This is a genomic window from Tateyamaria sp., assembly GCF_039945315.1.
Classification (GTDB): domain Bacteria; phylum Pseudomonadota; class Alphaproteobacteria; order Rhodobacterales; family Rhodobacteraceae; genus Tateyamaria.
The window spans coordinates 1-57671 of record NZ_JBDUXB010000001.1 but is presented as its reverse complement, the minus strand read 5'-3'; the positions used below and the strand labels follow the sequence as shown (position 1 = coordinate 57671).

Sequence of the window (57671 nt, the reverse complement as noted above, 5' to 3'; positions counted from 1 at the left end):
GCTCGCACACAGAAAGATCGGCCCAACCTCCGCATAAGGGTGGGTGCCTTCAAAGGGTTTGTGGGCCAGTACCAGCATCTCGGCCCCTTTCGGAATATCGCACAGGCAATGGCGACACGGATTGCCCTCTCCGTCGCTGACTGTGCGTTTGGGCGGGTTGCCAAAGGCGTCCAGACCTCTGGCGCGATAGGCCGTGACGATGTCGGTGGGCAAGGCGGTGAACATGGGCATGAGGTATCTCCTTTTGGCCTGTGCATAAACGGCTCCCCTGCGCCGTGACGACCCGAATGATGCGCAACCCCCTGCTTCTCTGATTAAGAAAAATCCCGGGTGGGGCCCGCAGGGGCGGGGGCAGAGCCCCCTTACTTTTTTGTGCCAGCGCTCCGCGCTGAGGGCAGAGCCCCCAAAACACAACGCCAGTTCAAATGAGAACAAAACAAGAATATACTGCACTCCTGCCATGCCCGAATCTGCGACACATATGTTCACTGAACTTTCTGCCACGTCCAATTTTACCTTCCTCACCGGGGCATCCCACCCCGAGGAATATATGGCGCGTGCGGCTCTGTTGGGGATGGAGGCACTGGCCATTGCAGATGACAATTCAGTGGCCGGGATCGTGCGGGCACATACCGAAAGCAAAGCGATTGCGCGTAGTGTTAAAGAGCGGCAGGAGTTTGACGCGATCACCGGGCTGATCGGCCCGCCAAGGCCGGATCACATCTCGGCAGCACCAAGCGCACCGATCAGCACGATACCCCGGCTGATCCCGGCGGCACGGCTGGTGTTCCGCGATGCCTCGCCCATCACGGTGCTGCCGCAAAGCCGGGCCGGATGGCGCTCTTTATGCCGGATCATTTCCGCCGGGCGGTTGCGCGCAGAAAAGGGACAATGTGACATCGCGCTTGCTGATCTTGAGGCGTTCCCGGAGGGCCTTCACCTGCTGCTCTGGCCACCGGCACAGAAGGTGCAGGGCGGCGCGGGTGATTGGGTGCAAACGGCGCGCCGGCTGACGCGCCGCTTTGCCGGAAACATCCATGTGCTGATGCATCCGCACTATGACGGGCGGGACACGGTGCGCTTTGACGCGCTTGCGGACCGCGCGCGGGACCTTGGCCTGCCCACACTCGCCTCTGCCGCGCCGCGCATGCACCACGGGGCGCGGCGCAAGCTGGCGGATGTGGTCACTGCGGTGCGTCTGAAAACCCGCGTCGATCATCTGGGTCGCAACGCCCTGGCCAATGGTGAGGGGCGGTTGCGCAGTGCCGCTGACATGGCCCGCCTGTTTCCCGGGCACGAGGACGCGGTGGCGCGCGCAGGTGCACTGGCCCAAAGCCTCACGTTCTCATTAGATGAGTTGCGCTATGAATACCCGTCCGAGGTCACCGACAATGAAACGCCGGGCCAACGGCTGGAGCGGCTCGCTTATGAGGGGCTCAAATGGCGCTACCCGGCAGGCCCCCCCGAAAAGGCGCAGACGTTGCTGCGCCATGAACTGACCCTGATCGCCAAGCTGAAATACGAACCCTATTTCCTGACCGTGCGCGACATTGTCCACTTTGCGCGTTCCCGTAACATCCTGTGTCAGGGGCGCGGGTCTGCGGCCAATTCGGTGGTCTGTTACTGCCTTGGGGTCACGTCGGTTTCCCCCGAGATGGGCACGATGGTGTTCGAGCGTTTTGTCAGCGAGGCGCGGGATGAACCCCCGGACATCGATGTCGATTTCGAACATGAGCGGCGCGAGGAGGTGATCCAGCATATCTATGAGACCTATGGCCGTCACCGCGCGGGCCTGTGCGCCACGGTTGTCCATTACAGGGGCAAGCGCGCCATCCGCGAGGTGGGCCGCGCCATGGGCCTGAGCGAGGACACGATTTCGGCGCTGAGTTCCCAGCTTTGGGGCTTTTTCTCAACCAAGGGGATCGAGGCGGAACGGATGGCCGAAATTGGCCTCGACTTCCGCGACAAGCGCCTGCGGCAGACGATTGAGCTGGTGCATGAGATCAACGGCTTTCCCCGCCATCTCAGCCAACACGTGGGCGGGTTCATCATCACCGAAGGGCGGCTGGATGAACTGGTGCCGATCGAGAACGCCACGATGGAGGACCGCACTGTCATCTGCTGGGACAAGGACGATATCGACAGTCTGGGTATCCTCAAGATCGACGTGCTGTCCCTTGGCATGCTGACGTGCATCCGCAAGGCGTTTGATCTGCTCAAGATGCACCACCAGCAGACTTATACCCTTGCCACGCTGCCTCCCGAGGATCCGCGCGTTTATGACATGCTTTGTGCGGCGGACAGCATTGGCGTGTTTCAGGTGGAAAGCCGCGCGCAGATGAATTTTCTGCCCCGCATGCGCCCGCGCAATTTCTATGATCTTGTGATCGAGGTTGCGATCATCCGCCCCGGCCCCATTCAGGGGGATATGGTGCATCCCTACATCCGGCGGCGGAATGGGGAAGAGGCGGTCTCGTTTCCGTCCGATGCGCTGGGCGCGGTGCTGAGCAAGACGCTGGGCGTGCCCCTGTTTCAGGAACAGGCGATGCAGATCGCGATTGTTGGCGCGAACTTTACACCCGATCAGGCGGACCGGTTGCGCCGGTCTTTGGCCACCTTCAAGAAACATGGCAGCGTCAGTACATTCCGCGCTCTGTTCCTGCGTGGCATGCGCAAGAACGGGTACGAGGACGATTTTGCCGAGCGCTGTTTTTCACAGATCGAGGGATTTGGTTCTTATGGGTTTCCCGAGAGTCATGCGGCGAGCTTTGCCCTCTTGGTTTATGCCTCAAGCTGGCTCAAGTGCCACCATCCGGGCATCTTTGCCTGCGCGCTGCTCAATTCCCAGCCGATGGGGTTTTACGCCCCTGCCCAGATTGTGCGTGACGCGCGCGAGCATGGCGTTGTTGTGCGCCCGATCTGTGTGAACACCAGCTACTGGGACAATGTAATGGAACCGGACGGGCAGGGCGGGCTGGCCCTGCGCCTTGGGTTCCGTCAGATCAAGGGCCTGAGCGAAGAGGATGCCAGTTGGCTGACGGCGGCGCGCGGGAATGGGTATCATGCGGTGCGCGATGTGTGGCGCAAGGCGGGTCTTAACCCGCCGGTTCTGGTGCGACTTGCAGAGGCGGATGCCTTTGCAAGTATCGGGCTGTCGCGTCGTGAGGCGTTGTGGGAGGCCAAGGCGCTGGCCCCGGGGCCGGTCTTGCCCTTGTTTGCACAGGACATTGACGGCGAGGTGGTGGATGAGCCCACCGCCTTATTGCCAGAGATGACGATGGGCGAACAGGTGGTCGAGGATTATGTTTCCACCCGGCTGACCCTGCGCGCGCATCCTGTGGCGCTACTGCGCCATATCCTGACACCGGGGGCAAAGCCCGTGGACGTGGTGGCGACACAGGCGCGCGCGCCGGATTTGTCCAAGATCAGTTTCACTCGTGGCAACCCGGATTGATTTCGAGGTTGTTGGCCCCGGCAAACACTGTTGCCCGGCATGATCGTTCCTGCTTGCAGACGCTTCTTAAAGCGTTGAACGAATTACCCGCCGTCAGGAAGCGGAGGCAGTTGACGTAAATACAAAACAACAGCGTCCAGATCATTTTTCGTCATTGCCGCATAGTGATGATACCCCATAGGCGGAAGCATTTTGGAGCCATCTGGCCGTATGCCGGTTGTAATCATGGCCTTCAATTCTGCATCGCTGTAACCAGCGAGGCCGTCTTCATGGGTGGTCAGATTGGTTGAGACAGACGTTCCCCATGGCCCATGAAACTCGAACCCGCCAGCACCGAGGTGGGTTTCAAACATCGGCCCTTTCTCGCCCATCGGCGTATGGCACTCGATGCAATGCGCAACTGGGCCGGCGAGGTATTCACCATATTCGACACTGACCGATTGCGCAGGAGCGGACACGCTGTCCACGGGCGGTCCATACGCGGGTGGCAACGGAATATTGTACGTAGAGAATGGTGTTTCATTTGCGCTCGCCGGAACCGTGCGGAGGAAGGCAACGATAGAGTAGAGATCATCGTCGGACAAACCGCGGTAAAGGCCCATCGGCATTGGCGGTCCGATCACAGATCCATCAGGGCGGATACCCTCCCGGATCGCTTTTGCGAGCTCATCATCTGTCCAATCGGCGACACGCCCACCGGGTGTAATATTCACCGCCCAAGCTTCGAAGGCAGGATTTTTTTCGACCATGAATCCGCCCAACTCGTTGGACATATCGGGGCCTTGAGGTGTCTGGGGCGTATGGCAGTTGCCGCAGCCCGCCGGCCCACGAACCAAATACTCACCTCGTTCAATGGATGGCTCGGCATTCGCCAGAAATGCGAATGAGGTTAGTGTGAATGTCGTCAAAATTAGTCGCATATTTTCATTTCCAAAATCGTAGTAAAAATCGAACCCGCAATAGGTTCGTGCTCAATAATAGGGGAAATTGGGCTAAATCTCCTACGAAAAATTCTGGGGATGTCTGTCACGGCCTCAAAGCTGTCGTTCAGCCAGACGCGAAATCGATCGCTTTGCCTGTCACCACAGAACGTCCGCAAATTTACTAATCTGGTGCCGCAATTGCCGTGCGTGGGGTAAAAATCGCATTCGATGGTCCGTCACGCCGCAATCGTGCCAGTTGATCCCATGCCTCTTCCAGACTTACCCGCGTGCCACGGGGCGCCCACCACAATGCCAGAGTCGGTCCCTCAGATCGGTCGACCCATCCTTTGAGTTTTCGAATACCATCCGCATGCAGTTGTTCGCGATAGGCAAACCGCTGCAACGCAGACAGATCCCGCCACCCGGCCATCGTCATGATGTGCAGGTTTTCCTCTGTGCCGCTCGTGTTTTGCGCTAGCAGGTCCGTCATTTCCAGATAGCGGCCGTCCGGTGCTCGGGCCCCATGGTTGTGCCAGAACATGTCGCCATCCGCTTTGGCCAGTGCGAACACTTTGGGCAGCTGTTCAAAGAAGTAGACGGCGTTGGGGTGTGCGGCGCTGAAGGCTCCGACCGGACGCACCACGTTGAGGTGCACCAGCATGTGTTCGCTCATCTTTGGCCTCCTTGCTTTGTTTAAACAGTAAACCGCTCGTCTGTGTGGGCAAGCGTTCTTCCCAAGCGTGACCCGGCGCGTTAGAAGGCTGGAAAACCTGCGAATAAAGGTCCTTGAGCATATGCCAGTCCCCAAACCCGTCGTTTTGTGCATCCTTGATGGCTGGGGTCTGCGTGAAGAGACCACAGGCAACGCGCCTGCGCTGGCTGACACGCCCACCTATGACCACATTATGGCGACCTGTCCGAACGCGACCCTTATTACCCATGGCCCCGATGTGGGTCTGCCGCGTGGCCAGATGGGCAATTCCGAAGTGGGCCATACCAACATTGGAGCGGGTCGCGTGGTGGCGATGGACTTGGGTCAGATTGATCTTGCGATTGAAGACGGCAGCTTTTTCGACAATGCCCGCCTGATCGCCTGGATCGAGGCGATCAAGGCCGCTGGCGGGTGCGCCCATCTGATGGGCGTGATGTCTGATGGCGGGGTGCATGGCCATATCAGTCACATGATTGCCGCAGCCAAGGCGTGCACGGATGCTGGCCTGGAGGTGTGTATTCACGCCATTACGGATGGGCGTGACGTGCCCCCGAAATCTGCGCTTGGGTATCTTGAGACGTTGCAGGCTGCTCTGCCCACAGGTGCGCGTATCGTAACTGTCACGGGCCGTTACTTTGCTTTGGATCGGGACAATCGGTGGCATCGGGTTGAAACCGCCTTTGCAACGATGGTGCGGGCAGAAGCGGCGGTCGAGCCAAGCGCGAAGGCGGCGATTGAGGCGGCCTATGGCGCGGGTAAGACGGATGAATTTATCCCGGCCACCGTTATTGATGGATACAAGGGGGCCAAGGACGGAGACGGGCTGTTTTGCCTGAACTTCCGTGCCGACCGTGCGCGCGAGATCATGGCGGCGATGGGCGATCCGGGGTTTGACGCCTTTGATGCGTCGGGCCGACCTGACTGGGCGGGTCTGATGGGCATGGCGGATTATTCAGACGCGCATGGCGCCTATATGACGACGGTGTACCCCAAGCCTGAGATTGTGAACACACTGGGTGCCTGGGTTGCGCGCGCCGGCTTGCGCCAGTTTCGACTAGCCGAAACGGAAAAGTACCCGCATGTCACCTTTTTCCTCAATGGAGGCGAAGAAAAGCCTGAGGATGGAGAAGAGCGGGCGATGCCGAAATCCCCGAACGTAGCCACCTATGATTTGCAGCCAGAGATGTCGTCTGTCGAAGTGACAGACCGGTTTATCGGAGCGATTGAGGCAGGTTATGACCTGATCGTCGTGAATTATGCCAACCCGGATATGGTTGGTCATACTGGTGATTTGGAGGCTGCAATGGCTGCTTGCGCCGCAGTGGATCAGGGCCTTGCGCGGGTGCTGCCCGTGTTGGAGGCGGCCGGGGGCGCGATGATCCTGACGGCGGACCATGGCAATTGCGAGGTCATGATTGACCCGGACACCGGCGCGCCGCACACGGCGCACACCACCAATCTGGTGCCGGTTGCGTTGATTGGGGCCGAAGGTACGTTGAACGATGGGCGCCTTGCAGATCTGGCGCCGACATTGTTGCACCTGATGGGGTTGGAAAAACCGCTGGAAATGACAGGACAGAGCCTGATTGCATGAGACGTCTCGCTGTCCTTGCCTTGTGCCTTATGGCACCTCCTGCGGCTGCGCAGGACAGTTCAGGTGATCTGGCGCGCGCCGCCGGTGATCTGTTGGAAGCAGCGTCGATCCAACTGGAGGCGGCGGACAGCGCACGGGATCGCGTGCGTGCTTTGACACAAACGGTCCAGGCCTATGAAGCGGGTTTGTCGGCCATGCGGTCTGGTTTGCGCCGTGCCGCGATCCGTGAAGCACAGCTGCGTGCCCAACTTGAGTCTCGTGATGAAGAGATTTCCCAATTGCTGGCAGTGTTGCAGACCATAAAGCCCGAGGAAACGCCCACCGCGTTTCTGCACCCAGATGGGCCTGCGGGCACAGCGCGGGCCGGTATGCTGCTGGCGGAACTGACCCCCACGCTGAACCAGCGGGCCGAGAGTTTGCGCACCGACCTAAGCGATGTTGAAGACCTGCGCCGTTTGCAAGAACAAGCCGCCGCGCAGTTACAACTGGGGCTGAGTGAGGTGCAATCCGCACGGGCCGCGCTGAACCAGGCCATGGCCAACCGTACTGATCTGCCGCAACGGTTTACTCAAGACCCGGTGCGCACCGCGATTCTTATCGAGTCCTCTGAAACGCTGGAGGCGTTTTCAAGTGGGCTGACTGAGACCGCCACTGACGATGCAGGCTGGGCGCCGCCGGACATTGAGGACCAGATTGGCGCATTACCGGTGCCTGTGCGCGGCCTGATCCTGCGCCATGCGGGCGAGGCAGATGCCGCAGGCGTCGTGCGCCCCGGAATTCTGCTCGCCACGCGCCCTGGTGCACTTGTCACTTCTCCTACGGCGGCCACGTTGCGCTATGTTGGCCCTTTGCTGGATTTTGGATCGGTAACGATTCTTGAACCCCGGCCCGGCACACTATTTGTACTTGCTGGCATGGGCGTCAGTTATGGAGAGGCGGGACAAATCATCGCAAGTGGCACTCCTTTGGGCCTCATGAGTGGGCTTCCTGCCGAAAGCGACGGGGATGCGTTGTCAACTCGTGGTGAAGGGGGTGGCGCTGAGCGCTCGGAAACGCTCTATATAGAGGTCAGACAAGATAATACGCCTTTGGACCCACAAACGTGGTTCAGCTTTGAACAGGATGGATAACAGGGAATGAAAAAATTCGTTATGGCCGCGCTGGGCGGTACCTTGGCGGGGGCAATTGCCACAACGCAGGTTGCAGGGCCGCTGCTGGCGCAAGAGAACAGCGCAAATGCTGGCGTCTATCAGCAGCTTGATCTGTTTGGCGACATCTTTGAGCGCATTCGCAGCCAGTATGTCGAAGAGGTCGAACCCAGCGAACTGATCGAAGCGGCGATTGACGGGATGCTGACATCGCTTGATCCGCATTCCAGCTATCTGTCCCCCGATGATGCGGCGGCCATGCAGGTGCAGACTCGCGGTGAATTTGGTGGCCTTGGCATTGAGGTTACGCAGGAAGAGGGCTTTATCAAGGTCGTCTCCCCCATCGATGGCACACCGGCAGCCGAAGCCGGGATAGAGGCGGGCGACTTCATCACCCATGTTGATGGCGATTCGATGCTTGGCTTTACTTTGGATGAGGCAGTTGACCGGATGCGCGGCCCTGTTGGCTCCGAAATCATCATCACAGTTGTGCGCGAAGGTGAGGCAGAGCCCTTCGACGTTCCAATTGTCCGCGATACAATCGAATTGCAGGCCGTGCGTGCGAGGACGCAGGGCGAAACCGTAGTGCTGCGGATCACCACGTTCAATGACAAGACGACTCCGAACCTGATCTCCAAGCTGAACGAAGAGGTCGAGACTCTTGGCGGCATGGACAATGTGAATGGTTTTGTTTTGGACCTTCGCAACAATCCAGGCGGTTTGCTGACCCAAGCGATCCGAGTGTCAGATGCGTTTCTCGAAAAGGGTGAGATTGTATCAACCCGTGGCCGTGAGCTTGTGGATGGGGATCGGTTCAACGCAACACCGGGTGATCTGGCCGAGGGTAAACCAATTGTCGTGCTGATAAACGGTGGCTCTGCTTCAGCATCCGAGATCGTGGCGGGTGCCTTGCAAGACCACCGTCGTGCCATTGTTGTCGGCACTAAGAGCTTTGGCAAAGGATCGGTGCAGACCGTCATGCCGCTCCGGGGAGAGGGTGCGATGCGTCTGACCACGGCGCGCTACTACACGCCGTCGGGTCGTTCGATCCAGTCGCTGGGTGTCAGCCCAAATATTGTGGTGGAACAACCCCGTCGCAGCCCGACCACTGAGGAAGAAGATGAACCGGCCAGTGCCGTCGGACAGCGGTCCGAAGCCGACCTGCGCGGGAGCCTCAACAACGACTCGCTGAGCGAAGATGAGATCCGCCAGATCGAAGAGGACCGTGAGAAAGCCGAAGCAGCTGCTGCGCTGCGCGAAGAGGATTATCAGCTGGCCTATGCCATCGATATCCTTAAAGGTCTCAACGCTCTTGGTCCTGAAAACTAAAGCATAGCGCCCCGTAACAGGGGCGCTTTCGCCTTACGGCCGTACCTCGTGTGGGGTCAGTTGAGCCCAGTCGAAGTCTACCCCAATGCCCGGTATGTCCGGGGCGACTGCCATGTGATCCGCTATCACAAGAGGTCGTTTGGTGTAGCGATCGATTGGGAAGCTGTGCACTTCGAGCCAGCCACCATGGGGTTGCGCCGAGACCAGCGAAACGTGCAATTCCTGCATACCGTGGCTGCACACAGGCACGCTCGCGTCCTTTGCCATGTCTGCCACTTGCAGCCAGCCGGTAATTCCGAGGCAGTTAGACGCGTCAGGTTGAATGAAGTCCACGTGCGGCAGGGCGCGGGCGAATTCATGCATCGTGTGCAGGTTTTCACCTTGGGACACTGGCACCCCGGTAGCGGTGCGGATTGTTGCAAAATCCTCAAAAGCGTCGGGCACGATTGGTTCTTCGAACCATGTTATGTCATAGGGTTTGAAAGCTTTGCCCATCGCGATGGCTTGATCCACGTTCATTGAATAATTCGCGTCGACCATGAATGTCATGTCGGGGCCAATCAATTCGCGCACCGCTGCGATTCTGGCGAGGTCTTCTTCTTGCGTGGGCTGGCCGATCTTGATCTTTACTGCGTTGTGACCGCGATCCAGATAGGTCTGAATGCTCTCAAGAAGCCTTGGCATATCAAATCCCAGGTCGATCCCGCCAGCATAGGCCTTGCAACGGTCGGACGCGCCACCTGCGGCCTTCACCAAAGACTGCCCCGCGCCTTTCAGGCGGGTATCCCATAGCGCGATGTCGACCGCTGAAAGGGCAAACGACAGGATGCCACCCCGGCCCACGTAGTGCATGTGCCAGTCCATTGCGTCGGTCAGTTTTTCGACTTCTGTTGCGTCCTGTCCGATCAGAAAAGGGGCAAGATCATGTGTGATCATTGCCACTGTGGCGTGCCCGCCCCGCCCACCGTTGTAGGTGTACCCAGTGCCCGTTCGCCCGTCGCTGAGCGTGACGGTGGCTGTGACCAGATGGAAGTGGCTGTGGTCGCCATGTTTGGCGTCCACAAGAACCTCATCCAATGGGATTTCAAAGAGGCGGGCGGTGACGGAAAAGATCTTAGCCATTCAGATGCGCGGTCTCTGGAACGGGCGTGTGAACCTTGCCCGTGGTCAAATGCGCGATCAGATTGTCGACGACCAACCCGCCCATGGCTGCCCGCGTCTCGTGTGTGGCGGACCCAACATGGGGCAACAAAACGACGTTTGGCATGGTCTTGAGAGCGTCTGGTATCTTGGGCTCTGCTTCGAACACATCGAGGGCCGCATAGCCCAAGCGCCCGTCTTGCAGCGCCTGCACCATGGCCGGTTCGTCCACGACCGACCCACGCGAGACGTTTATCAGGGTACCTTCGGGGCCCAGCGCGTCCATCACTTCGCTGTTCACGATCCGGTGGGTCGAAGGGCCGCCGGGGGTAATGCAGATGAGCACTTCGACGGCTTTGGCCATGTCGGTCAGGGACGCGTGGTAGGTGTAAGGCACGTCCTTTTTGCTGCGCGAATGGTAGTGAATGTCGGCGTCAAAGGCCTTGAGCTTATCTGCTATTGCCTGCCCGATGCGGCCAAGACCGAGGATCCCGACCCGACGGTTGTCGGCACTGCGGGACAGTGGCGCGCCGCCGTTTTCCCAGTCGCCGGAGCGTGCATGCGCTTCGTCATGCAGGAAGTTGCGGAAGCTTGCGAGCATCAGAAGGATCGTTGTGCTTGCGACTTCGGCGTTCAACACGTCGGGTGTGTGCGTGACGAGGATGCCGCGATCTGCCGCCGTCTTGGTGTCGATGGCGTCATATCCGACGCCATAGCAACTGACCATTTTAAGGTTGGGGCAGGCGGCCATGACGTCTGCTGGTACGCCATCATGGCCGTTGGTGGCAATGTGGGTGATGGCGTTCGCCGGATAGGCGTTTTCACTTAGTTTGTGGATGGTGAAGTGTTCGGCCAGACGATCCCGCATGGTGTAAGTGATGCCGCCGATTTGAAGAAGATCAGGCATCCATCTTCACTTCCTGACGCTGGCGCCCCAAACCTTCGATTTCCAACTCCATAACGTCACCGACCTTCAGGTAAACTTGGGGACGCATTCCGTCTCCGACGCCCGGAGGAGTGCCTGTGGTGATGATGTCACCCGGATGCAGCGTCATCAGACCGCTGAGATGTTCGATAATCTCGGCGACCGAGAAAATCATAGTTGAGGTATTGCCGGTTTGCATCTGTTTGCCATTGAGATGCAGCGACATAGCGAGGTTTTGCGGATCGGCGACTTCGTCCCGCGTCACGAGATACGGGCCTGTAGGTCCAAACGTGTCGCAGGATTTGCCCTTGGTCCATTGCCCTGTCAGGTTCTGCTGAAATTCGCGTTCGGACACGTCGTTCACCACGCAATAACCGGCGACATAATCCAGCGCATCTGCCTTGGACACATATTTCGCAGCCTTGCCGATCACCACGCCCAGTTCAACTTCCCAGTCGCTGCGCTTGGAGTTGCGTGGCATGACCACATCATCATTTGGCCCGACGATCGCCGAATTCGCCTTGAAGAACAGGATGGGGTGTTCGGGGATCGGCAGCCCCTGTTCCTCTGCGTGATCGGAGTAGTTAAGGCCGATGCACAAAAACTTGCCAAAGTGGCCAACGCATGCGCCAAGGCGCGGATTGCCTTTGACTTCGGGCAAGGTGGTTGGATCAATACTGCGCAGCCGATCCAGCGTTTCGTCATCCAGCGTGTCGCCAGTGATGTCATCAATGACGCCATACAGATCGCGCAAGGTGTCGCCATCCATTAGGCCCGGTTGTTCGCTCCCTACGTCTCCGTATCTTACAAGTTTCATGTCTCTTAATCCTCGCTTGTTTGTTGTCGCACGAGCCGCGCGTTAGTGGTTGTCGCGCGGCATGTGCTTGCGCGAGATGTCTTGGTATTCGGCGGCGCCTTTCAGCGTCATGCCCTCATCAAAGCGTCCGACGCGGTCGCGGAAGATTTCCTGCCACGGGCTTTGGTTTTCAGGGCTGGCATATCCGCCTGCATCCGACAGAGCGGCGGCGCGTGTTGCGAGTTCGGATGCGTTGATCAGCATATCTGCGGTGCATTTTTTCAGATCGATCCGCACCATATCGCCAGTTTGCAGCAGAGCCAATCCGCCCCCATCCGCAGCCTCAGGCGAGGCGTTGAGTATGGATGGAGAGCCTGACGTGCCCGATTGCCGCCCGTCACCGATGCAGGGGAGCGCGTTGATCCCCTGTTTTAGCAGGTAGGCCGGTGGGCGCATGTTCACGACCTCGGCACCGCCGGGGTAGCCTTTGGGTCCGGCGCCGCGCATGAACAGAATGCAGGTATCATCGATGTTTTCGGCCGGGTCGTCGATGCGGTGGTGAAAGTCCTCGGGTCCGTCAAAGACGATGGCGCGTCCTTCGAACGCTTCGGGATCATCAGGGTTGGACAGGTAACGCGCGCGGAATGCGTCCGAGATCACGGAAGTCTTCATGATCGCGCTGTCAAAGAGGTTGCCTTTGAGGTTGATGAACCCGGCATGGTCCACCATCGGCTCGGACACGGGGCGGATCACGCGGGTGTCTTCGCTGCGCACATCGCCGCAATTTTCGCGCATCGTTTTGCCGTTGGCTGTTATCGCGTCGGGGTGTGGCAGCAAGTCGGCGGCAATCAGTTCGCCGATTACCGCAGGCACGCCGCCCGCATGTTGATAATCCTCGCCCAGATACTCACCTGCGGGCTGCATGTTGACGATCAGAGGAACTTTGTGGCCCACGTTTTGCCAGTCGTCGTTGTCCAGCGGCACGCCGAGGTGGCGCGCGATGCCGTTGAGGTGGATTGGCGCGTTGGTGGACCCACCGATCGCGGAGTTGATGACAATGGTGTTTTCGAACGCCTCGCGCGTCATGATGTCGGAGGGCCGCATGTCTTCCCACACCATGTTGACGATTCGCCGTCCGGTTTCGTATGCCATCTGACCGCGTTCGCGATAGGGGGCCGGGATAGCAGCGGCGCCGGGCAGTTGCATGCCTAACGCTTCGGCAAGACTATTCATCGTGGTCGCAGTGCCCATAGTGTTGCAGTAGCCGACGGACGGGGCCGAAGATGCGACGAGCTCCATAAAGCCGTCATCGTCAATCTCGCCTGCTGCCAGCATCTCGCGCGCTTTCCAGACGATGGTGCCTGAACCGGTGCGTTCGCCTCGGAACCAGCCGTTCAGCATTGGACCGACAGACAGGGCGACGGCCGGGATATTCACGGTGGCGGCGGCCATGAGCAGGGCGGGTGTGGTTTTGTCACAACCGATGTTCAGTACAACGCCATCCAGTGGGTAGCCAAAGAGCGTTTCGACGAGAGACAGATAGGCCAGGTTGCGGTCCAACATGGCTGTAGGCCGCTTGCCGGTTTCCTGAATAGGGTGCACGGGCACATCGATGCAGGTACCGCCGGCGGCGATAATGCCATCGCGCACGCGCTTGGACAGTTCCAAGTGGTGGCGGTTGCAGGGGGAGAGGTCACTGCCGGTCTGCGCGATCCCGATGATCGGTTTTCCCGACTGAAGTTCGGCCCGCGTCAGCCCGTAGTTGAGATAGCGTTCGAGGTAGAGCGCTGTCATTTCCGGGTTGTCGGGGTTCATGAACCATTTGCGCGAACGCAGGTCTTCGATTCCGATTTTTTTGCTCATTGGCCCGACCAGCCTCCGTCGATGATGTGGGGATGTCCGGTGGTGAAACCGCTGTCGTCGCTGCCCAAGTACACCACCAGTGCGGCGATTTCGTCAGCGGTTGCCACCCGGCCCATGGGCTGCCGGGACACGAACTGTTTCAGGGCCTCTTCATAGCTGCCGACCTCTTCGCCAAGTGCTTTGACGCGGTCATGCCAGCTTGGGCTTTCCACGGTGCCGGGACAGATGCAGTTGCAACGGATGCCCTTGGTCACGAAGTCAACGGCGACTGATTTTGTCATGCCGATGACGGCAGCTTTGGTTGTGCCGTAGATAAAACGGTTGGGTGCGCCAATCACGGATGAGCAGGCCGAGGACATATTGATGATCGACCCTGTGCCGCGTTCCACCATGCCTGGCAATGCGGCGCGCATGGTGCGCAGCATCGAGCGGACGTTGAGGTCAAAGGCGAAATCCCATTCGTCATCTGTGGCGTCCAAAACGGTGCCGTGGTGGACGAAGCCAGCGCAGTTGAACAGCAGGTCGGGTTTCGCGCGTGCGACCCCCTCGGCCACGCTGGTATCGTCCAAGGCATTCAAAACAAAGGATTCGACGCCGTCGGGCATATCTCCCAGTAGATCCGCGTTCACATCCGTGGCAAAGACCTGCGCGCCTTCGGCCGCCATTGCTACAACGCTCGCTCGGCCAATGCCTTGGCCTGCGGCTGTCACAAGTGCGCGCTTTCCGTCTAAACGGCCCATAAACTCCCCCCATTCTCATCAGGTGTTGCGCATCGGAAGATGCTGCGTTTTGATGTTAGCGTAGGACAAGCTGTTGGCGTTGACCAGACGTCTCGGCAAAATGGGAGGACGAAGAATGGGATCGCAAAAGGTGGCCTTGTTGGGCACAGGGCTGATGGGCTTTCCCATGGCGCGCAATCTGGCGCAGGCGGGCATAGACCTCACGGTGTGGAACCGTACGCGGGCCAAAGCCGATCCTCTGGCTGAGTTTGGGGCGCGGGTCGTGGATACCACCACCGAAGCGGTCACAGGGGCGGATGTCGTCATCACGATGATGAGTGACGGGCCCACGGTGTTGTCCGTTATTGACGATGTGAAAGGTGCCTTGAGCAATGGTGCCCTGTGGATCGACATGTCCTCGACCAAGCCAGGTGAGGCGCGCGCCCAAGCCGAGAAGTTGGTCTCTGCCGGGGTTGCACATCTCGACGCTCCGGTATCGGGGGGGACCAAAGGGGCGGAAGCTGCGAGCCTTGCTATCATGGTTGGCGGCCGGGCCGAAGATGTGGCGCGTGCGGAGCCAGTTTTAGGCGCAATGGGCCGGCCCGTTCATGTGGGCCCTTCAGGGACCGGGCAGTTATCCAAATTGTGCAATCAGACCATTGTGGCTGTGACGATTGGAGCTGTCGCCGAAGCGATGTTGCTTGCAGAAGAAGGTGGTGCGGACCCTGCGGCCTTGCGCGAAGCCCTCAAGGGTGGGTTTGCCGACAGCACCATTCTGCAGCAACATGGCGAGCGGATGACAACGGGGAATTTTGAACCCGGTGGGCTATCCAAATTCCAACTGAAGGATCTCAACAATGTGCTGGTCGAGGCCGAGGCCGCAAACCTGATTTTGCCCATGACCCAAGGCGTTCGGGACCGGTTCGCCCACTTCGTAGACAACATGAACGGGGCCGATCGGGATCACTCTGGCCTTTACCTTGAACTGCGTGCGCAAAACGGGATGGACACATGATGCGGGTACTTATTCTCGGTGGCGGTGGCATGGTGGGTCAGAAGCTGGTCCACAAGCTGGAGGCCGAAGGGCTGGACGGTGCGCCAGTCACTCTGACGCTGCATGACATGGCGTTTCCTGAGGGTGGCGCGGGCAAGGATCGCCGGGTTGGCAACCTGTCTGTGGCCGCCGAAGGAGCCGCGCTGGCGGCTGAACGCTTCGATGTAATCTATTTCCTCGCCTCCATCGTTTCGGGTGAGGCAGAGACGAATTTCGACCTCGGCTGGCAGGTGAACATGCTGCCGATGTGGCATTTCCTTGAGGCCTTGCGCGCGCAGCATCGCGCGACGGGTGGGGAATATGTTCCTCGGGTCGTTTTCACCTCGTCCATTGCGGTGTTTGGGGGTCCCTATCCGGACAAGATCGGGGATGAATTCCTGACCTCGCCCCAGACCAGCTATGGCGCGCAAAAGGCGTCTTGCGAGTTGATGGTACAGGATTTCAGCCGCAAGGGGTTCATTGATGGGATGTCCCTGCGCCTGCCGACGATTTGTGTGCGTCCGGGCAAGGCCAACCTTGCCGCGTCCTCCTTTTTCTCGGGAATCATTCGTGAGCCTTTGAATGGGATGGAGGCCATCTTGCCGGTCGAGGATACGGTGCGCCACTGGCATGCATCGCCCCGCTCTGCCGCCGGGTTTCTGGCCCATGCCGGGACGCTGGACACGGACCGGTTAGAGGGACGTCGGGCGCTGAACCTTCCGGGTCTATCCTGTACAGTGGCCGAACAGATCGAGGCGTTGCGCGATGTGGCGGGCAACAATGTCGTTGCCTTGATTAAGCCGCAGCCAGATGCGGCCATTGCCAAGATCGTAGATGGGTGGCCACGCAATTTTGCACCGGAACGGGCAAAGGCGTTGGGATTTGAGGCAGAAACGACGTTCCGCGAGATCATTGACGTTTATGTGGCTGAGGATTTGCCGGAACGTTAATCGCGTGGCGACGCCAGCTTGGCAAAATTTGTGGATGGTTAGGAGGCCGCTATCATCAGGTGCCGCGCCAGATGATCGTGGATTTTTTGTCGCGTTAGCGCTTCGTCCCCAGACAGGGCTGCATCCAATATCTGCTGATGGTGCTCGATGTTGTTGGATATGAAGTCGAACGCCCGATCTTCGACCATGAGCTGCTGACGAAAGCGGCAGTAAATCTGGTGGTGCGTGGAGCGCAGCGAATCCGAGCCGCAGGCTGAGATCAGTGTTTCGTGGAATTGCCGTTCCGCTGCGAACCACAGATCGACAAAAGGAGCTCGGTCATCGGCCGTCTGCAAGCGCATCTCTAAGTGACTGAGTTGGTGATGAGCGGCGGTCAGTCGAGCTTCCCATGCGATGCCGCCCAGCCGAATCGACATGGCGGTCCCCTCGGCTTCGAGAAGAACGCGCAGGTGGGTCAGTTCGTTAACAACCTCCGCTGACTTCTGAGGGACGCGAAACCCGCGCTGATCGCGAAATTCGACCAGACCTAGTGTGGAGAGTCTGAACAAAACCTCACGTATCGTACTGGCGGAACAACCGAATTCCAGCCGCAAATGCTCGGCCCGGACTTTCTGACCATGCTCAAACCCGTTGGTCATCAGCCGGTATTTGAGGGTTTCGTAAATGTCTGTGTTGTGCAGCAAGCGACACCGTCGTCAATTGATTTGGCTCAGGACAGTAAATCACAAAATCTCGAAATTTCAACAAAATCTCAAAAATAGCCAATATTTCTAGTTTTTTGTTGTCGTGCGTGAAATCTCCGCTTAGCCTCGGGAACACAGTGCGTGAAAGTGGGCCCAAGACCCGAGTGCGCGCGATGCAAAATGTATCTGGGAGGATAATATGACATTCATGAAGAAGGCGGCATCCGTCGCCGCCGTGGCTGCGCTTGCGGCAAGTACGGCAATGACAGCTGGCGCGCAGGAAACCAAACTGCGCATCCAAACACACTACGCACCAGAAACCGTGTCGGGTAAGCTGGCCGCACAATACGTCGAAGACATTCAGACAATGTCTGGCGGCGGCATCCAGGTTGAAATGTTCTACAGCTCGTCTGTTGTAAAGTCGGTTGAGACTTTTGACGCGGCGGCCACGGGCATTCTTGACTGTGACATGACCGGTGGTGGCTACCAAACTGGTAAAAACTCGGCGTTCCAATTCGTGGGCGACATCATGGGCGGCTACGACACGCCTTACCAACAGCTGAGCTGGCTGTATTTCGGTGGTGGTCGTGAAGCAGCGGCACCCCTGTACAACAAGTACGGCATGGAGCTGATCGGCTGGTGGGTTTACGGCCAAGAGTCGTTTGCGTCTTCCAAGCCAATCGAGAAGGTCGCTGACTTTAAAGACTGGAAATTCCGTTCGCCCCCCGGCATGGAAACCAAAATCTTTGAGAAACTCGGCGCCTCGCCTATCGTGATGGACTTCACCGAGATCTTTACCGCTCTGGAAACAGGCATCATCGACGGTGCGGACGCATCCGGTCTGGCCAACAACGTCGGCCTTGGTCTGTACGACATCGTTAAGTATGCAAACTTCCCCGGCTTCCACTCGATGCCTTCGGATCACTTGGCGTGCAACAAAGCCGTGTTCGACGCGATGCCCGCAGCGCACCAGACGATCATGAAGGTCGCTATGGAAGCACTGGCTCTGCGCACAGCGCTGACGTTTGAAAAAGCGAATGCTGAAGCGGCGGCTCAACTGCGTGCAGACGGTGTGACTTTGTCTCAGTGGGCGCCTGAGGAGCTGCAAAAGTTCCGCAATGCGGCCCAAGCCACATGGCCTGAGTTTGCTGATACGCCAGAAGCCAAAGCGTTGGTGGAATCGCACCTCGGCTACCTGACGCAACTCGGCCTCGTGTCCCAGTAAGCGGCTATGCTATCAGGGGTCCCGCTATGGCGGGACCCCATCCACTTGAAGGCGCACGATAAGACGCGCTCAAGAATTTTCGGGACAGGGGGATTATGTGATGCAGGTGCGCTCCGGCACTCTGATTGAATGGCTCGTGCCAATGGCCTTCATTTTCGCAGCGGGCTGGGTTGTTTGGCACATGCCGGCTTTCACTCTGACGTTTTTCCCACCAACCGACCCGTCCGAATTCGACAAGCTGTCGGCGCTGTTTGGCCGCGTGGATGTCACGCCCGGTTTGAGCGGCTTGTTCGGTGGAACTGCTGACATCGTTGATTGGTTGGCAATGATTTGCATTCCGATTTTGATCTATATTGGCGTACGCACTGTGCGCCGCGCCGGCATGGAGTTCGAAAGCTGGAAACCGGCAGACCGACTGGCTGTCTTTATTGGCCGCGTCACCATGATGCTGATCGTTTGTCTGACGTCCGTGATGCTTTACGAGGTGATGCTGCGCTATGTGTTCGAAGCGCCCACACTCTGGGCCAACGAAATGTCACTTTGGTTGGCCGGGTTCGTATTCTTGTGTGCGGGCCTATATGCGATGCAGCAGCGCAGCCATATCCGAATTGTCCTGCTTTATGATGCAGTGCCGCGCTGGCTCCAGCGTGTGTTCGACACGATTTCCACTGTGCTAATCGTCACTTTTGCATTCTTTCTAATCTATGGCGGCTATGGCGAGGCATTCGACAAATTCTATCGCTGGGAAACCTTTGGCACCGCCTTTGATCCTCCGATTCCTGCCACGCTGAAACCCATGGTTCTGCTTATCGTCGGGTTGGTGGCCATTCAGGCTGTCGTCAATCTGATCTCTGACTGGAACAAGGAAGAGGTCTATTACGGTGGCGACGATCTGGACGAGGACGAGATCGCTCGCATCAAAGCCCAAGTCGGAACGGACGGTGTCGGCGACATCGACGTGACCGGTCAGCACGTTTCCGCAAAGGACTGATCCATGGATATTGGTACAATTTCTCTGGTCCTGATGTTGGGCCTGATCCTGCTTCTGGCCATCGGCATGCCGCTAGGGCTTGCCTCGGCTGTATTGGCCGTTCTGGTGCTGGTGATGAAGTTCGAGCCCGAACTTCTTCTGGCCCCCTGGACCTTTGGAGATGGCATTTTGACCGGCAGGCCCGGATCGGGGCCGCTCAATATCTTAGCCCAGAAAATATATGGGCTCTTAACGGACTATGTCCTCATATCCATTCCGCTGTTCATCTTCATGGCCGCACTGCTCGAACGCTCGGGTATCGCAAAGGAGATGTATTCATCCCTCAACGTCTGGCTGAACCGTACTCGCGGTGGCATCGCCATCGTTACATCGATCATGGCCGTAATCATGGCCGCGATGTCAGGTATCATTGGCGGTGAAGTTGTTCTGCTAGGCTTGATCGCGTTGCCGCAAATGTTGAGGCTTGGCTATAACCAGAACCTCGCGATCGGTGTGATTTGTGCATCCGGCTCCTTGGGCACCATGATTCCCCCGTCTATCGTTCTGATCATCTATGGCCTCATCACTGAAACCTCGATCAAGGCGCTGTTCACTGCGTCCTTTATCCCCGGTTTCATGCTGGCCTCGTTCATCATCATCTACATCATCATTCGCACACAGCTGAAACCAGAGGACGCGCCGCTGCCCGAACCGGTCGAGGGTGAACCGCAAGGCAGCGAAAAGGCAGGCCTGTTCTTTGCCTTCCTCAACGTGCTGGTCGCCGGCTTTGGTACCGCGCTGTTCCTGCGGGCATGTTTCTTTGAATTTTCCGGGTCGAACGCGGCGAACACGGGTGATGCGGCCTTCTGGGGCACATCCGAATACATCTACATCTTTGGTATCATGGTGGCTGTCAGCCTCGGGCTGGCCTTTTTCGTATTTGGCAAAGACCGCACTGTGACCGGCTGGTCGATGGGCAAAGGTCTTGTGCCGCCCATTGTTGTGATCGGCGTTGTCATGGGATCGATCTATGGTGGGATCACCGGGATCACCGAGGCGGCTGGCATGGGCGCGGCAGCGGTCTTTATCATTGCGCTTTTGCGGGGTGAAGCCTCGACCGAACTGGTCTGGGACTCGCTGATGCGTACATTAAAATCCACCGGCACGATCATCTGGGTGACCATCGGTGCCGCCACTCTGGCGGGGGCCTACACCATTGCAGGCGGGCCGACTTATGTGGCCGATTTCATCGTTGGCTCTGAACTGCCCACGATGTTGGTGATTCTGCTGATGATGCTGATCCTGCTGTTCATGGGCGCATTCATGGACTGGGTCGGGATCGTTCTGCTGATCATCCCAGTCTTCCTGCCCATCGTTCTGCGCTTGCCCTTGGACGAGATTGGTCTGTTCGGAGAGTTGAACCCGCGCCACGTGGCGATCTGGTTCGGGGTGGTGTTCTGTATGAACATGCAGGTGAGCTTCCTTTCGCCTCCGTTTGGCCCTGCGGCGTTCTACCTCAAATCGGTGGCTCCTCCGCACATCACGCTGACCGACATCTTCAAGGGTTTCCTGCCATTCATTGGCATCCAGCTGATCGCACTTTCGGTGCTGTTGATCTATCCGCCGATCATATCCATCCTGCTTTAGAGGAGTGGGAGAATGCTGACAGACGCCCAAGTCACGCAGTTCTATTCGGCGGGATATCTGGTTGTTGATGATGTGCTGCCCTGTGATGTGCTGGGCAGCGTGCGGGCGGAATACAGCGATCTTCTGGACTCGCTTTATGACGGATGGTCAGGGGAAGGGCGCGTGCCGGATGGGCGTGATATGGATTTCTGGGCCAAGCTCAGCGCGTCATATGCCGCAGGCTGCGACTGGTTTCAGCCCATGGACATCAGCCTGCCGGGAGGAGAGATCGCGCCCGATACGCCAATGCATTTTGGACCTGCCATTTTTGATTTGGTGATGCACGAACGCATCCTTGATCTGGCAGAGGCATTGATTGGGCCTGAACTGACGCTCAATCCAATCCAGCATGTACGCATCAAACCCCCGAGCCCTCAGTTGGGCGCAGATGAAACGCGCGCACACATCACCCGTACTGACTGGCATCAGGACCGCGCTGTCGGGCTCGAAGAAGCCGACCAGACGGACATGGTCACCGTTTGGGTTGCGATTACGGATGCTACTTTGGACAACGGTTGTCTTCAGGTTATGCCCAGCATTGATGCCGGTATGTTGCCCCATTGCCCGCAGGTGCAGACGGCGATTGCACCCAAGTTTCTGGATATTGACCGTGCCCTTCCATTGCCCGTGAAGGCCGGGGGTGTTGTACTGTTTCATCCCTTGGTGCCACATGCGTCGCTGCCAAACATGTCAGATGGTTTTCGCTGGTCTTTTGATCTTCGCTTTTCCAAGACAGGTCAGAATACGGGGCGTGAACACTTTCCAAGTTTCATTGCGCGCAGCCATGTGACACCAAAGGCAGAACTGAAGGATTGGCGGGTCTGGCGTGATGCATGGTTTGCGACGCGCGACCGTCTTGCCGTGAGCCCGCATATTCCGATCCACCGCTGGGCGTCCGACGCTCCGTATTGCGCTTGAGAGAACAAATGGATTTCATTCGTCTTGATGAAACAGACACTGTCGTAACCGCCACCCGCGCTCTCGAAGTTGGGGTTACCATTGAAGACGTCAAAACGCGTGCCCTGATTCCGTCGGGACACAAGATAGCCGCTTGCGATATGGCAAAGGGCACTCCGATCCGCAAATACGCGCAAGTGATCGGGTACGCGGCCCAGGACATCCAAGCAGGCGATCACGTCCACACACACAACGTCGAATTCCGGGCCACAGATGTGGAATACGAATTCGGCACAAACCTACGACCCGCCACGCCCTCGGGCGGAGACACCTTTATGGGTTATCAGCGGGAAAACGGGTCGGTGGGCACGCGCAACTACGTGGCCATTGTCACATCTGTGAACTGCTCGGCCACTGCGGCCCGCATGATTGCCGCGCATTTCACACCGGACATTCTGGCGGCCTACCCCAACGTGGATGGCGTCGTTGCCTTTGTTCATGGCACTGGCTGTGGCATGGCCGATTCTGGGGATGGGTTCGAGGCCTTGCAACGTGTCATGTGGGGCTATGCCCGTCATCCTAACCATGCCGCTGTTCTGATGGTGGGCCTTGGGTGCGAGATGAACCAGATCGACTGGTTGCTCGAGGCGTGGGGGCTGAAGCAAGGGCCAACGTTCCAGACGATGAACATCCAGTCAGTGGCCGGACTACGCCGTACGATTGAAAAGGGTATCGAGAAAGTCGAGGCGATGCTGCCCATCGCGAATGAGGCGACACGCACGCCATGTCCTGTCTCTGCACTGAAAGTTGCGTTGCAGTGCGGTGGATCGGACGCGTGGTCTGGGATCACTGCCAATCCGGCATTGGGTTATGCGACGGACCTGCTGGTGGCCCAAGGGGGCACAGGCGTTTTGGCCGAAACGCCTGAGATTTATGGGGCTGAGCACCTGTTGACCGCCCGCGCTGCTGATCGTGCGACGGGCGATCGCCTGATCGGTTTGATCAAATGGTGGGAAGATTACACAGAGCGCAACAAGGGCAGCATGGACAACAACCCCAGCCCGGGAAACAAGGCAGGTGGGTTGACCACTATCCTTGAAAAGTCACTGGGTGCAGCGGCCAAAGGGGGCACCACCCCCCTGACGGGCGTTTACAAATACGCGGAAATCGTGCGCGCAAACGGGTTCACCTTCATGGACAGTCCCGGCTATGACCCGGCCAGCGTGACGGGGCAGATCGCCGGAGGGTGCAACCTCGTGTGCTTTACCACCGGGCGCGGGTCTGCCTTTGGATCGAAACCGGCACCCACCATCAAGGTGGCCACCAATTCTGCGATGTACAACCGCATGACCGAAGACATGGATGTGAACGCAGGCACCATGTTGACGGACGGCGTTTCCCTTGAGGAAAAAGGGCGCGAAATCTACGACCTGTTCCTGCGCGTCGCGAGCGGGGAAATGAGCAAATCTGAAGCACAGGGCCTTGGGGATTATGAGTTCGTCCCATGGCAGATTGGCGCGGTGATGTGATGGAATGCCTGAGCGCCGCCCAAAAAGAACAATTTGAAGAACTTGGTTATCTGCTGGTCGAAAACCAGATTCCGGCGGATTGGCTGAAAAAGATTCGCGACGAGATTACGCGGTTCGAAGCCGAAGCCGCCACGATGACGGCCAGCAATGATCGCCTTGATCTTGAAGACAGTCACACGGCGGACGATCCGCGTCTGCGGCGGATCAAACTGCCTCACACGATATCGGATGTGATGCGCGAGCTGATGTATTCCGATCATGTCTTGGCTCCCGCGCGTGACCTCATCGGGCCGAACCTTCGGCTGCACACGACTAAGCTGAACATGAAATCAGCGGGCTATGGGGCTGCGGTTGAGTGGCACCAGGACTATGCGTTTTATCCGCACACCAATGACGACATCCTCGCTATTGGAATCTGCATTGACGACATGGCGCCGGAAAATGGGCCACTTATGGTCTATCCGGGCAGCCACAAGGGGCCAGTGTTTGACCACCATGTAGACGGTGTGTTTGCAGGTGCGATGCTTCCCCAAGAAAACGGCCTGAACCCCGACGATGTGGTCCAATTGACCGGCCCTGCCGGGTCTATCAGCATTCATCACGGGCGCATCGTTCATGGTTCTGCCCTGAACACGTCGGACCGCGCGCGGCGCATCCTGTTCTACGAAATGATGGCGGCGGATGCTTTTCCCATTATGGGAAGCATGACCAAATGGGCAGGCATCGAAGACTATAACACGCGTATGCTTTGTGGTGAGACCACTCTTACGCCGCGCCTCAAAGACATCCCGATCCGCATTCCGCAACCACAACCGGATGTGCCGATCTCGATTTATGAAATCCAGAAGGGGCTGAAAACACGCGCCTTTGACACCATTCCGCACAAGGAGAAGACCAAATGAGCAAACCTACAATTGGATTTATGGGCCTTGGCCTGATGGGCGGCGCTATGGTCGGACGCTTGCAGGATCAAGGGTACGCGATGAATGTCATTGCGAACCGCACCCGCACGTATGTGGATCAGGCAATCGCGCGCGGCGCGACTGAGGTGAGCACAAGCAAAGAATTGGCAGAAGCCTCTGACATCGTGATGCTGTGCATGGACACCTCGGCCAATGTCGAGGCGCGGATGCGCGGTGCGGATGGGGTGATCGCAGGCCTGAAACCGGGTGCAGTAGTGATCGACTTTGGCACGTCTTTGCCCGCCTCGACCAAGGCACTTGGCGACGAGGTGGCGGCCGCTGGTGGTCAATACCTTGATGCTCCATTGGGCCGCACGCCGTCGCATGCCAAGGATGGGCTGCTGAACATCATGGGGTCGGGGGACAAGGGTGCTTTTGACAAGCTCAAACCTGTGCTCGACGATCTGGGCGAGAACGTGTTTCACCTTGGCGCACTTGGGTCCGGACACACGATCAAGCTCATCAACAATTTCTTCGGGATGACCGTTGCCAACGCGATGGCCGAAGCCTTTGCGATGGCGGACGTTGCCGGTGTGCCGCGGCAGGATCTCTATAACGTGGTATCTGCCGGCCCGCTAAAGTCCGGCATGATGGATTTCGTCAAAGGATATGCCGTGGACGGTGATCCGAACCAGCTCGCTTTTGCGATCAAGAATGCGGCCAAGGATGTCGGGTACTACGCGCAGATGGCTTCGGATGCCGGGGTTGAATCCATCATGTCTAAATGTGCGCTGACCGCACTCAGCACTGCTCGGGATGCCGGGCAAGCCGATGATATGGTCAGCCAGATGGTCGATTTCTACGCCGACCGGTTCAAGGGGTAACACCGTGGCCATCGCGGCACGCGCACAGCAAGACCGCGCGGCCCTCGGCATCGCAATGACGCTGGGCGCTTATGCTTTTTTCTCCCTGATTGATACATCGGTCAAATGGTTGATCGTGGCCGGCTTGCCCGCAATGCAACTGGCGTTCATGCGGTACTTGCCACACTTCATCATCTCGACGGTGCTTGTGTTACGGCAAGGGGTCAGCTGGTCGAACTTTCAGACTGATCACCTTGGGCTGGTGCTGTTTCGGGGGTTCTTGCTGGCCTCGGCCACGATGTTCAACTTTATTACACTTAAATATCTATCGCTGACGGTGACCGGGTCGATCATGTTTTCCGCTCCGATCATCGTTTGTGCGCTCAGCTGGCCGTTGCTGGGGGAACGCGTTGGGCCGTGGCGTTGGGGCGCGATTTTGCTGGGATTTGTTGGTGTTCTGATCGTGATCCGACCCTTTGACGCGGATTTTCACTGGATCGCGCTGCTGAATGTATACAACGCAGTTTCGCTTGCGCTGTATTCCATCATTACCCGCAAATTGTCCGGGGTGGTCGCAGCCGAAACCATGCAGTTCTACATGGGCGCTATGGGTGCCGTGATGTTGTTGCCATTCGCGTTGAACGTCTGGGTTACGCCAGAGACCCCTCTGCAATGGGGGCTTATGATCGGGCTTGGATTGTGGGGATGGGCCGGTCACGAAGTGTTCTCGCGCGCGCATGCCTACGCGCCTGCGAACACTTTGATGCCTTACACATACAGCTTCCTTCTCTATCTGGCCGTCGCCAGCTATGTCGTGTTCAATGACATTCCGGATGGTTGGACCATTCTGGGCGCAAGCATCATCGTTAGTTCTGGGTTCATCGTATGGTGGCGCACGGGTCGAAAGGAAACTACATGAAAATCGCAGCGATCGGCGAAGCAATGATCGAGCTTTCCATGGCGGGCGAGACAGCCGGGGTGGGCGTGGCCGGGGACTCGCTGAACACGGCCATATACCTCAAGCGCAGCGCACCGGACTTGCAAGTTGACTACATCACACGGCTGGGCACGGATGCATTTTCAGACCGGATTGCCGACTTTATCGCATCCGAAGACATCGGCACGGGCGGTATCCAACGTGATCCCGATGGCACGCCGGGGCTTTATGCCATAACCACCGATGATACTGGCGAACGATCCTTTACCTACTGGCGCGACAGTTCAGCGGCACGGCTAACATTTTTGACGGATCAGGGCCCCGATTTTGCAGCTCTCGCACAATATGACGTGATTTATCTGTCCGGTATAACCATGGCGATCCTGTCCCCGACGACCCGGTCTGCATTGATGCGGTTTTTGCAGGCGTTCCGCAAATCCGGTGGGCGTGTTTGCTATGACAGCAACTACCGGGCCCGTCTTTGGATGGATCCAGAAACCGCGCGGACTCAGAACGAGGCGATGTGGGCGTTGTCTGATATCGCGTTGCCGTCTGTTGATGACGAACAGGAGATCACTGGTGAAACGCCCGAGGTCATCGCACGTCGTTTCCTTGATCGTGGTCGAACCGGAGCACTGAAGCGCGGCGATTTGGGACCGTTGTGTTTGCAGACGGGGGAGACCTACGACTTTCCCAAGGCAGAGGCCGTCGTTGATACCACTTCTGCTGGCGACAGTTTCAACGGTGGGTATCTAGGTGCTTCATTGATGGGCGAATCTCAGACCAACGCGTTGCGCGCCGGGCATGATCTGGCGATGCAGGTGGTGGGGCACAAAGGTGCCATTCTACCAAAGTAGGTGGGGATGCTTTGCGAAAGGGGGCAAAGGTCACAATGGATGTGTTGCTGATTGGTGCAGGCATGGTGGCGCAGACGCATGTTCTCGCGTTGCGGGACAATACGGTTGGGTTGCGACTCTCCGGGGTGCTCGGCCGTGACCCAAAACGCACTGAGAAGTTTTGTGCGCAAGTGGCCGATACCTTAGGTTACACGGTATCAGGGTTCAGTGATATTTCGGATGCTTTGGCCAATCCGCCTGATATGGCCATTCTGATCACGCCGCCAAATGCGCGCGCTGGTTTTGCGAATGCACTGGCGAAGGCGGGCGTTCCGACGCTTATGGAAAAGCCGATTGAGCGAACGCTTGACGCGGCTCGGTCGATTTCGACTGCTTATACCCAGTCTGAGACGCTGGCTGGAGTGTGCTTTCAGCATCGTACGCGCGCTGCGTCTCAAGCCTTGAAGGCACGCTTGTCGGCAGGTGACCTCGGCGACATTGTCCATGTCGAAATCCGCGTTCCGTGGTGGCGAGATCAAGCTTATTACGATGAGCCGGGGCGTGGCAGCTATGACCGTGACGGGGGTGGTGTGATGATCAATCAAGCGATCCACAGCCTTGATCTGGCGTTGTGGTTGGCAGGACCTGTTGCGCGGGTACAAGCTCAAATGAGCACGAGCCCGATACACCAGATGGAAGGCGAAGACATCGCTTCGGCGCTTTTGACCTTCGCCTCAGGTGCTTCAGGCGTTCTGAGTGCCAGCACGGTTGCATACCCGGGTGGCGCAGAAAGTATCGCGATCACGACTGCCAAGGCACATGTGCTGTTGCAGGGCGATACTCTCCGTATCGACTGGTATAACGGCCGTCAGGACTTGATGACACCCGACACAGGTACCGGCACAGGCGGTGGCGCTGATCCGATGGCGTTTTCCCATGGCTGGCACCAGTCTGTAATCGAGGATTTTGCGCAGGCGGTACGTGACGAGGCGGCCCCTTTGGTTCCCATGGACGAGGCGTTGCACGTGCATGCTGTCATTCATGCGATGGAGCAAGCCGCGCGCAACCAAACACTTACGGATGTTCCTGCATGACACTCAGTTTTGTCGCCCTTGGGCTGGATCACCGCCACATATACGGCATGACGGAAAACATGATGCGCATCGGTGGTCGTTGCCTTGGCTATTGGACCGACGGCACACCACAACCGCTGGCGGGCTATGTCGAACGCTTCCCTGAGCTTCATCGTTTTACAACGCTTGAGGAGGCGCTTGGTGCTGGTGCTGACCTTGCGCTTGTCTCTGCAATCCCGGCGGATCGCGCTGGCCTGTCAATCCGTGCGATGCAATCCGGCCATGATGTTATGACGGACAAGCCGGGATGCACGACGATGGAGCAACTCGAACAGATCAAGGCAGCCGTAGCGGAAACCGGGCGCATCTGGTCGATCAATTTCTCTGAACGTTTTGAGGTCCCTTGCGTTACGCTCGCGGATCAACTGGTGCAGGAGGGTGCTATTGGGCGCGTTGTGCACACGACGGGTCTTGGTCCTCACCGCCTAAACCGGGCAACGCGTCCAGATTGGTTTTTTGAGCGGGAAAGATACGGAGGCGTACTGACGGATATAGCGTCACATCAGATCGACCAGTTCCTTCATTTCACTGGCTCCGAAAGTGCTGACGTAACGATGGCACATGTCGCCAATCACGCCAATCCAGACGATTCAGGTCTGCAGGACTTTGGAGAGGTTGCGCTGCGCGCGCCCAATGCCTCGGGCTATATTCGTGTGGATTGGTACACGCCAGATGCTCTGCCAAATTGGGGGGATGGTCGCCTGACGCTGCTGGGCACTGACGGCTACATCGAGTTGCGCAAGTACGTGGATGTTGCTGGCCGTGCAGGTACCGACGGTTTGATTCTGGTCAACGGAGCGCGCTGCGAAACCATGGACGGGCGCGAGGCTGGGTTGCCCTATTTCGATCGCCTTGCTCACGATATCGCGCACAGAACGGAGACGGCCATGAGCCAAACGCACTGCTTCAAAGTCATGGAGCTGGCCCTTGAGGCGCAGCGCCTTGCAGAGGCAGTTGTGTCATGATCCGGGTTGCTATTCTTGGTGGTGGAATTGGGGCGAAACACCTCGCGGCATATCGGGAGTTGGACGCGTTCGCGGTTACGCATCTTGCTGATCAGGATGCAGAACTGCGCGAAGCATTGTGTGGTGCTGACATTGTGGGTCTGGCGGATATAGACGCAGCTTTGCAGGCGGACGTTGACGTGATCGACATATGCCTGCCCCCGCATATGCACGCACCGGTCGCTATTGCTGCTTTGGAGGCTGGGAAACATGTGATCTGCGAAAAGCCCCTGGCCACATCAATGTCACAGGTCGACGCGATTAGCGCAGCTGCGCGCGATGCTGGCAAACAGGTGTTTCCGGTGTTTCAGTACCGCTTTGGCCCCGCTTTTGATCGGTTGGATGCATTGCGTGTCGCCGGGATGACGGGCCGGCCGCGCGCAGCGTCAATTGAGACGCATTGGAATCGTGCGGCGGATTACTATGCCATTCCTTGGCGCGGGACTTGGGCGGGTGAACAGGGTGGTGCCGTGCTGGGTCACGCAATCCATGCGCATGATTTGTTGTCCCATTTCATGGCGCCCATCCGCCAAGTAACCGCACGGCTTGGAACACTCGTCAATCTGATTGAAACGGAAGATACCGCCGCGCTCATCTTTGATCTTGAGAGTGGGGCCATCGCGACGAGTTCGATCACCCTTGGGGGCGCGACAGATGAAACGCGCTTGCGCTTTGTTTACGAACACCTGACAGCGACTTCCCACACGCTTCCGTACACTCCCGGTGAGGGAGAGTGGACTTTTAAAGCCCGCGATCCGGACCGGCAGAGAGAGGTGGATGCTATCGTTGCGAACGTCCCCTCGCGTCCATCCGGATTTGCAGGCTTCCTTTCGGAAATTGCCAAGTCCCTCGGTGGAGAGCCAAACTCTGCTGTCTCTCTTGAGGATGGAGCGGGTTCGATTGAGCTGGTGACGGCGATCTATGCCTCGCATCGCAGTAGCATGCCTGTGGCGTTGCCCTTGGGCGCCGACCATCCGATGTATGATGGGTGGCAACCATGACGCGGATTGGGGTGGCCGGGGCGGGTTTGATTGGGCGGCAGCATATCGCAGCCATTGATCGAACACCGAATGTGACACTGTCCGCGGTGCTTGATCCTTCGGTGTCGGAAATGGAGTGGCCGCGTGCGCGTGACTTGGCGGAACTAGCGAGAGTGTCTGACGGGATCATTCTGGCGGTACCAAATGCGTTGCACGCGCCTATGGCCAAGGAGCTGATCGGTGCAGGTTGCCCAATGCTGATCGAAAAACCGCTGACCGGTACTGCTGCTGAAGGTGCTGATTTGGTGGCTTGTGCTGGTGATGTGCCCATTCTTGTAGGCCATCATCGCCGCCATAACCCGCTCGTGGCCAAGGCCAAAGAGATCATCGACTCTGGTGTTTTGGGCGCTCTCACGGCGGTGCATGGGCAATGCTGGTTGCCCAAACCCGACCATTATTACGAGGCCGACTGGCGGCAGGGTGCGGGTGCAGGACCGTTGTTTATTAACTTGATCCACGATGTGGATGTGCTGATGCACCTGTGTGGACCGGTTGCGAGTGTACAAGCCTTCGAAAGCAACGCAGTCCGAGGGGCAGAAGCCGAGGAAGTCAGCGTTGCCATTCTACGATTTGCCAACGGCGCGCTCGGTACAGTGAACTTGTCTGACGTTAGCCTTGGCCCATGGAGTTGGGAGCTGACGGCTGGCGAAAACCCGGCCTACCCCAAAACGGATCAATCCTCTTACTTGATTGGAGGAACGCATGGGTCACTTTCTCTTCCAAACCTTACCGTGTGGAGCCAAAAAGCTGGCCCGGACTGGTGGGCGCCGATGGATCAAACGCGCCATCCCTTGCCCTTGAGTGATCCACTGTCTGCACAGATTTCACATTTTGCTGACGTGATCGCAGGCCGCGCGGCACCACTGGTTAGCGCGGCGGACGGTTTGCGCGCGGTGCAAGTGATCGAAGCCATCAAGCACGCGGCGCAAACCGGTGCATCCATCGATATCCACTGAAATTCTGAATCGCCTTTTGCCAATCCTGTGCTAGCCTGATGGCGCGCGCCAAAGCGCGTCGCGATAGGGCAGGGGGTGTCTTTTGGACCTGCCCGGCGTCCGCGTATGACGTGAAACCCCACCGGAAAAATGGATGAGAAAAGGAGCATCTGATGCCGTCAGTGGGTGTTATTGGATTGGGAGATATGGGCAGTGGACTGGCCAAGAACCTGATCGCCAACGGATTTGAAACTTGGGGCCGAGACGTGATCGCGGAACGCCACAGTGCCTTTGCGCAGATGGGCGGCCGCGCCGCGACCTCAACTGCCGAAGTGGGGGCAAATGCCCAATATGTCTTTGTCATGGTGATGAAGGGGGTCGAGGCGCAGGACGTTATCCTCGGCGAAGGCGGCTTGGCCAGTTCCATGGTGCCCGGCGGAACCATTTTGCTGACCTCGACCATCAAACCGGCTGAGGCACGCGCCATTGGTGAAGGGTTGAAAGATACAGGCCTCAAGTTGATCGACAGCCCAGTATCGGGTGGCTATCCCGGAGCGCAGGGCGGCACTCTGACTATGATGGCCGCTGCGCCGGACAACGTTCTGGGCGATGCGCGGCCGGTGATGGAGGCTGTGTCCGCCTCTATCCATCATGTCGGAACGGCGCCGGGCGAGGGTCAGGTTGTCAAAGCGTGCCTGCAATCCCTGATCGGATCCATCTTTTCCGCGACATTCGAAGCGGCCGCACTGGCCGCTAAGGCAGGTGTGCCGGGGCAAGTGATATTGGACGTGTTTTCAACCTCATCCGCGGGGTCTGGCATCACCAACAACGCACTGGAAAAGATCATCGACCGTCAGTTCGAAGGGACGGGAAGCCACATCAACACCATGCACAAGGACCTGACAATCTCGATGGCCTTGGGCGAGGAGCTTGGCGTCCCACTCCATACGGCGGCGGCTGCAATGCAGATTTTCCACGCCGGACGCACCCGCCACCCTGACGGAGACAACTGGGTTGCAACCCGTGTGATCGAAGAGATCGTGGGCGCCGAGTTGCACCGTGACGGCGCCAAGGTGACCCGATGAAACTGGGTGTTATTACCGACGGGATCAGCCGGGATTTGGCACATGCCGTCGACGTTATGGACGAATTTGAGCTGACCTACGCCGAGTTGCAATTCGTAGGCGATACTGAAGTCGGCGATCATTCCGCAGAGGAAATCAGCGCTATGAACAGCCTTCTGCGCGATCGAGGAAAACCAGTCAGTTGCCTGTCCCGCCACATATTTGCTGGTACCACATCTGCGAACCGGCCTGGCGATCCTTTGCACACCCAGCATATGGACGCGCTCAAGCGAGTGATCGACATGGCCCATGTGGTCGGTAGCCCGCTGGTGCGCATCATGACTCCGAAGAAGGAACAAATCCTGTGGGGGCGAAATGGAGCAGAACGCTGGAATGTCGCCAAGGGGGCCTGGGATCAGGTGGCCCCGTTGATTGCACCCGCGGTGGAATTGGCGCGGAGTGAGGAAATCATGCTGGTCGTCGAAACCGGCAACGGGACCATGGTCAACTCGAACTACACTGCGCGCAAGCTGATCGAAGAATTGGATGCTGCCGACGTCTTGAAGGTGCTGTGGGATCCTGCGAACAACTGCTGGTGCCACGAGCTGGCCTATCCGGACGGGTATGATGAGGTGAAAGCCGGCCTGCTTGGCCATATTCACATAAAGGACGTGCTGGTCGATACGCCTCGTGCAACGTTGGAAGTGCGTGAGATGGGTCACGGGCAATTAGGTCCGTTTTTTCAGCCCATGGCGGATGCCTTGCGCAGTGATGGCTACGCAGGTGTTGTGTCCTTCGAAAGCGTTTATCATCCCGGAAACGGGGATTTTGAGGCTGGGTTCTGCGCCTGTATCGACCGCTTCCGAGAGATCTTTGAGCCTGACTGACGCCTGGCTCAAACGACCCTGCCGTCGCCATTCGTCGCGCGATCTGTGCGCCAAAAGAATTGTGATGTGCTTTGTTTGATGACCTGTGCCAACCTGACTTCATAAGAACAGGTGGGACCCTTTGATGAAAAAAGAAATTGTGGCGCAGCTATCTGCGCTGGACGACCGTAGCCCGGCCTACGCGCTCGTCGGCGAAGTCGATTTGGTGGTGGTGCGGTTTGATGATGAAGTCTCGGTCTTTTATGGGCGGTGTCTGCATCGGGGTGCGTTGATGTCGGATGGTTTTGTGCGCGGGAACAACCTGATCTGCGGTTTGCATGACTGGGATTATCGTCTGGATAGCGGTGTCAGTGAATACGCCAATGACGAGGCCCTTCCAAAGTTCAAAAGCTGGATCGAAGCCGACGACGTTTGTGTCGATGCGGATGAGATTTCGGCATGGGCGCATGCCAACCCGCAGCCCTTTAATCGCGACAGCTATCTTGGACTTTATGCCGACACATCGCATGGAACTGAGGAAGAACCGTATACCGGTCTGATCCAACAATACGCGCGGGATGGGTTGTCCAAGACGGGCCATCACGGTGTGGTCGATGCAATGGGTGTGCCGCGCCATACGCTTCCGGACTGGGACGATATCCAAATCATCACGGCTCAATTGCACAAAGCTCCACTGCTGGACAACGACGCCGTCGGTACTGAAGTCGTCATCGGCCCAAACGCGCAAAAACCGCTGCGCCTAGACATCCCTTTGTTCGTGTCTGACATGTCTTATGGGGCGCTTTCTGAACCTGCCAAAGTTGCCCTTGCGCGCGGTGCCGAACTTGCTGGGACGGGCATCTGTTCGGGCGAAGGCGGGATGCTGCCCGAAGAGCAGGAGGCGAACTCAAAGTACTTCTACGAGCTGGCGTCGGGCCGCTTTGGCTTTACTTGGGACAAGTTGGCCAAAGCGCAGGCGTTCCATTTCAAAGGTGGGCAGGGGGCCAAGACGGGCACGGGCGGCCATTTGCCCGGCCACAAGGTCACCGGCAAGATCGCCGAAGTGCGCGGGCTGGACGAAGGCCAAGACGCCATTTCTCCAGCGCGGTTTCCTGACTGGAGCGACCCGCTACAGATCAAAGATTTTGCCGACCAGGTGCGGGATCGCACTGGGGGTATTCCGATTGGATACAAGCTGAGCGCCCAGCACATCGAAAAGGATATTGATGCCGCTCTGACCGTGGGCGTCGATTACATTATCCTTGATGGGCGCGGGGGTGGTACGGGTGCGGCCCCCATTATTTTCCGTGACAACATCTCGGTCCCCACAATTCCGGCATTGGCGCGGGCACGTGCGCATCTCGACCGGCTTGAGCGCAACGATGTCTCTCTGGTCATCACCGGCGGGCTGCGCAAGCCTGCGGATTTTGTCAAAGCGTTGGCTATGGGTGCGGACGCGATTGCAGTGTCCAATTCCGCGATGCAGGCGATCGGATGCATCGCGATGCGCGCGTGCCACACGAACAACTGCCCGGTGGGTATCGCAAGTCAAAAACCGCATCTGGTGAGCCGCCTGGTCGTGGAAAAATCCGCGCGCCAATTGGCCAATTTCTTCGAGGCCAGCACCGAGTTGATGCAAGTGATGGCGCGGGCCTGTGGCCACGATCATCTTGGGAAATTCAACGCGAGCGATCTGACCACATGGAAACGGGACATGTCCGATATCTCGGGCGTTGCGTTTGGAGGACTGTCATGAGCGAGACTTTGGATTGGATCAGCGTCGGACACACCGGCGATCTTCCCGAAGGACGGGTCAAGACCGTCACTGCGCGCACAACCTCGATCTGCCTGTCTCACTTCGACGGGCAATGGGCGGCGATGAACAACCATTGTCCGCTCCAGCGCGGTCCCTTGGGTGAGGGCTCAATTGAGCGCGGCGAAGGCGGCAAGTGCTGGATCCGATGTCCGTGGCACGGTTGGGATTTTGATCCGCTGACGGGTAAGCCACCCGGGGGCCACGAGGATACCGGGCAGACGATTTACCCGGTGAAGATCGAAGGCGAAGAGATCTTTGTCGGGCTTGAACCCGAGCCTCAGCATCAGCGCACGGTGAGCGATCAGATGGCCGAAAGCATGGTCAACTGGGGCATCAAGCACGTGTTTGGAATGGTGGGGCATTCCAACCTTGGTCTTGCTGATGCCATACGGATGCGCGTTGAAGCCGGTGAGATGAAGTATATCGGCATCCGTCACGAAGGGGCGGCGGCCTTTGCCGCATCGGCCTATGGTAAGTTGACCGGCCATCCTGCGGCCTGCCTGACCATTGCAGGACCGGGTGCCACCAACCTTTTGACCGGCCTGTGGGATGCAAAAGTGGACCGCGCGCCTGTACTGGCGTTGACCGGTCAGGTTCAAACGCAGGTATTTGGACCCGGCGCGTTTCAGGACATTGATCTAGCGTCGGCCTTCGACGCCGTCAGCAAATTCAGCCAAACGGTTCTGTCGACATCGAATCACTCTGAACTTGTGTCGCTGGCGATGAAAAACGCGCTCGTGGAACAGGACGTGGCGCATCTGATCTTTCCGGATGATATGCAGACCAATCCATCTGACAAACCAGCCAGCGCGCCCGATGGGCGCATGGGCCGCGCGGTTGTGAAGCCAAGCGATGAAGATGTCTCGGATGCGCTCGCATTGCTTAACAAGGCGGAGCGCCCGATCCTCGTGGTGGGGCACGGCGCGTGGGATCATATGGAGGCGATCACGAAGCTGGCCGTTGATCTGGGTGCGCCGGTTCTGACGACGTTCAAGGGCAAGGGATTGATTGCGGATGATCACCCTAACGCCGCGGGCGTCCTTGGTCGCTCAGGTACGCCCATCGCCAGTTGGTTCATGAACGAAGCGGACCTGATCCTGACCCTTGGCACGTCATTTTCCAACCACACCGGAATCGAACGGGGCAAGACCATCATTCAGGTCGATTACGAACGGATGCAGTTGGGCAAGTTCCATCCCGTTACCTTGCCGATCTGGGCAGAGATTGGTGCATTTTGCGAAGGCATTGCGCCGCAAATCAACCGACCGGCCGATGCCCCCGATCAGGTTGGCGAACTGGCTGAACGTTGGCAGATGTGGCGAGACGAAAAACAGACCCGCTTGAGCGAGGAAGGCGGCAAAGGCATCCACTCTGCGGCGATCTTTGCCGCTTTGTCCCGCGTGGCGCCAAGCGATGCGATTATTGCTGTGGACGTGGGCAACAATACCTACTCCTTTGGCCGCTATTTTGAGACAAAAGGACAGCGCGTGCTGATGTCTGGCTATCTCGGGTCCATTGGTTTTGGCTTCCCCGCCGGTATGGGTGCTTGGGCTGCGACGCAGGATTTCGAGTGGTTGAAGGGGCGCAAAGTGATCTCGATTTCGGGCGATGGTGGGTTCGGCCAATACCCAATGGAACTGACCACTGCCGTTAAGTACGGGATGGATATGACCCATGTCCTCTTGCACAACGGAGAGCTTGGTAAGATATCCAAAGAGCAACGCTCTGGTGAATGGCCGGTTTGGGAGACCAACCTGCACAACCCATCCTTTGCCGCCTTTGCCAAGATTTGCGGTGCGCACGGGGAAAAGGTCGTCGCAGCAGATGCCATCGAGGCGGCGTTGCAAAAGGCGCTCGATGTGGACGGCCCGGCCCTGGTGGAGATCATGACCGACGCTGATCTGGTGTGATCACTGCCGCAGTCATCGGTTAGAACGCGGGCCAGTCGCACAGGCTGGATCCCGTATCAGGACAGTATCAGAGGCCGATATCCATCAGCGCCTTGATCTGGCTCGTGGAGGTGCCTGCAATAACGCGGCCCAGCTCGTCGTCTCCGCGCAAAAGCAACAGAGTCGAACGGCGAGGGATGTTGCGAGACGTCGTGACGTCGGCGTTTTTGTACGTATCCCAATCAACTTTGATGAAAGTCAGCTTGGAGTCATAGTCCGGGTTCTCGGCGCGCAGGGCGTTGATCACACGTTCCTGACGCTTGCAGGTGCTGCACCACGTGGCGGAAAAATCGACAAACACTGTTTTGCCTTCGGCCAGCGCCGCGTCAATTGCACCGGGCGTGTAGTCAACAAAGCCTGCGGCTTGAACGGCGAAAGGCACGGCGCTTGCCGCTGCCGCTGAGATCAGAAAAGTACGACGGTCCATGTGAAGTCTCCGAGGTTTAAAGAGCGACAGAGAGGTCTTGCAGCCAGATCGGCATAACCTCAAGCGCCCATGCTTCGATGATGTGGTGAATTTGGAAAAACAGCATCAATCCAACAGCAATGAAGGTGATGCCAAGGATGGGTTTGGAGCGTTCCGCGATCCCGCGCAAGGATTGGGCCCGCGTGCGGATTGCTTCGCGCGCGCCAAGGCCAAGACCGATGATCAGGGTGGAAACGCCCATGGCGAAGAACACCATGATCAAACCGGCATAGCCGAAGTTCTTTCCCTGAGACGCCAGAGCGATGGCCCCACCAAGTGTCGGTCCGATACATGGCGACCATACGGCGCCAAGAAGGAGACCACCAAGGAACTGTCCCTTTTTCCCAGAGGCGTCCACATCGTTCATCCTGCTGTCGGCCTGAGACGCAAACCCGGCGGTCGCCATTTCGAATTGCCGCGCAAACATTGGCACGACCAGTACGATCCCGAACAGGATCATCAAGACTGCCCCAGCCTGTGCAATCGTGTCTTGGGTCAGCCCGATTACAGGTCCAAAAGCTGTGATCAGTAACCCGAAGGTCACAAAAGAAACGCTCATCCCCGCCGCCAATGCCACGGGGCCATACCGATCCGCGTTCAGGGCACTGACCAATACAATAGGCAGAACCGGCAGGACGCATGGGTTGATCAGGGTCAAGAGCCCGGCGAGATATGCAAAGACGAATTCCATTGGCTTCGTATGTACGACCCGGCCTTTGGCGGGCAAGGAAAACCGCTCTTACGTGCACTCACGATGTTGTCAGTGCGCTGGCTGGGCGCGATATGCCGGGCGACCGGCCACCCATGTGCCTTGCACAGCCGGAGTCTGGCCGTCAGGCCAGTCGACCAGTACCAGATCAGCGCGTTGACCCACGGCAATCTCGCCACGATCGTCCAACTGCATCGCGCGCGCTGGGCCTGTCGACACCAAAGACCAAAGCGTCGATCGATCAGCGCGCTTTTCGCGGTCCAACCGATCCACTGCCGCAAGCATAGCGGGGTAGTAGTAATCTGACGCCAGCACGTCACACAGCCCTTCTTCGACCATGTCGCCCGCGGCAATTGATCCGATGTGACTGCCGCCGCGCACCGCATTCGGCGCGCCGAAGATGATCGTATCCCCGTTTGCCCGTGCGTCTTCAATCGGCGCCATGGTCATTGGGAATTCGGCCACTGTGACGCCCATAGCGCGATAATGCTGGCGCGTTTCGACCTGAGTGTCGTCATGGCTGAGCATTGGCACGCCTTTGGCGCGCGCTTTGCCCGCAAGCTTTTGCGTTGCGCCCGGTACGTCTGAACGGCGCGCCCACACTCGCTCAATCAGCGACATGTAGTCGTCAATTGCCAGACCCGCGCGCGCCGCGTGTTTTTCGTGCCGCAGTGTTGCAAGGCGTGGGTCATACGGGTCGGCGAGAGCATAGTTGGGGCTGTGTTCGAACTGCCGATCCTGGATTTTCGTATCAAAGCTGCGCATCGACATCGACAAGTGATCATTGAACGCAAGCGAAGGGCTCAGCGGCGCATCCAGAGCCCAATCGATTGTTTCGAGCGCCTCAAAGGCGAAGGTTTCCCAGCGCAATTGAATACGGTTCTCGACCAAAAGGCGGGGGGCCAGATCACGGATGGTTTGCATCATCTCGCGCCCTCTATCGACGCTGCGCAGGCCGGGTTCAAAGCTGAGTGTGATGGAGTGATAGGTCGTTGCGATCCCGTTGGCTGCCAGTTGCCTATCGGTTTCCAAAACAGCGGTTTCCATGGGGAAATAAACGCCGGGGCGTGGCATGACTTGTCTTTCAAACGCATCGCCATGCACGTCGGTCAGGGCAGGGGCAAGGATCAGCCCGCGCGCGTCGATCACTTCGCCTTCCGGCGCCCCCCCCCCGATTTCAGCGATCAGACCATCCGCGATGGTCACGTTCGTTTCCGCAATCTCGCCCGGCAGATAGACCGTTGCACCTTGGAATGTTTGCATCGTTCAAGTCTTTCCAATGTCAGAAGGGAGCGCCGCACCCGTTGCTTTGCCGTCGGGGTCGTCAACGTTCATGTATCTCAATCGCCTGCAACAGGGTTTGTTTGGACAGGCGAAGGGGGCGGTCAGGCTCGGCGTCCATCAAATGCTTTGACGGTTATCCCCTCGGCCTCAAGCGTCCGTCGCACAGACGCTGCGATGTCTACGGCTTCGGGGGTGTCACCGTGACAGCAGATGCTGTCGATTGGTGTTTCGATCCGGGTGCCGTCCTCTGTGATGATGGCTTGGGCTTTCACCATTTCGACCATCCGTTTGCCTGCAAGCTCAGCTTCATGGATCACCGCGCCGGGCTTGCGTCGATCCACAAGCGTCGCATCCGCATTATAGGCACGGTCGGCAAAGATCTCGCAGGCAAAAGCTGCCCCTAGACTGCGCGCTGCGCGCTCTTGGGCTGTGGCCGCCAGCACCATGATGATTGCGTCTGGATGGGTGGACAGGGCTGCCTCATAGCACCCACGGGCCATGTCTTCATCCTCGGACGTCATATTGCCGAGTGCTCCGTGCAGTTTGATATGGCGCACGGTTGCCCCCAAACTGCGCGCCATGCCAAGGCTGGCCCCGACCTGACAGCGGATAGAATTTTGCAATGAGGCGAGTGGCATGTCGATACGCCGACGTCCAAAGCCCTGAATGTCGGCAAAACCGGGATGCGACCCGATCCCCACCCCGTTTTCCAGTGCGATCCGCATAGTCGACGCCATAACATCAGGATCGCCCGCGTGGGCGCCGCACGCAATACTGGCCGATGTCACAGTGCCAAGCAGGGCGGCATCGTCGCCCATTTTCCAAGGGCCAAAGCTCTCGCCCATATCTGCGTTCAGATCGACTTGCATGGGGTTAGTCTCCTTCATCCAAATGGGGGTACGTGGCCGAAATCGCGCCATCAATAAGCTGGTAGCTGAGCAGGTCCTGCATTGTGGACAGGTCACGCACCAAAGGTGTCACTGCGGCGGTGAGTTTGGCCAGATCAGAGTTGGCGCGCGCTTGAAAGGCCGCACCTTCTTTCAAGGTTACAAATTCAAAGCGCAGGCTCGTCCCGGCAGGGGCCTGCGCAACACGTGGCAAGTCGCAGGGCAAAACGGTGCCAATGCGGGGGTATCCGCCTGTGGTCTGGCATTCAGCCATGAGCACAAAAGGCGTGCCGTCACCGGTAATCTGAATGTCGCCAGGCACAATGACTTCGCTGACGATGCTGAGGGCTTTGGGGTTGGAAAAGCCTTCGCCGTCGCTGTCCATACGGATGCCCTGCCGATTGGCGCGTGGGTCTCGACGAAATTCTGTTTGTGCGAACCGGTTTCGGATTGCGATGTCGAAGTCTTCGGTTTGCATGCTGGGCACGACACGAACCGTGCCACCAGTGAAGCGCGAATCCGGGGCAAGTGTCATGCCCACTTCGTGGCTGGTGTCGGGGCCGACCGGCAGTGTGTCACCCGCTGCCACCAGCGCACCCAGACCGCAAGACAGGTGAGTGGCCCGTGCGCCAAGGCTAACCTCAGTCGCAAACCCACCGCCGACGTGGAGATACCCATAGGTTCCGGTGCGTGTCGGTCCAATTGTCAGCCGCGCCCCCTTGGGTATCGCATGACTGGCGTTCCATACGATGGCGCGCCCGTCTACGTCCGCCGTCATCACGCCGCCTGTCAGGGCGATGCGCAAGTCTTCGGTCGCCTCAAACGCGCCTCCGGTCCCGACCATTTCAAGTACGGCAAGGCTTGGGCGTTGTTGCAAAAGTGCGGCCCCTTCGTGCACGGCTCTCAGGTCAGCAGCGCCACCGTTCGTCAGGCCCATCGCGAGGAACCCGGGCCGCCCCAGGTCTTGGACCGCGACACCCGGTCCGGCGTTGTGAACGATTAGCCCCCTCATTCGAGCACCTCGCGCAATGCACCGCCCGCTCCGTCCGCATTATGCGCCTCGATGCGTGCCAACTCTTGGTCGGTGATTGCGGTAAACTGAATCTCATCTCCGGGTGCGAGGGGGAAGGGTGTCGTGCTGGACGGGCGAAAACAGGCAAAAGCTGATTGGCCGACATGACGCCAGCCGGTGGGCGTATCCTTGGTAAAGAGGCAAATCTGGCGCACGGCGGCAACCAGCGCACCGGCGGGGATGTTGGGGGACAGACCGACCTGACGGGGGATGTCCCATTCCTCACCCAATGTGCCGAGATATGGTTGTCCGGGCGCAAAACCCAAAGTGAGCACGCGCAGCTTTGTCGTGGTCAGCGCAGCCTCGGCTTGGGCAACGCTCAGGCCGGCCACCTCTGCTGCTTCAGCCAATTGCGGTGCACGCGGCCCCCCAAACACGGCGGGAATGGTCCATAGCGTTCGGTGCGACGGTAGCGCGGTTGTCGTCCAATCCTTCGCCGACAAAACCTCGGTCAGTCGAAGTTTTAGGCCATCGAAATCATGCTCTGCCAAATCCACTCGGAAGAATGCCGAGACCAATGTGCTGCTGCTTTCGACAATCTCGGGCCAGGCCAAAGCGTCCACCTCCGCCCGGAACGCTATGGCCGCGCGGTTTGCTGCGTCGGTCGCGCGTGCGCCAAATGTCACCAGTAGGCCATTCAGACCCACGGATCGGATTGTTGGAACAAATGGAGCGGTTTGCATGTGGCGAACCTAACGCCTTTAGTTCTGTGCGCAATTGGTTAAAGCGGGCTGCGCAGCCAGTCGTCCTCAAAGCAAAGTTGGGTCACACCAGCGAGACGCAGAATACGATTTAATTCAACGTCAAGAGCACGCTGACGACCCTTGCCCCAGCGCGCCCCACGCTCTGGCCAGAGCGCGCGCACGCGCAAAGTGTCTTCAGCCCTGAATGCCTTCATGTCAATGCGCCCGACGACCTTGTCGCCTTCCAGCAGTGGGAAAACATAGTAGCCGTATTTGCGTTTTTGTTCGGGCACGAAAATCTCGATCCGATAGTCAAAGCCAAACAAGCGCTCAGCCCTTTTGCGGTCACGCAGGGCAGGGTCGAAAGGGCTGAGAACCCGCAAGCGCTGAGTCGGGTCGGCCGTCTGGGTGGGGCAATCAGGTAACTCGGGCCATGCATACGCAGGTCGGACGGAGCCATCGACACAAGTGGTGCATATCAGGATAATCCGCCCTGTTTCCAACGCGCGGGTGCACCACTCTTTCGCTTCAGCAGGCGAGATATGATCCCAGAACGCTGCCAACTCGCCGTGGGTGGCAAAACCCAGACGGGTCAAAGCCTCGCGGCAACACCAGTCGATGGTCTCTTCGGTATCAGGCGCATTCCCGACGGTCGTGCGGTTGATCACGCGTTCTGTCAAATCATAGTACTTCTGAAAGCCCTGCCGCTTGACGACGGTCAACGCCCCACTGCGCCACAGGTATTCCAACGCCGTTTTGGATGGATGCCAATCCCACCATCCACCTGATCCGCGTTTTTCTCCCTCTCCGACCTGAGCCGAACAAACTGGTCCGCGTTCACGGATCATGTCGAGGACAGATTGAAACTGCGCCTTGAAACCATCACGACGCCCGTCTTTCCAGCGCCGCCGCAACAGGGCCGCATCCCGTTCGCGGCGCATATGCCAATAGGGGTAAAAGGAAATCGGAACGACGGCCGCATCATGGGTCCAATGTTCGAACAGCGCCCTATCGCGTTCATAAAGCAGTTTCAGTGCCTTGGGCCGGTACCGTGCCTTGCGCGAAAACAGGATAAGATCGTGGGCACGCGCCACCGTGTTGATACTGTCGAGCTGAACAAACCCCAGTCGCTCAATCAGGTTGAGCAAATCCTGACCATGGGCCGCTCCCTGTGGAGCATCGGACAAGGCGTGACGGTCCAGAAACACACGGCGGGCCGCGCTGTTCGTCAGTGTGAAGGGGGTCAAGGTCGCCGTTGACGACGCAGGGTGTCACCATAAGCAATCGTCGGTGTCAGGGTGATATGCTTTGGTTCCGTTGCCCCGGCTAAACGTTCAATAATGATGTTGGCCGCAGCGCGCCCGATGTCGAGGCGGCAGGCATCCATTGTTGCAAGGCGCCGTGGCAAACCATCAAGAAGGTCAACACCGTTGAACCCTGCCAATCCGATCTGACCGGGTATGTCGACACCCTGTTCGATCAGATAAAGTAACCCGCCCGCGCCGATCATGTCATTGGAGTAATAAAGGAAATCCAGATCAGGATTTTCGTCCAGCATGGCCTTGGTCATTTCGCGGCCCTTGGCCAGCGCCGACCCGCCAGAATAGAAATCGCGCGCTTCGATTTCGATACCAGCCTTGCCCAGCACTTCAGTCAGCCCTTCGAACCGCTTGCGCGCCCGGTGATCCCGAGGCATCGACGTGCCCATGAACCCAATCCGGCTATAACCCTGTTTCAGGATGGCACGGGCCATGTCCTGCCCGGCTGCACGGTGCGAAATACCGACCATGCTGTCGACGGGATTGCCATCAGTGTCCATGATCTCAACCACCGGGATGGCGGCGTTTTCCAGCATGGCGCGGGTCGCATCTGAATGCTCAAGACCCGCGATGATGATGCCGGATGGGCGCCACGACAACATTTCGTACAGAACCCGCTCTTCTTTGTCGCGCATATAGTCCGTGACGCCGAAGACAGGTTGCAAAGGGGTATCTTCGAGTACCTGATTGATGCCTGTCAGCACCTCGGGAAAGACCATGTTGCCCAGCGATGGAATGATCACAGCGACAAGGTTGACCTGCTGAGAGGCGAGCGACCCCGCGATCTGGTTTGGCACATAGCCAAGCGTTTTGGCCGCCTCGAGCACTTTGGCGCGAGTGGCTTCGCTTACATCGCCGCGGTTACGCAACACACGGCTGACTGTCATTTCAGAAACGCCGGATGCGGCAGAAACATCGCGCAAAGTCAGCGGGCGTGGGGCGCGATCGGTCAAGGGCAGTCCTTCGAATTTACTGTCCTTCGAGTTATCGTCAATTGAGGCGATATTTCAAGAGTCTCAACATCTTTTGCATATCTGAGTCTGGTGACAACATCGTCACAAGGCGATAATTGATGACCAGACGGCCCCGTGGCTCAACTGGATAGAGCAGCCCCCTCCTAAGGGGCAGGTTGCAGGTTCGAATCCTGCCGGGGTCGCCAGAAACATTCTAAAATTGCTTGGTCTTGAAAGCACAGTACGCAACCAGATCATCATGTTTCTTTTGGATTTACCGAAATCTGAGATGCGCTCAGCCAAGTCTGAAGGCGAAAGCTGAAACGCGTTTCGTTGGCCCCCAAATATCAGTTCCGCTTTGCCAGTTCGATCTATTCAGTGGCTCTGGGTTCATTCATGTATTATGGGTCATCTCGGTTCATGTTTCAGATGCGATGGACCAAGAGAAAGTGCGGCTGCGAGCGGACGTCTATAAATGACAGAGCGATTGATACCAACTGCGATGAGGCCCAGCGTGGAAGGTCCCTTTGAACGCGCGATGGCGCTTGGGGTCAGGGTTCCTGGAAAGATCGGCTATATCGCCCGTCGCAAGCTGAAGCGCCGCCAGTGCGCGCGGATGCAAGATACCTTTTCTGAGGTTCTGGCAGATACTCGGGCTGGGGACCTTTGTATCGACCTTGGAGCCAACATTGGCGAGATTACGTGCCGTATGGCTGCGACGGGCGCGGATGTGATCAGTTTTGAACCCGATCCGGGAGCTTTTGAAGCACTACAAGCTGCCACAGTTGACCTGCCCAACGTCACCCTCGTGCACAAAGCCGCCGGTCATAAGGAGGACAGTCTGTTGCTTCACCGTTCTGCAAGGTGGTCTCCGGATGACCCTTCCGGTCACACGCAGGGATCGTCTTTGGTGCATAGCGAAGAGGGGGCTGATGCAAGCAATGCGATACGCGTCGAAGTCGTTGACATAATCGCCTATCTCGAATCGCTCGATCGGGACATTCGTATCCTGAAAATGGACATCGAAGGTGCCGAGTGGGACATCATGACTCGGCTGATTGATCATCCGCTGTTGTCCCGAATTGACTGCATTTTTGTGGAAACGCATGAGCGGCAGGACCCGGCGCGCTATGTCCCGGTGTTTGAAGCGCTTCAGGACCGTGCCGAACAGATCACCAAGCCTTACATCAACCTGTACTGGGTCTGAGCCCGTCTGCGGTTTTTACCGAAGGCTAAGACGGGTTCCGACCGCCGTCCTTGAAAGCGCTTAACGCACCTTTCAGGTAGCCGATGTTTTTGGCGCGACGACGTTTGATGAATAAAGTGTCCGGCCCGATCGCCCGGAACACTGCCGCAACCAACGTCGCCAGCTTGGGTCTTGGATGCCCATATTTGCCAAGTGCATAGGCCCGCGATCGGGCGGAGTAGTAGGCCTTGAACGCGGCGACTGCCGGTAATCGCGGTGATCCATGTCCACTGAGGTGAACAACTTTTGCGTCATGGCAATACATCAGGGGTCCATGTTCCCGTAGCCGCAAGGACAAGTCGTCATCTTCGTGATACATAAAGATTGCGGGGTCAAAACCGCCGATTTCTTCGAACACCGCACGGCGGCAAAAGATGGCGGATCCTGCCAGCACAGACACCACGGCGTCCGCTGTTGGCAAAGCCCCTTTCCACCGTTCTTTTGGTTTGATCTTGGAGCCGCGTTTGAAACTCTGATTTCCGTTTTGGTCCAAAATCCTTGGGTTGAAGCCGCTGACGTCTGGATAGGTTTTGGCCGCCTGAATCAGGGCTTCAAGAGCGCCGGCTTGCAGTTCGGCATCTGGATTGAGAAACAACAAGAACTCGGTTTGGGCCTTAGCGGCACCCTGATTGCACGCCGGGCCAAATCCGACGTTGTTCGTGTTCAGATGTAGTATTGCACCATACTCATCAGTAAGTGCTTTTAGCGCACCCGCATCAGATGACGCGTTGTCTACAACAACAACTGGCGTGCCCTTTGGAACGCTTTTCAGCATCGCAGGCAACACCGCCATGCTGTTGTAACTTACAGTTATGATTGTGACTGAACTGTTGGGCAAACCAGTCTCCTTCCTGCGGTGTTAGCAGGATGCATACGCAAGGTCAGGCATTTCTCACCGGAGTACCAGAGGATTTCAACATAATGCCTCTTAGCCTTCGGCGATGAGGCGCTGGTAGATGGCGATCAAGGCGTCTGCTTCGTGCTCGATCCGGTGTTGTTCTACGACCTTGTTGCGCGCGGCCTTTGCCATGGATTGGCGCATCGTCGCGCTACTCATCAGCTTGTCAGTTGCTTCAATCAACGCGGTGAGATCTTCGGGCGGCACGAGAAAGCCTGTTTCTTCTGGGACAACCAAATCTTCGAACGCGCCGACGCGGGTTGCAACGACGGGTACGCCACAGGACATCGCCTCCAGTGGGGTCAGGCCGAAACCCTCCCACCGCTGCGGTGCGACGTAGATGTCTGACGCCTGAAACCATGGCGCAATGGTAAAGCCCTTGTCTTCGGGCAGAATGCGCAGCCGATCGGAAAGACCCGCGGCTTCGATCCTGGCTTTCAGGTCATCGACGAAGTCTTGTTGGTCGCGTGTGACACCGCCCATTATGATGCCTTGCGCCTCGGGGTGGCGCGGTAACAATTTGATCATGGCGTCAACAAAAAGGTCAGTTCCCTTTTGCGATCTGATTCGGCCAAAGCAGCCAACAATCAATGCATCCTGATCGAGACCCAGTTCGGCACGCAGTTTGCGGCGATCTTTTGTTGGCGCAAACGCTTCTGCATCAATCCCATGCAGGACGACAGTGGCCGGGACGCCGAGGTAGGAATTTGCTTTGCCCGAGGCTGCAACCACTGCATCCATCTGCCGGATGAGCCAGCGCGAATATTCACCACGACGCCGTTGCGCTGCTGAGGTGAACACCAGTTTGAAACGCTTGCGGAGCAAGTATTTAAGGATCAGTCCCACCAGCATCTCGATATTCCGACGGGAATGCCAAACGCGATATCCCGAGGGCCCCGACCGAGACATCGAGAGCAGTTTTGAATAGGGAAACTGTGGCGCATCTTCCGGAAGGACAGGACCGGTGGTGGCGATGGCAATCTTTTTGGCCTGCACCGGCACCAGCCGGAAGACGGTGGAGGACACGCCCGAGTAACGGCGTTTCAGGTTCGGCGCGATGACATCAATCGTATTGGGGTCAACTTGCATGTTTAGATCCTGATCGCCTGCTCAACTTACTTTGCCGTTTTCATAGTTAATGGCCTTGGGGGATACCATAAGAACTTGAGCGCCACAAAAGGCTTGGGTTGGCGTAATCGCGCTGCGTGGCCGGGATCAATTGACGTACTCGAATGTGCAGTCAGTCTTTGGCGTGAGCAACGCTTATTGCTTGCTCAAGGGTCAGGTCGCCGATGGATCTGCGTAGCCTTTCAAAAGGGTCTCCCAATCCCCGTCATTCCAATTCAGGCCTTTGGATGCTGCCGCAGTCTTCTTCAGCGACCGGTGGAGTCGATCGATGTTGGCTTGCATCCAGTCGCCCGGTTCACGTTTTTCGCATTTATCAAAATCTATGAACCAGACCTTATCATGAGCATCGATCATGATGTTCCGACAGTTCAGGTCTGAGTGATAAACCTTGTGCGCGTGCAGGTTCTTGATCGCTGCCCCCATGTCGATCCAAAGTTGCGTGGAGAGACTTTTGGTATTGAGTACGTCCTGAAGCGGTTCCGCGTTGGGAATGCGTTCGGTTATAATGTCGGCGCGGTAAAAGGCACCAGTCGGAACAAATCGCGCAGCCACTGGACGAGGAACGGGAAGCCCTTCGTGACGCATCTCGCTTAACAGGTCGAATTCGAGCATCGCCCGGCTTTTTTCGGCGCTGGTACGCAAATAAAGGTCCCGGTTTACCCGGCCAAACAGGCCGCCCCGGTGAAAGTGGCGCAGAACCATGTCGCGATCTGCATAATTGAGAAAATGGGCACTGCTTCTACCCTGCGTGCTGCCACGCCAAAACTGGTTTTCTTTGAGCCACTCTGCGTCGAACAGGTTCGGCTCCATAGGTGTGAGGATGCTGGTATCGAAGCGGATGACCGTGCCGTTCAGGCCGAGGTCCGAGGGCGTCGCCATTCCAAATGCTCCGACTTTGATCTGCTCATTTACTCAATCACTCTTAGGGGCGTCCCGGAGATTTCACAAGTTCGCCGGGGTCAGGAACCACTGGCCACCGGGCTGCAAAGGTGTATCCATATCATCATGAGTTGGCGGCTCTTACAGGGGGCTGTGTCAAGACAACAAAGGCTTGCTGACAACGATATGGTGCCAAAGCGAACTCCGTTGATGTTGCAAATCTGGATGCTTGCGTCTTGGTGCCTTTCCTACCCGATTGTCTTTCTCTCCAGGGTTATGCACCGTCGGATGGGCGCAGACCCAAAACGGTTTGCCGAGCGTTTGGGTCATCAGAGCGAGCCGTCCAGCGACGAAGTCATCTGGTTTCATGCGGCAAGTCTGGGCGAGGTTATGCAGATCGGCCCTTTGGCACAGCATCTGTCACAGGCGGAAAAGACGAAAGTACTGGTAACGACCACCACTGCAGCAGGGGCAGATTGGGTTGCGCGTAATATGCCTGATGCGCTTCACCGGTTCGTGCCGATTGAGACGCCCTCGGCCGTCAGACGTTTTCTAGGTACCTGGGCCATATCAGCCGCGATTTTTGTTGAGGGCGATTTGGGGCCGCGATTGGTTATGGGACTGCGCAAAAGAGGCGTGCCGCAAATTCTACTTAATGCGCGGCACTCGCGGACGCGCGCGCGTTTTCCGGCAGTTTTTGGATTCCTTCTTGCACAGTTTTCGCTGATCACCTGCCGTTCGCGGTCTGTTGCGCAAGATCTGAGCGCGCTTGGTCTGCCAGACGAATTGATACACGTGGTGCCGGACCTCCGGCTGACCTTGCCAAAGCTGTCAGCACCTGCGGCTGTGACGGACGCCCTGTCTGATGCAATTGGCGCGCGCCCGTTGTGGCTGGCCGGGTCCACTCACCCTGCGGATGAGGGCGCAGTGCTTGCAGCCCATTTAGAAGTGGTGAATGCGCATCCCAATGCATTGCTTATCATCGCGCCGCGCCACCCATATCGGGGCGAACCGCTGCATCAACTGGCGAACGATCAGGGGTTTGAGGTTGCCCGGCGGAGCCTTGGTGACGAGATTTCAACAAACACACAGATTTACATTGCCGATACCCTTGGTGAAATCGGCGCATTCTTTGCACTATCGTCCATCACGTTTCTGGGCGGTTCCTTTGGGAATGAAGGTGGGCACAATCCATATGAACCCGCCAGCTTTGGATCGGCTATATTATATGGCCCCCACGTCAAGAATTTTGCGGGTGCCTACGCAGCGCTTGGTGAAGTGGGTGCTGCTTTTAAGATCGGGGAGCCGGCGGAGTTAGGGACGGCAGTTGTGGACCATTTGGGCGAAGATAAAGCGAGCAAGATGGCGCGTGCAGGATTGGACTACATGGCGCAGACACAAGACTGCATTTCCACCTATTTGGGTCTGGTGGAGGGGGCTCTGGCAACAAAGCGCCCTTGATATAGTGCGAGCGCGTCGAGGGGCCCCGATTTCGGAGCCCCTGATGGTTTGTTTAGCTGTCTGCGCCGGGCAGGATTACGGTGTCGATCACATGGATCACGCCGTTGGTGGTTTCGATGTCGGCGCTGACGACCGTGGCTTTTTCAACCATGACACCGTTGTCTAGATCGATTGTGACAGACTCACCTTGTACGGTGGCTGCTTCCATATCGTCGGACAGGTCTGTCGACATCACTTTGCCCGGGACGACGTGGTACGTCAAAATGGCAACCAACTGGTCTTTGTTCTCGGGCAGCAGCAGTGTTTCTACCGTGCCTTCTGGCAGGGCGGCAAATGCAGCGTCAGTTGGGGCGAAAACTGTGAATGGGCCATCGCCCTTCAATGTGTCCACGAGGCCGGCGGCTTGTACGGCCGCGACGAGTGTTTCGAACGAACCTGCGCTGACCGCTGTGTCAACGATGTCCATTTTTGCAGAGCCGGCAAAAGAAGTTGCAGCGAAGCCCAGTGAAATTGCAGAAGCAAGAAGAGTGGAACGGATCATTTGGTGTCTCCCAGTACATTTAGGTTACGAATACCGTCGAGCGGCATCGTGAAAGAAACGGCCGAGTAGTGCGAATGGATCACGTGGAAATTTTTCCCACATAGTCTTGATTTGCGCGGGGAGACCTCTAAGCCTCGCCAAAACCACGTTTCCACTCACAACAATGTCAAAACGCGAGAATCTGCCGATCAATGACAACGCGTGAGGTTACAGGTCTCTGACATCCATGTGAGCAGTTATTATTTTCCTCTGCCCCAGCACCGATCTATGTGACAACCCAAAGCGCAACCCAAGGAGAGACGTGCATGGCCTATCGCTGGAAGAACACCCTGACCCGTGCGGACGCGACGCCCTACGAGGCATACGTGAACCGTCGCCAGCTGATGGGCGGAGCCATTGGGCTTGGATTAGTTGGTGCGGCAGGTATGGCGCGTGCCGAAGATGAGGCCCTGGTCCCGAATTCTTGGGATGACATCACGCAGTACAATAACTTTTACGAGTTCGGCACCGGGAAAGGTGATTCGGCCAAAAATGCTCATATGCTGACCACAGAGCCATGGACGGTCGTTATTGACGGCATGGTTGATGCGCCTGGCGATTACTCGATGGCACAGATCATGGAGACCATGACGATTGAAGAGCGAATTTACCGGCTCCGCTGTGTAGAAGCCTGGTCGATGGTGGTTCCATGGAACGGGTTTGAGCTGGCCGATCTGCTGAATTTGGCCGGCGTCCAGGACGGAGCGAAATACGTGGCCTTTGAAACTGCGCTGCGGAAGGACGAAATGCCCGGCACGCGCTATCCGGTAATTGACTGGCCTTATGTCGAAGGGTTGCGGCTGGATGAGGCGATGCATCCGCTGACCATTATGGCGACCGGCATATATGGCAAACCGATCCCGAACCAGAATGGCGCGCCTATGCGCCTCGTGGTGCCGTGGAAGTATGGATTCAAGTCGATCAAGTCAATTGTACGCATCACCCTCACGGATCAAGAGCCGCCCACAGCATGGAACAAAGCGCTTGGTCATGAATACGGGTTCTATAGTAATGTGAACCCGAACGTGGATCACCCACGCTGGAGCCAGGCAACTGAGCGCGTGGTCGGTGGCGGTCTTTTTGCTGGCCGGCAGGACACTCTGATGTTCAACGGCTATGAAGACGAAGTAGCGAGCCTCTATGAAGGTATGGATCTGCGCGAGAATTTCTGATGCTGATTGATGGGATCAATTCTGTCGCCCGCAAGGTCCCCACGTGGGCAGTATATATAGTGTACCTGATCCCGGTGCCTGTGCTGCTGTATCAGGGGATGACCGGGGGGCTTGGGCGCGAGCCGATCAACGCGTTGGAGCGTGAGCTTGGCGAGATCGCTCTGCAGCTTTTGATCATAGGGTTGTGCATCTCGCCCTTGCGGAAATTTGCCGGGGTGAATCTGATCAAGTTCCGCCGGGCCATCGGGCTCTTGGCCTTTACTTATGTCGTGTTGCACCTGCTGGTCTGGGCGGTGCTGGATATACAATCGCTCGAACGTGTCTGGGCCGACATTATCAAACGTCCTTACATTACAATCGGGATGGTCGCTTTTGTGTTGATGATCCCGCTGGCGGTGACGTCGAACAACCGGTCGGTGCGTGCGCTTGGCGCCGTGTGGCGCAAACTGCATCTTCTAACCTATCCTGTTGCGATCCTGGCAGCAGTTCACTTCATTTGGCTGTCCAAAGGGTTTCAGCTGGAGCCTTTGGTCTACTTGACGGTGATTTTGGGTCTTTTGGCGCTCCGCGTTCCAGCACTGCTCAGGAAAGTGGCAGTTTAAAGGGTGCTATGCCCGGAATTGGGCGCAGTGTGATTTGACGAAATGCCGGTTTGGCCTCTGAGTCGCACAAAAAGCCGAGTAAATCGGTGTCCTCGACAATGAATTTTGAGAAATCCTTGGTCCGAGTCGGTGAATCGGGCGAGTCGTCGTGAGACTCGTGCACTGATTCACTTGCGATTCACCGGTGAGTCTATGGACTCTTGGGGATAGATCTGGGGATAACCCCATATGTAGCGTTTCGAACATGCCCAACTCTTGTTAGCGCGCGTAATATTATGACGAATTGACGTTCGGTCCACGAAATATGATTGCCTAAAACCCTGTTATTTAACGAAAAACAGCCTTTTTTGAAAAAATATGACGTTTCTGCAAAAAAGCACTTGCGGGTATCGGGCACTAACCGTAGAACCCCCCTCACCGGCAGCGCAGAGATGCACCAACGGGGCGCCAGACGGGCGGGACACAGCGGAAACGCAACGGACCGAGACGAGACGCAAGAATAAAATCAGAGGTAAACGAGGCGGGGCGCGCCAAAGAAGTTAGGGCGCATCCAGTCACTTTTGTCTCTACGCTCTTTGAAATTGATAGTAACTGAAGAGATATGTGGGCGGTTTGGTTCATTTCGATGGATCAACGTCTGTATATCGCGCTAGTAGGGGCAACCCGATAATCTAGTGTCAGCTTCACTGTTTGGACGGTTTCTTGTTTTCTTATGAAAACCGGAAGCACAACAAACAGAGACTGTCCCATTTGAACAATGGGACGATGTGCAGAGGTTCGAACGTCAAGGATAAGCTAGCAATAGCTTTTCAACTTGAGAGTTTGATCCTGGCTCAGAACGAACGCTGGCGGCACGCCTAACACATGCAAGTCGAGCGCACCTTCGGGTGAGCGGCGGACGGGTTAGTAACGCGTGGGAACATACCCTTCTCTAAGGAATAGCCACTGGAAACGGTGAGTAATACCTTATACGCCCTTCGGGGGAAAGATTTATCGGAGATGGATTGGCCCGCGTTAGATTAGATAGTTGGTGGGGTAACGGCCTACCAAGTCTACGATCTATAGCTGGTTTTAGAGGATGATCAGCAACACTGGGACTGAGACACGGCCCAGACTCCTACGGGAGGCAGCAGTGGGGAATCTTAGACAATGGGCGAAAGCCTGATCTAGCGATGCCGCGTGAGTGATGAAGGCCTTAGGGTCGTAAAGCTCTTTCGCCAGGGATGATAATGACAGTACCTGGTAAAGAAACCCCGGCTAACTCCGTGCCAGCAGCCGCGGTAATACGGAGGGGGTTAGCGTTGTTCGGAATTACTGGGCGTAAAGCGCACGTAGGCGGACTATTAAGTGAGGGGTGAAATCCCAGGGCTCAACCCTGGAACTGCCTCTCATACTGGTAGTCTTGAGTTCGAGAGAGGTGAGTGGAATTCCGAGTGTAGAGGTGAAATTCGTAGATATTCGGAGGAACACCAGTGGCGAAGGCGGCTCACTGGCTCGATACTGACGCTGAGGTGCGAAAGTGTGGGGAGCAAACAGGATTAGATACCCTGGTAGTCCACACCGTAAACGATGAATGCCAGTCGTCAGCAAGTATACTTGTTGGTGACACACCTAACGGATTAAGCATTCCGCCTGGGGAGTACGGTCGCAAGATTAAAACTCAAAGGAATTGACGGGGGCCCGCACAAGCGGTGGAGCATGTGGTTTAATTCGAAGCAACGCGCAGAACCTTACCAACCCTTGACATCCTGTGACAACTCGAGAGATCGAGCGTTCCTTAGGGACACAGTGACAGGTGCTGCATGGCTGTCGTCAGCTCGTGTCGTGAGATGTTCGGTTAAGTCCGGCAACGAGCGCAACCCACATCTTTAGTTGCCAGCAGTTCGGCTGGGCACTCTAAAGAAACTGCCCGTGATAAGCGGGAGGAAGGTGTGGATGACGTCAAGTCCTCATGGCCCTTACGGGTTGGGCTACACACGTGCTACAATGGCAGGTACAGCGGGTTAATCCCCAAAACCTGTCTCAGTTCGGATTGGGGTCTGCAACTCGACCCCATGAAGTCGGAATCGCTAGTAATCGCAGAACAGCATGCTGCGGTGAATACGTTCCCGGGCCTTGTACACACCGCCCGTCACACCATGGGAGTTGGTTCTACCCGACGGCCGTGCGCTAACCTTTTGGAGGCAGCGGACCACGGTAGGATCAGCGACTGGGGTGAAGTCGTAACAAGGTAGCCGTAGGGGAACCTGCGGCTGGATCACCTCCTTTCTAAGGATGTTCCTAGCCATTGATGTTCGCATCAATCATGGAACACTTAGCAAGAGACGCAAACAAAGCGTCTCAAACATCAGGACCGAGCCGTCCTCATATCTCTTCAGTATAAAGAACACGGGCTACCGCCCGTATGGGTCGGTAGCTCAGGTGGTTAGAGCGCACGCCTGATAAGCGTGAGGTCGGAGGTTCAAGTCCTCCTCGACCCACCATTCCTTTCGGGGCCTTAGCTCAGCTGGGAGAGCGCCTGATTTGCATTCAGGAGGTCAGGAGTTCGATCCTCCTAGGCTCCACCATTTACATATTGTTCTTGTCCAACGTTCGGGTCTAAATCCGGGCATGAAGATATGCGCAATAACAATGGTGTACCGGGACTATTGGGCACTTGCTCAATGGATCAGGCACTACTCGAAACATCTCGGCATCGGAAATCTGTACGTTATGGTCCATGGACCCGATGAAAAGGTCAACGAAATCGCTGCTGGTGCGAACATCTGGACGATCCCTCGGGACAGTCTGGAAGGCTTCGACAAGCGTCGGTACAAGATGTTGAATCAGTTCCAATCTGGATTACTTCAGTTCTATGACTGGGTAATACGGACGGACACAGACGAATTAATCTGCGTAGATCCTGATCTGCACGGTTCACTTGATCGGTTCCTTTCTCAAACATCAGACGAAGCGGTCTTCGCGACTGGATTGAACGTGTTTGAACAAGCGGATGAACAAGAAATGCCCGAAGGTGTTTCGGTGTTTGACTGTCGCGCCGCGGCGGTGATTACTGGAAACTACAGCAAGGCATGGGCAGTAAAAGCGGATGCGCCTCTTATGAGGCACGGCGTTAAGCTGACAACTCCAGGCGGCAAGCCTTACAGTTATTCCTTTCCTCACGGTGTTTACCTTGCTCACCTCAAGTTCGCGAACATTGATGCTCTGGCAGATGTGAACGTGACGAGAAAAGAGGTGGCACGAGCTGGTGTCTCTGGACTGCCAGGTTGGGGTTGGAAGCGTGCTGACGATCACACTAAGAAGTTCTTTATAGAAGCTGAAACACTGAATTTCACACCTTGGACTGATGCAGTTGCCAATGCCTTTGAGCGCATAACAACTGACATGAAGTATGATGAGAAAGACGGCGTGATCAGGGCCCCCGGTATTCCTTACTTGGCCAAGGTCAGATTGCCAAAGTGGTTCAAAGACACCTGACGGATTAGATCAGTAAGAGCGCTCCGGCGCTTTTACTCGTCCAATCTGGACGAATTGACATCGTATAGAGAGATACAAGTTATTTTGGGAGAAATCTCAGAATAACAAACAACACTGTTTGATCGCGCCGAGTGTGGCGATGATCTCAGTTTGGTTCTAAACTCAGTTTAGTAGTCGCAAGGCGAAAGACGGGTGAGGAAGGCGACTTATCGAATGTTTCCTCGTTCGATCTGACGTATCCCTGCTGAAACAAACAGAGTTGTCCAAGTCAAGTACACTAACCAGAACAGTCGGTTGCGATCCCGCACGGAGCGTGACCATCAAAGGCTGTTCATTTGTCAGCATGCTTACAAAACATGCTGGCGGGTAAAGTATGCTTTTGATCTCAGAAGAAGACTGCATTTAGTTACCAGCTGTGCAGTCGTGTTAGACGCAAGTCTTTCTTTTTCTGGATCAAATCAAGCGCGAGAAGGGCGTTTGGTGAATGCCTTGGCAGTAAGAGGCGATGAAAGACGTGATACTCTGCGATAAGCCATGGGGAGCTGAGAATAAGCTTTGATCCATGGATTTCTGAATGGGGCAACCCACCTGACAGTTTCATATTGTTGCGCAAGCACTCAATATGTCGCTGAAACAGGTACTTATAGACTGAATACATAGGTTTATAAGAGCAAACCCGGGGAACTGAAACATCTAAGTACCCGGAGGAAAGGAAATCAATTGATACTCCCCTAGTAGCGGCGAGCGAACGGGGACCAGCCGAGCCATGATTGTGACTAGAACGACCTGGAAAGGTCGGCCATAGCGGGTGACAGCCCCGTATAGGAAGCATGATTGGACGTATTAAGTAAGACGGGACACGTGAAATCCTGTTTGAAGATCGGAGGACCACCTTCGAAGGCTAAGTACTCCTTACTGACCGATAGTGAACCAGTACCGTGAGGGAAAGGTGAAAAGCACCCCGACGAGGGGAGTGAAACAGCTCCTGAAACCGAACGCCTACAAACAGTTGGAGGGCCCTCGAGGCCTGACAGCGTACCTTTTGTATAATGGGTCATCGACTTGGTCTATCTAGCAAGCTTAAGCCGTTAGGTGTAGGCGCAGCGAAAGCGAGTCTTAATAGGGCGAATGAGTTAGGTGGATCAGACCCGAAACCGAGTGATCTAGGCATGACCAGGATGAAGGTAAGGTAACACTTACTGGAGGTCCGAACCCACACCTGTTGAAAAAGGTCGGGATGAGTTGTGCCTAGGGGTGAAAGGCCAATCAAACTCGGAGATAGCTGGTTCTCCGCGAAATCTATTTAGGTAGAGCGTCAGACGAATACCTCGGGGGGTAGAGCACTGGATGGGTAATGGGGCCTCACCGGCTTACTGATCCTAACCAAACTCCGAATACCCGAGAGTACTATCTGGCAGACAGACGGCGGGTGCTAACGTCCGTCGTGAAGAGGGAAACAACCCTAACCTCCAGCTAAGGCCCCTAATTCATGGCTAAGTGGGAAAGCAGGTGAGACGACCAAAACAACCAGGAGGTTGGCTTAGAAGCAGCCATCCTTTAAAGATAGCGTAACAGCTCACTGGTCTAAATAAGTTGTCTTGCGGCGAAGATGTAACGGGGCTCAAGCCATGAGCCGAAGCTTAGGATGCATTTATTGCATGGTAGCAGAGCGTAGTGTGACATAAGACTACGTCTTCCTGACTTCTTGTATTTATCGTCGACAGTTATCTGGGTGTTCGCACTCAAGTAGCCGAAGGTGGTAGTGCAAATAAGAAGTCAGAAAAGACAAAGTCTTTTCTGTGAAGCCGGCGCGTGAGCGATCCGGTGGAGAGATCACTAGTGAGAATGATGACATGAGTAGCGACAAAGAGTGTGAGAGACACTCTCGCCGAAAGTCCAAGGGTTCCTGCTTAAAGCTAATCTGAGCAGGGTAA

At 57.1% G+C, this 57671-nt stretch carries 49 protein-coding genes, 3 tRNA genes and 2 rRNA genes (1 of these 54 running past the window's edge); 33 read left to right on the top strand and 21 right to left on the bottom strand.

The annotated features are described in order from the left end of the window. Positions 1-231, bottom strand: the 5' end (the start) of a protein-coding gene (locus tag ABJD00_RS00270) for a DUF1203 domain-containing protein (RefSeq protein WP_413828966.1). The gene continues 237 nt to the left of window position 1, outside the view; 231 of the gene's 468 nt are visible here — the first part of the coding sequence; the start codon lies at positions 229-231; its stop codon lies off the left edge, out of view. A 250-nt stretch (positions 232-481) separates the two neighbouring features. On the opposite strand from ABJD00_RS00270, the gene ABJD00_RS00265 reads away from it, so the two are divergent. Beyond that, the gene (locus tag ABJD00_RS00265) at positions 482-3454 is read left to right on the top strand and encodes an error-prone DNA polymerase (RefSeq protein WP_413828972.1); all 2973 of its coding nucleotides are present in this window, start codon (positions 482-484) and stop codon (positions 3452-3454) included. Positions 3455-3537: 83 nt separating this feature from the next. Here the strand turns inward: ABJD00_RS00265 and ABJD00_RS00260 are convergent, their stop codons facing one another. Beyond that, positions 3538-4374, bottom strand: a complete 837-nt coding sequence (locus ABJD00_RS00260; RefSeq protein ID WP_413853645.1) for a c-type cytochrome — start codon at positions 4372-4374, stop codon at positions 3538-3540. A 184-nt stretch (positions 4375-4558) separates the two neighbouring features. Further along, positions 4559-5050, bottom strand: coding sequence for a DUF3291 domain-containing protein (locus tag ABJD00_RS00255; protein ID WP_413828962.1), 492 nt, complete (start codon positions 5048-5050; stop codon positions 4559-4561). 121 nt (positions 5051-5171) lie between these two features. On the opposite strand from ABJD00_RS00255, the gene gpmI reads away from it, so the two are divergent. From gpmI to ABJD00_RS00240, 3 genes are read left to right on the top strand one after another with little or no spacing between them, the layout of a single operon-like run. Next, on the top strand, positions 5172-6683 hold the full coding sequence (gene gpmI / locus ABJD00_RS00250; protein WP_413828960.1) for a 2,3-bisphosphoglycerate-independent phosphoglycerate mutase: 1512 nt from the start codon (positions 5172-5174) through the stop codon (positions 6681-6683). Continuing rightward, positions 6680-7813, top strand: coding sequence for a murein hydrolase activator EnvC family protein (locus tag ABJD00_RS00245; protein ID WP_413828958.1), 1134 nt, complete (start codon positions 6680-6682; stop codon positions 7811-7813). Before gpmI ends, ABJD00_RS00245 begins: the two co-directional genes overlap by 4 nt. Positions 7814-7819: 6 nt before the next feature. After that, positions 7820-9160 carry a S41 family peptidase gene (locus ABJD00_RS00240; protein ID WP_413828956.1) on the top strand — a complete coding sequence of 447 codons (1341 nt, stop codon included), beginning with the start codon at positions 7820-7822 and terminating at the stop codon, positions 9158-9160. Positions 9161-9193: 33 nt separating this feature from the next. On the opposite strand, the gene ABJD00_RS00235 is transcribed toward ABJD00_RS00240, so the two are convergent. Genes ABJD00_RS00235 through ABJD00_RS00215 form a run of 5 tightly spaced genes read right to left on the bottom strand, consistent with a single transcriptional unit; the run spans position 9194 to position 14624 of the window. After that, positions 9194-10282, bottom strand: coding sequence for a mandelate racemase/muconate lactonizing enzyme family protein (locus ABJD00_RS00235; RefSeq protein ID WP_413828954.1), 1089 nt, complete (start codon positions 10280-10282; stop codon positions 9194-9196). Then, positions 10275-11207, bottom strand: coding sequence for a 2-hydroxyacid dehydrogenase (locus ABJD00_RS00230; protein WP_413828952.1), 933 nt, complete (start codon positions 11205-11207; stop codon positions 10275-10277). Before ABJD00_RS00230 ends, ABJD00_RS00235 begins: the two co-directional genes overlap by 8 nt. Beyond that, positions 11200-12042 (bottom strand): fumarylacetoacetate hydrolase family protein, encoded by an 843-nt coding sequence (locus ABJD00_RS00225; protein WP_413828950.1) that lies wholly within the window; start codon positions 12040-12042, stop codon positions 11200-11202. The genes ABJD00_RS00230 and ABJD00_RS00225 overlap by 8 nt, the downstream gene beginning before the upstream one ends. 42 nt (positions 12043-12084) lie before the next feature. Next, positions 12085-13884, bottom strand: a complete 1800-nt coding sequence (locus ABJD00_RS00220; RefSeq protein WP_413828948.1) for an IlvD/Edd family dehydratase — start codon at positions 13882-13884, stop codon at positions 12085-12087. Beyond that, positions 13881-14624 (bottom strand): SDR family oxidoreductase, encoded by a 744-nt coding sequence (locus ABJD00_RS00215; RefSeq protein ID WP_413828946.1) that lies wholly within the window; start codon positions 14622-14624, stop codon positions 13881-13883. Before ABJD00_RS00215 ends, ABJD00_RS00220 begins: the two co-directional genes overlap by 4 nt. Positions 14625-14724: 100 nt before the next feature. On the opposite strand from ABJD00_RS00215, the gene ABJD00_RS00210 reads away from it, so the two are divergent. Both ABJD00_RS00210 and denD read left to right on the top strand, forming a co-directional pair. Next, a complete protein-coding gene (locus ABJD00_RS00210; RefSeq protein ID WP_413828970.1) occupies positions 14725-15618 on the top strand; it encodes an NAD(P)-dependent oxidoreductase in 894 nt (297 codons plus the stop codon). Further along, positions 15615-16586, top strand: a complete 972-nt coding sequence (gene denD / locus ABJD00_RS00205; RefSeq protein WP_413828944.1) for a D-erythronate dehydrogenase — start codon at positions 15615-15617, stop codon at positions 16584-16586. The genes ABJD00_RS00210 and denD overlap by 4 nt, the downstream gene beginning before the upstream one ends. A 38-nt stretch (positions 16587-16624) precedes the next feature. Here denD and ABJD00_RS00200 read toward each other — a convergent pair whose 3' ends face one another. Continuing rightward, positions 16625-17269, bottom strand: coding sequence for a GntR family transcriptional regulator (locus tag ABJD00_RS00200; protein WP_413828942.1), 645 nt, complete (start codon positions 17267-17269; stop codon positions 16625-16627). Positions 17270-17468: 199 nt separating this feature from the next. Here ABJD00_RS00200 and ABJD00_RS00195 point away from each other — a divergent pair, with 199 nt between their 5' ends. The 17 genes from ABJD00_RS00195 (at position 17469) to ABJD00_RS00115 (ending at position 36882) form a co-directional block, all read left to right on the top strand. After that, a complete protein-coding gene (locus ABJD00_RS00195) occupies positions 17469-18494 on the top strand; it encodes a TRAP transporter substrate-binding protein (protein WP_413828940.1) in 1026 nt (341 codons plus the stop codon). Positions 18495-18594: 100 nt separating this feature from the next. Next, positions 18595-19485 carry a TRAP transporter small permease subunit gene (locus ABJD00_RS00190; RefSeq protein WP_413828938.1) on the top strand — a complete coding sequence of 297 codons (891 nt, stop codon included), beginning with the start codon at positions 18595-18597 and terminating at the stop codon, positions 19483-19485. Between the two features lie 3 nt (positions 19486-19488). Next, positions 19489-21111 (top strand): TRAP transporter large permease, encoded by a 1623-nt coding sequence (locus ABJD00_RS00185; protein ID WP_413828936.1) that lies wholly within the window; start codon positions 19489-19491, stop codon positions 21109-21111. Between the two features lie 12 nt (positions 21112-21123). Beyond that, positions 21124-22068: a phytanoyl-CoA dioxygenase family protein gene (locus ABJD00_RS00180; protein WP_413828935.1), complete on the top strand. Its 945-nt coding sequence runs from the start codon at positions 21124-21126 to the stop codon at positions 22066-22068. Positions 22069-22076: 8 nt separating this feature from the next. After that, positions 22077-23576, top strand: coding sequence for a UxaA family hydrolase (locus ABJD00_RS00175; RefSeq protein WP_413828933.1), 1500 nt, complete (start codon positions 22077-22079; stop codon positions 23574-23576). Next, complete coding sequence (locus ABJD00_RS00170; protein WP_413828931.1) at positions 23552-24478, top strand: phytanoyl-CoA dioxygenase family protein; 927 nt, start codon at positions 23552-23554, stop codon at positions 24476-24478. Before ABJD00_RS00175 ends, ABJD00_RS00170 begins: the two co-directional genes overlap by 25 nt. Then, the gene (locus ABJD00_RS00165; protein WP_413828929.1) at positions 24475-25362 is read left to right on the top strand and encodes an NAD(P)-dependent oxidoreductase; all 888 of its coding nucleotides are present in this window, start codon (positions 24475-24477) and stop codon (positions 25360-25362) included. The genes ABJD00_RS00170 and ABJD00_RS00165 overlap by 4 nt, the downstream gene beginning before the upstream one ends. A 4-nt stretch (positions 25363-25366) precedes the next feature. Continuing rightward, positions 25367-26260 (top strand): DMT family transporter, encoded by an 894-nt coding sequence (locus ABJD00_RS00160; protein WP_413828927.1) that lies wholly within the window; start codon positions 25367-25369, stop codon positions 26258-26260. After that, a complete protein-coding gene (locus ABJD00_RS00155) occupies positions 26257-27135 on the top strand; it encodes a sugar kinase (protein ID WP_413828925.1) in 879 nt (292 codons plus the stop codon). Before ABJD00_RS00160 ends, ABJD00_RS00155 begins: the two co-directional genes overlap by 4 nt. Before the next feature lie 11 nt (positions 27136-27146). Further along, positions 27147-28208 carry a Gfo/Idh/MocA family protein gene (locus ABJD00_RS00150; RefSeq protein ID WP_413828923.1) on the top strand — a complete coding sequence of 354 codons (1062 nt, stop codon included), beginning with the start codon at positions 27147-27149 and terminating at the stop codon, positions 28206-28208. Next, the gene (locus tag ABJD00_RS00145; protein WP_413828921.1) at positions 28205-29212 is read left to right on the top strand and encodes a Gfo/Idh/MocA family protein; all 1008 of its coding nucleotides are present in this window, start codon (positions 28205-28207) and stop codon (positions 29210-29212) included. Before ABJD00_RS00150 ends, ABJD00_RS00145 begins: the two co-directional genes overlap by 4 nt. After that, positions 29209-30252: a Gfo/Idh/MocA family protein gene (locus ABJD00_RS00140; RefSeq protein WP_413828919.1), complete on the top strand. Its 1044-nt coding sequence runs from the start codon at positions 29209-29211 to the stop codon at positions 30250-30252. Before ABJD00_RS00145 ends, ABJD00_RS00140 begins: the two co-directional genes overlap by 4 nt. After that, on the top strand, positions 30249-31247 hold the full coding sequence (locus ABJD00_RS00135; protein WP_413828917.1) for a Gfo/Idh/MocA family protein: 999 nt from the start codon (positions 30249-30251) through the stop codon (positions 31245-31247). The genes ABJD00_RS00140 and ABJD00_RS00135 overlap by 4 nt, the downstream gene beginning before the upstream one ends. Before the next feature lie 152 nt (positions 31248-31399). Beyond that, entirely contained in the window at positions 31400-32311 is a 912-nt protein-coding gene (locus ABJD00_RS00130) for an NAD(P)-dependent oxidoreductase (protein ID WP_413828915.1), read from the top strand. Then, the gene (locus ABJD00_RS00125; protein WP_413828913.1) at positions 32308-33177 is read left to right on the top strand and encodes a sugar phosphate isomerase/epimerase family protein; all 870 of its coding nucleotides are present in this window, start codon (positions 32308-32310) and stop codon (positions 33175-33177) included. The genes ABJD00_RS00130 and ABJD00_RS00125 overlap by 4 nt, the downstream gene beginning before the upstream one ends. Before the next feature lie 124 nt (positions 33178-33301). Beyond that, positions 33302-34912 (top strand): glutamate synthase-related protein, encoded by a 1611-nt coding sequence (locus ABJD00_RS00120; protein ID WP_413828911.1) that lies wholly within the window; start codon positions 33302-33304, stop codon positions 34910-34912. Next, positions 34909-36882, top strand: coding sequence for a thiamine pyrophosphate-binding protein (locus ABJD00_RS00115; RefSeq protein ID WP_413828909.1), 1974 nt, complete (start codon positions 34909-34911; stop codon positions 36880-36882). The genes ABJD00_RS00120 and ABJD00_RS00115 overlap by 4 nt, the downstream gene beginning before the upstream one ends. Positions 36883-36949: 67 nt before the next feature. Here ABJD00_RS00115 and ABJD00_RS00110 read toward each other — a convergent pair whose 3' ends face one another. The 8 genes from ABJD00_RS00110 to ABJD00_RS00075 all read right to left on the bottom strand — a co-directional run bounded on the left by ABJD00_RS00110 (position 36950) and on the right by ABJD00_RS00075 (position 44294). After that, the gene (locus tag ABJD00_RS00110) at positions 36950-37348 is read right to left on the bottom strand and encodes a thioredoxin family protein (protein ID WP_413828907.1); all 399 of its coding nucleotides are present in this window, start codon (positions 37346-37348) and stop codon (positions 36950-36952) included. A 16-nt stretch (positions 37349-37364) separates the two neighbouring features. Continuing rightward, positions 37365-38114, bottom strand: coding sequence for a cytochrome c biogenesis CcdA family protein (locus tag ABJD00_RS00105; RefSeq protein WP_413828905.1), 750 nt, complete (start codon positions 38112-38114; stop codon positions 37365-37367). A 33-nt stretch (positions 38115-38147) separates the two neighbouring features. Next, on the bottom strand, positions 38148-39359 hold the full coding sequence (locus ABJD00_RS00100; protein WP_413828903.1) for an alpha-D-ribose 1-methylphosphonate 5-triphosphate diphosphatase: 1212 nt from the start codon (positions 39357-39359) through the stop codon (positions 38148-38150). A 122-nt stretch (positions 39360-39481) separates the two neighbouring features. Continuing rightward, positions 39482-40249: a LamB/YcsF family protein gene (locus ABJD00_RS00095; RefSeq protein WP_413828901.1), complete on the bottom strand. Its 768-nt coding sequence runs from the start codon at positions 40247-40249 to the stop codon at positions 39482-39484. Between the two features lie 4 nt (positions 40250-40253). Then, positions 40254-41279, bottom strand: a complete 1026-nt coding sequence (locus ABJD00_RS00090; RefSeq protein WP_413828899.1) for a biotin-dependent carboxyltransferase family protein — start codon at positions 41277-41279, stop codon at positions 40254-40256. Further along, the gene (locus ABJD00_RS00085) at positions 41276-42022 is read right to left on the bottom strand and encodes a 5-oxoprolinase subunit B family protein (protein WP_413828897.1); all 747 of its coding nucleotides are present in this window, start codon (positions 42020-42022) and stop codon (positions 41276-41278) included. The genes ABJD00_RS00090 and ABJD00_RS00085 overlap by 4 nt, the downstream gene beginning before the upstream one ends. 38 nt (positions 42023-42060) lie before the next feature. Next, on the bottom strand, positions 42061-43269 hold the full coding sequence (locus tag ABJD00_RS00080; protein ID WP_413828895.1) for a winged helix-turn-helix domain-containing protein: 1209 nt from the start codon (positions 43267-43269) through the stop codon (positions 42061-42063). Then, on the bottom strand, positions 43266-44294 hold the full coding sequence (locus ABJD00_RS00075) for a LacI family DNA-binding transcriptional regulator (protein ID WP_413828893.1): 1029 nt from the start codon (positions 44292-44294) through the stop codon (positions 43266-43268). Before ABJD00_RS00075 ends, ABJD00_RS00080 begins: the two co-directional genes overlap by 4 nt. Before the next feature lie 129 nt (positions 44295-44423). Here ABJD00_RS00075 and ABJD00_RS00070 point away from each other — a divergent pair. After that, positions 44424-44500, top strand: a tRNA-Arg gene (locus tag ABJD00_RS00070). 269 nt (positions 44501-44769) lie between these two features. Beyond that, a complete protein-coding gene (locus ABJD00_RS00065) occupies positions 44770-45501 on the top strand; it encodes an FkbM family methyltransferase (RefSeq protein WP_413828891.1) in 732 nt (243 codons plus the stop codon). Between the two features lie 25 nt (positions 45502-45526). On the opposite strand, the gene ABJD00_RS00060 is transcribed toward ABJD00_RS00065, so the two are convergent. From ABJD00_RS00060 to ABJD00_RS00050, 3 genes are all read right to left on the bottom strand, one after another. Then, complete coding sequence (locus tag ABJD00_RS00060) at positions 45527-46378, bottom strand: glycosyltransferase family 2 protein (protein WP_413828889.1); 852 nt, start codon at positions 46376-46378, stop codon at positions 45527-45529. A gap of 90 nt (positions 46379-46468) precedes the next feature. Next, positions 46469-47527: a glycosyltransferase family 4 protein gene (locus ABJD00_RS00055; RefSeq protein WP_413828887.1), complete on the bottom strand. Its 1059-nt coding sequence runs from the start codon at positions 47525-47527 to the stop codon at positions 46469-46471. A 192-nt stretch (positions 47528-47719) separates the two neighbouring features. Further along, positions 47720-48445: a 3-deoxy-D-manno-octulosonic acid kinase gene (locus ABJD00_RS00050; RefSeq protein ID WP_413828885.1), complete on the bottom strand. Its 726-nt coding sequence runs from the start codon at positions 48443-48445 to the stop codon at positions 47720-47722. Between the two features lie 288 nt (positions 48446-48733). On the opposite strand from ABJD00_RS00050, the gene ABJD00_RS00045 reads away from it, so the two are divergent. Further along, on the top strand, positions 48734-49906 hold the full coding sequence (locus ABJD00_RS00045; RefSeq protein WP_413828883.1) for a 3-deoxy-D-manno-octulosonic acid transferase: 1173 nt from the start codon (positions 48734-48736) through the stop codon (positions 49904-49906). A gap of 52 nt (positions 49907-49958) precedes the next feature. Here ABJD00_RS00045 and ABJD00_RS00040 read toward each other — a convergent pair whose 3' ends face one another. Continuing rightward, positions 49959-50447: a fasciclin domain-containing protein gene (locus ABJD00_RS00040; RefSeq protein ID WP_413828881.1), complete on the bottom strand. Its 489-nt coding sequence runs from the start codon at positions 50445-50447 to the stop codon at positions 49959-49961. 305 nt (positions 50448-50752) lie between these two features. On the opposite strand from ABJD00_RS00040, the gene msrP reads away from it, so the two are divergent. The 7 genes from msrP to ABJD00_RS00005 all read left to right on the top strand — a co-directional run. Further along, entirely contained in the window at positions 50753-51658 is a 906-nt protein-coding gene (gene msrP, locus ABJD00_RS00035; protein ID WP_413828879.1) for a protein-methionine-sulfoxide reductase catalytic subunit MsrP, read from the top strand. After that, positions 51658-52260, top strand: a complete 603-nt coding sequence (msrQ, locus tag ABJD00_RS00030; protein WP_413828877.1) for a protein-methionine-sulfoxide reductase heme-binding subunit MsrQ — start codon at positions 51658-51660, stop codon at positions 52258-52260. Before msrP ends, msrQ begins: the two co-directional genes overlap by 1 nt. A gap of 810 nt (positions 52261-53070) precedes the next feature. Further along, a 16S ribosomal RNA gene (locus ABJD00_RS00025) occupies positions 53071-54528 on the top strand. A 138-nt stretch (positions 54529-54666) separates the two neighbouring features. Then, positions 54667-54743: transfer RNA gene (locus tag ABJD00_RS00020), tRNA-Ile, on the top strand. Between the two features lie 8 nt (positions 54744-54751). Next, positions 54752-54827 (top strand) — tRNA-Ala (locus tag ABJD00_RS00015). A 64-nt stretch (positions 54828-54891) separates the two neighbouring features. Continuing rightward, positions 54892-55737, top strand: a complete 846-nt coding sequence (locus tag ABJD00_RS00010; RefSeq protein ID WP_348513024.1) for a glycosyltransferase family 2 protein — start codon at positions 54892-54894, stop codon at positions 55735-55737. A 456-nt stretch (positions 55738-56193) separates the two neighbouring features. Beyond that, positions 56194-57671: ribosomal RNA gene (locus ABJD00_RS00005) — 23S ribosomal RNA — on the top strand; the annotation flags it as partial.

Excerpts from the sequence above, each read along its gene's own strand:
- ABJD00_RS00230 (WP_413828952.1), bottom strand. The coding sequence starts at position 11,207 with ATGCCTGATCTTCTTCAAATCGGCGGCATCACTTACACCATGCGGGAT.
- ABJD00_RS00225 (WP_413828950.1), bottom strand. The coding sequence starts at position 12,042 with ATGAAACTTGTAAGATACGGAGACGTAGGGAGCGAACAACCGGGCCTA.
- ABJD00_RS00185 (WP_413828936.1), top strand. The coding sequence starts at position 19,489 with ATGGATATTGGTACAATTTCTCTGGTCCTGATGTTGGGCCTGATCCTG.
- ABJD00_RS00130 (WP_413828915.1), top strand. The coding sequence starts at position 31,400 with ATGCCGTCAGTGGGTGTTATTGGATTGGGAGATATGGGCAGTGGACTG.
- ABJD00_RS00010 (WP_348513024.1), top strand. The coding sequence starts at position 54,892 with ATGGTGTACCGGGACTATTGGGCACTTGCTCAATGGATCAGGCACTAC.
- ABJD00_RS00040 (WP_413828881.1), bottom strand. The coding sequence starts at position 50,447 with ATGATCCGTTCCACTCTTCTTGCTTCTGCAATTTCACTGGGCTTCGCT.
- ABJD00_RS00050 (WP_413828885.1), bottom strand. The coding sequence starts at position 48,445 with ATGGCGACGCCCTCGGACCTCGGCCTGAACGGCACGGTCATCCGCTTC.
- ABJD00_RS00175 (WP_413828933.1), top strand. The coding sequence starts at position 22,077 with ATGGATTTCATTCGTCTTGATGAAACAGACACTGTCGTAACCGCCACC.
- ABJD00_RS00165 (WP_413828929.1), top strand. The coding sequence starts at position 24,475 with ATGAGCAAACCTACAATTGGATTTATGGGCCTTGGCCTGATGGGCGGC.
- ABJD00_RS00145 (WP_413828921.1), top strand. The coding sequence starts at position 28,205 with ATGACACTCAGTTTTGTCGCCCTTGGGCTGGATCACCGCCACATATAC.
- ABJD00_RS00055 (WP_413828887.1), bottom strand. The coding sequence starts at position 47,527 with ATGCAAGTTGACCCCAATACGATTGATGTCATCGCGCCGAACCTGAAA.
- ABJD00_RS00210 (WP_413828970.1), top strand. The coding sequence starts at position 14,725 with ATGGGAGGACGAAGAATGGGATCGCAAAAGGTGGCCTTGTTGGGCACA.
- ABJD00_RS00095 (WP_413828901.1), bottom strand. The coding sequence starts at position 40,249 with ATGCAAGTCGATCTGAACGCAGATATGGGCGAGAGCTTTGGCCCTTGG.
- ABJD00_RS00115 (WP_413828909.1), top strand. The coding sequence starts at position 34,909 with ATGAGCGAGACTTTGGATTGGATCAGCGTCGGACACACCGGCGATCTT.
- ABJD00_RS00260 (WP_413853645.1), bottom strand. The coding sequence starts at position 4,374 with ATGCGACTAATTTTGACGACATTCACACTAACCTCATTCGCATTTCTG.
- ABJD00_RS00085 (WP_413828897.1), bottom strand. The coding sequence starts at position 42,022 with ATGCAAACCGCTCCATTTGTTCCAACAATCCGATCCGTGGGTCTGAAT.
- denD (WP_413828944.1), top strand. The coding sequence starts at position 15,615 with ATGATGCGGGTACTTATTCTCGGTGGCGGTGGCATGGTGGGTCAGAAG.
- ABJD00_RS00195 (WP_413828940.1), top strand. The coding sequence starts at position 17,469 with ATGACATTCATGAAGAAGGCGGCATCCGTCGCCGCCGTGGCTGCGCTT.
- ABJD00_RS00155 (WP_413828925.1), top strand. The coding sequence starts at position 26,257 with ATGAAAATCGCAGCGATCGGCGAAGCAATGATCGAGCTTTCCATGGCG.
- gpmI (WP_413828960.1), top strand. The coding sequence starts at position 5,172 with ATGCCAGTCCCCAAACCCGTCGTTTTGTGCATCCTTGATGGCTGGGGT.
- ABJD00_RS00180 (WP_413828935.1), top strand. The coding sequence starts at position 21,124 with ATGCTGACAGACGCCCAAGTCACGCAGTTCTATTCGGCGGGATATCTG.
- msrQ (WP_413828877.1), top strand. The coding sequence starts at position 51,658 with ATGCTGATTGATGGGATCAATTCTGTCGCCCGCAAGGTCCCCACGTGG.
- ABJD00_RS00245 (WP_413828958.1), top strand. The coding sequence starts at position 6,680 with ATGAGACGTCTCGCTGTCCTTGCCTTGTGCCTTATGGCACCTCCTGCG.
- ABJD00_RS00220 (WP_413828948.1), bottom strand. The coding sequence starts at position 13,884 with ATGAGCAAAAAAATCGGAATCGAAGACCTGCGTTCGCGCAAATGGTTC.
- ABJD00_RS00255 (WP_413828962.1), bottom strand. The coding sequence starts at position 5,050 with ATGAGCGAACACATGCTGGTGCACCTCAACGTGGTGCGTCCGGTCGGA.
- ABJD00_RS00170 (WP_413828931.1), top strand. The coding sequence starts at position 23,552 with ATGGCAGATTGGCGCGGTGATGTGATGGAATGCCTGAGCGCCGCCCAA.
- ABJD00_RS00090 (WP_413828899.1), bottom strand. The coding sequence starts at position 41,279 with ATGAGGGGGCTAATCGTTCACAACGCCGGACCGGGTGTCGCGGTCCAA.
- ABJD00_RS00140 (WP_413828919.1), top strand. The coding sequence starts at position 29,209 with ATGATCCGGGTTGCTATTCTTGGTGGTGGAATTGGGGCGAAACACCTC.
- ABJD00_RS00135 (WP_413828917.1), top strand. The coding sequence starts at position 30,249 with ATGACGCGGATTGGGGTGGCCGGGGCGGGTTTGATTGGGCGGCAGCAT.
- ABJD00_RS00240 (WP_413828956.1), top strand. The coding sequence starts at position 7,820 with ATGAAAAAATTCGTTATGGCCGCGCTGGGCGGTACCTTGGCGGGGGCA.
- ABJD00_RS00045 (WP_413828883.1), top strand. The coding sequence starts at position 48,734 with ATGGGCGCAGACCCAAAACGGTTTGCCGAGCGTTTGGGTCATCAGAGC.
- ABJD00_RS00190 (WP_413828938.1), top strand. The coding sequence starts at position 18,595 with ATGCAGGTGCGCTCCGGCACTCTGATTGAATGGCTCGTGCCAATGGCC.
- ABJD00_RS00065 (WP_413828891.1), top strand. The coding sequence starts at position 44,770 with ATGACAGAGCGATTGATACCAACTGCGATGAGGCCCAGCGTGGAAGGT.
- ABJD00_RS00100 (WP_413828903.1), bottom strand. The coding sequence starts at position 39,359 with ATGCAAACATTCCAAGGTGCAACGGTCTATCTGCCGGGCGAGATTGCG.
- ABJD00_RS00120 (WP_413828911.1), top strand. The coding sequence starts at position 33,302 with ATGAAAAAAGAAATTGTGGCGCAGCTATCTGCGCTGGACGACCGTAGC.
- msrP (WP_413828879.1), top strand. The coding sequence starts at position 50,753 with ATGGCCTATCGCTGGAAGAACACCCTGACCCGTGCGGACGCGACGCCC.
- ABJD00_RS00215 (WP_413828946.1), bottom strand. The coding sequence starts at position 14,624 with ATGGGCCGTTTAGACGGAAAGCGCGCACTTGTGACAGCCGCAGGCCAA.
- ABJD00_RS00235 (WP_413828954.1), bottom strand. The coding sequence starts at position 10,282 with ATGGCTAAGATCTTTTCCGTCACCGCCCGCCTCTTTGAAATCCCATTG.
- ABJD00_RS00125 (WP_413828913.1), top strand. The coding sequence starts at position 32,308 with ATGAAACTGGGTGTTATTACCGACGGGATCAGCCGGGATTTGGCACAT.
- ABJD00_RS00110 (WP_413828907.1), bottom strand. The coding sequence starts at position 37,348 with ATGGACCGTCGTACTTTTCTGATCTCAGCGGCAGCGGCAAGCGCCGTG.
- ABJD00_RS00265 (WP_413828972.1), top strand. The coding sequence starts at position 482 with ATGTTCACTGAACTTTCTGCCACGTCCAATTTTACCTTCCTCACCGGG.